Source organism: Candidatus Villigracilis affinis (genome assembly GCF_016705895.1).
GTDB lineage: Bacteria > Chloroflexota > Anaerolineae > Anaerolineales > Villigracilaceae > Villigracilis > Villigracilis affinis.
Window position 1 is genome coordinate 113,130 of record NZ_JADJKT010000040.1, and the last position, 55,909, is coordinate 169,038.

General features: G+C 50.9%; 64 protein-coding genes, 1 tRNA gene and 3 pseudogenes (2 of these 68 only partly in view). 47 read left to right on the forward strand and 21 right to left on the reverse strand.

Annotated features, from left to right (window positions below; translation table 11 throughout):
• Nucleotides 1-80, forward strand: the final stretch of a protein-coding gene (locus tag IPI86_RS23210) for a TRAFs-binding domain-containing protein (RefSeq protein WP_345300412.1). 2,290 nt of this gene lie to the left of the window's left edge; only the last 80 of its 2,370 coding nucleotides appear in the window; its start codon lies off the left edge, out of view; it ends in the stop codon at nt 78-80.
• A 37-nt stretch (nt 81-117) separates the two neighbouring features.
• Here the strand turns inward: IPI86_RS23210 and IPI86_RS23215 are convergent, their stop codons facing one another.
• Nucleotides 118-588 carry a hypothetical protein gene (locus IPI86_RS23215; RefSeq protein WP_345300413.1) on the reverse strand — a complete coding sequence of 157 codons (471 nt, stop codon included), beginning with the start codon at nt 586-588 and terminating at the stop codon, nt 118-120.
• Between the two features lie 136 nt (nt 589-724).
• On the opposite strand from IPI86_RS23215, the gene IPI86_RS23220 reads away from it, so the two are divergent.
• The 5 genes from IPI86_RS23220 (at nt 725) to IPI86_RS23240 (ending at nt 4,754) form a co-directional block, all read left to right on the forward strand.
• Entirely contained in the window at nt 725-2,074 is a 1,350-nt protein-coding gene (locus IPI86_RS23220) for a matrixin family metalloprotease (RefSeq protein ID WP_345300414.1), read from the forward strand.
• Between the two features lie 6 nt (nt 2,075-2,080).
• A complete protein-coding gene (locus IPI86_RS23225; RefSeq protein ID WP_345300415.1) occupies nt 2,081-2,671 on the forward strand; it encodes a deoxynucleoside kinase in 591 nt (196 codons plus the stop codon).
• A 54-nt stretch (nt 2,672-2,725) separates the two neighbouring features.
• Nucleotides 2,726-3,550 (forward strand): pirin family protein, encoded by an 825-nt coding sequence (locus IPI86_RS23230; RefSeq protein ID WP_345300416.1) that lies wholly within the window; start codon nt 2,726-2,728, stop codon nt 3,548-3,550.
• Nucleotides 3,551-3,745: 195 nt separating this feature from the next.
• Nucleotides 3,746-4,210 (forward strand): NUDIX domain-containing protein, encoded by a 465-nt coding sequence (locus IPI86_RS23235; protein WP_345300417.1) that lies wholly within the window; start codon nt 3,746-3,748, stop codon nt 4,208-4,210.
• 79 nt (nt 4,211-4,289) lie between these two features.
• Nucleotides 4,290-4,754 carry a hypothetical protein gene (locus IPI86_RS23240; RefSeq protein WP_345300418.1) on the forward strand — a complete coding sequence of 155 codons (465 nt, stop codon included), beginning with the start codon at nt 4,290-4,292 and terminating at the stop codon, nt 4,752-4,754.
• 201 nt (nt 4,755-4,955) lie between these two features.
• Here the strand turns inward: IPI86_RS23240 and IPI86_RS23245 are convergent, their stop codons facing one another.
• Nucleotides 4,956-5,648, reverse strand: coding sequence for a class I SAM-dependent methyltransferase (locus IPI86_RS23245; protein ID WP_345300419.1), 693 nt, complete (start codon nt 5,646-5,648; stop codon nt 4,956-4,958).
• Between the two features lie 20 nt (nt 5,649-5,668).
• On the opposite strand from IPI86_RS23245, the gene IPI86_RS23250 reads away from it, so the two are divergent.
• The gene (locus tag IPI86_RS23250) at nt 5,669-6,145 is read left to right on the forward strand and encodes a YbaK/EbsC family protein (RefSeq protein ID WP_345300420.1); all 477 of its coding nucleotides are present in this window, start codon (nt 5,669-5,671) and stop codon (nt 6,143-6,145) included.
• The gene (locus tag IPI86_RS23255) at nt 6,145-6,642 is read left to right on the forward strand and encodes a protein tyrosine phosphatase family protein (RefSeq protein ID WP_345300421.1); all 498 of its coding nucleotides are present in this window, start codon (nt 6,145-6,147) and stop codon (nt 6,640-6,642) included. Before IPI86_RS23250 ends, IPI86_RS23255 begins: the two co-directional genes overlap by 1 nt.
• A gap of 47 nt (nt 6,643-6,689) precedes the next feature.
• On the opposite strand, the gene IPI86_RS23260 is transcribed toward IPI86_RS23255, so the two are convergent.
• The gene (locus IPI86_RS23260) at nt 6,690-7,742 is read right to left on the reverse strand and encodes a hypothetical protein (protein WP_345300422.1); all 1,053 of its coding nucleotides are present in this window, start codon (nt 7,740-7,742) and stop codon (nt 6,690-6,692) included.
• A 224-nt stretch (nt 7,743-7,966) separates the two neighbouring features.
• On the opposite strand from IPI86_RS23260, the gene IPI86_RS23265 reads away from it, so the two are divergent.
• The 13 genes and pseudogenes from IPI86_RS23265 (at nt 7,967) to IPI86_RS23325 (ending at nt 16,352) form a co-directional block, all read left to right on the forward strand.
• A complete protein-coding gene (locus tag IPI86_RS23265) occupies nt 7,967-8,704 on the forward strand; it encodes a TIGR02206 family membrane protein (protein WP_345300423.1) in 738 nt (245 codons plus the stop codon).
• 16 nt (nt 8,705-8,720) lie between these two features.
• Nucleotides 8,721-8,975, forward strand: a pseudogene (locus IPI86_RS23270) (TIGR02206 family membrane protein); the annotation flags it as partial.
• Nucleotides 8,976-9,149: 174 nt separating this feature from the next.
• Nucleotides 9,150-10,280: a 4-hydroxyphenylpyruvate dioxygenase gene (gene hppD, locus IPI86_RS23275; protein ID WP_345300424.1), complete on the forward strand. Its 1,131-nt coding sequence runs from the start codon at nt 9,150-9,152 to the stop codon at nt 10,278-10,280.
• 33 nt (nt 10,281-10,313) lie between these two features.
• The gene (locus IPI86_RS23280) at nt 10,314-11,231 is read left to right on the forward strand and encodes a fumarylacetoacetate hydrolase family protein (protein ID WP_345300425.1); all 918 of its coding nucleotides are present in this window, start codon (nt 10,314-10,316) and stop codon (nt 11,229-11,231) included.
• On the forward strand, nt 11,228-11,674 hold the full coding sequence (locus tag IPI86_RS23285; RefSeq protein ID WP_345300426.1) for a hypothetical protein: 447 nt from the start codon (nt 11,228-11,230) through the stop codon (nt 11,672-11,674). Before IPI86_RS23280 ends, IPI86_RS23285 begins: the two co-directional genes overlap by 4 nt.
• A gap of 59 nt (nt 11,675-11,733) precedes the next feature.
• Nucleotides 11,734-12,081 (forward strand): hypothetical protein, encoded by a 348-nt coding sequence (locus tag IPI86_RS23290; RefSeq protein WP_345300427.1) that lies wholly within the window; start codon nt 11,734-11,736, stop codon nt 12,079-12,081.
• Between the two features lie 57 nt (nt 12,082-12,138).
• Nucleotides 12,139-12,534 (forward strand): cupin domain-containing protein, encoded by a 396-nt coding sequence (locus IPI86_RS23295; protein WP_345300428.1) that lies wholly within the window; start codon nt 12,139-12,141, stop codon nt 12,532-12,534.
• Between the two features lie 14 nt (nt 12,535-12,548).
• Nucleotides 12,549-12,842: a hypothetical protein gene (locus IPI86_RS23300; protein WP_345300429.1), complete on the forward strand. Its 294-nt coding sequence runs from the start codon at nt 12,549-12,551 to the stop codon at nt 12,840-12,842.
• Nucleotides 12,839-13,021: a hypothetical protein gene (locus IPI86_RS23305; RefSeq protein WP_345300430.1), complete on the forward strand. Its 183-nt coding sequence runs from the start codon at nt 12,839-12,841 to the stop codon at nt 13,019-13,021. The genes IPI86_RS23300 and IPI86_RS23305 overlap by 4 nt, the downstream gene beginning before the upstream one ends.
• A gap of 33 nt (nt 13,022-13,054) precedes the next feature.
• Complete coding sequence (locus tag IPI86_RS23310) at nt 13,055-14,218, forward strand: homogentisate 1,2-dioxygenase (protein WP_345300431.1); 1,164 nt, start codon at nt 13,055-13,057, stop codon at nt 14,216-14,218.
• Nucleotide 14,219: 1 nt separating this feature from the next.
• Complete coding sequence (locus IPI86_RS23315) at nt 14,220-15,419, forward strand: serine hydrolase domain-containing protein (protein ID WP_345300432.1); 1,200 nt, start codon at nt 14,220-14,222, stop codon at nt 15,417-15,419.
• On the forward strand, nt 15,364-15,588 hold the full coding sequence (locus tag IPI86_RS23320; protein WP_345300433.1) for a hypothetical protein: 225 nt from the start codon (nt 15,364-15,366) through the stop codon (nt 15,586-15,588). The genes IPI86_RS23315 and IPI86_RS23320 overlap by 56 nt, the downstream gene beginning before the upstream one ends.
• Nucleotides 15,589-15,599: 11 nt before the next feature.
• Nucleotides 15,600-16,352 (forward strand): SH3 domain-containing protein, encoded by a 753-nt coding sequence (locus tag IPI86_RS23325; RefSeq protein WP_345300434.1) that lies wholly within the window; start codon nt 15,600-15,602, stop codon nt 16,350-16,352.
• 52 nt (nt 16,353-16,404) lie between these two features.
• Here IPI86_RS23325 and typA read toward each other — a convergent pair.
• A pseudogene (typA, locus tag IPI86_RS23330) lies at nt 16,405-18,262 on the reverse strand (translational GTPase TypA).
• Nucleotides 18,263-18,573: 311 nt separating this feature from the next.
• On the opposite strand from typA, the gene IPI86_RS23335 reads away from it, so the two are divergent.
• Together IPI86_RS23335 and IPI86_RS23340 are read left to right on the forward strand one after the other, a co-directional pair.
• Nucleotides 18,574-19,287 (forward strand): histidine kinase N-terminal 7TM domain-containing protein, encoded by a 714-nt coding sequence (locus IPI86_RS23335; protein ID WP_345300435.1) that lies wholly within the window; start codon nt 18,574-18,576, stop codon nt 19,285-19,287.
• Nucleotides 19,269-20,360, forward strand: a complete 1,092-nt coding sequence (locus IPI86_RS23340) for a HAMP domain-containing sensor histidine kinase (protein WP_345300436.1) — start codon at nt 19,269-19,271, stop codon at nt 20,358-20,360. Before IPI86_RS23335 ends, IPI86_RS23340 begins: the two co-directional genes overlap by 19 nt.
• 31 nt (nt 20,361-20,391) lie before the next feature.
• Here the strand turns inward: IPI86_RS23340 and IPI86_RS23345 are convergent, their stop codons facing one another.
• From IPI86_RS23345 to IPI86_RS23360, 4 genes are read right to left on the reverse strand one after another with little or no spacing between them, the layout of a single operon-like run.
• Nucleotides 20,392-21,132, reverse strand: a complete 741-nt coding sequence (locus IPI86_RS23345; protein ID WP_345300437.1) for a polyprenol monophosphomannose synthase — start codon at nt 21,130-21,132, stop codon at nt 20,392-20,394.
• 8 nt (nt 21,133-21,140) lie between these two features.
• The gene (locus IPI86_RS23350; RefSeq protein WP_345300438.1) at nt 21,141-21,995 is read right to left on the reverse strand and encodes a response regulator; all 855 of its coding nucleotides are present in this window, start codon (nt 21,993-21,995) and stop codon (nt 21,141-21,143) included.
• A 19-nt stretch (nt 21,996-22,014) separates the two neighbouring features.
• Complete coding sequence (locus IPI86_RS23355; RefSeq protein WP_345300439.1) at nt 22,015-22,602, reverse strand: 4-vinyl reductase; 588 nt, start codon at nt 22,600-22,602, stop codon at nt 22,015-22,017.
• A 60-nt stretch (nt 22,603-22,662) separates the two neighbouring features.
• Nucleotides 22,663-23,010: a roadblock/LC7 domain-containing protein gene (locus IPI86_RS23360; protein ID WP_345300590.1), complete on the reverse strand. Its 348-nt coding sequence runs from the start codon at nt 23,008-23,010 to the stop codon at nt 22,663-22,665.
• 177 nt (nt 23,011-23,187) lie between these two features.
• Between IPI86_RS23360 and IPI86_RS23365 the strand changes: the two genes are divergently transcribed.
• A complete protein-coding gene (locus IPI86_RS23365) occupies nt 23,188-24,324 on the forward strand; it encodes a L,D-transpeptidase (RefSeq protein ID WP_345300440.1) in 1,137 nt (378 codons plus the stop codon).
• 44 nt (nt 24,325-24,368) lie between these two features.
• Nucleotides 24,369-24,442: transfer RNA gene (locus IPI86_RS23370), tRNA-Asp, on the forward strand.
• Nucleotides 24,443-24,521: 79 nt separating this feature from the next.
• Here IPI86_RS23370 and IPI86_RS23375 read toward each other — a convergent pair.
• The 5 genes from IPI86_RS23375 to IPI86_RS23395 form a co-directional block, all read right to left on the reverse strand.
• Nucleotides 24,522-25,436 carry a GNAT family N-acetyltransferase gene (locus IPI86_RS23375; RefSeq protein WP_345300441.1) on the reverse strand — a complete coding sequence of 305 codons (915 nt, stop codon included), beginning with the start codon at nt 25,434-25,436 and terminating at the stop codon, nt 24,522-24,524.
• A gap of 62 nt (nt 25,437-25,498) precedes the next feature.
• Nucleotides 25,499-26,176, reverse strand: a complete 678-nt coding sequence (locus tag IPI86_RS23380) for a lysophospholipid acyltransferase family protein (RefSeq protein ID WP_345300442.1) — start codon at nt 26,174-26,176, stop codon at nt 25,499-25,501.
• Nucleotides 26,173-26,847 (reverse strand): lysophospholipid acyltransferase family protein, encoded by a 675-nt coding sequence (locus IPI86_RS23385; RefSeq protein ID WP_345300443.1) that lies wholly within the window; start codon nt 26,845-26,847, stop codon nt 26,173-26,175. The genes IPI86_RS23380 and IPI86_RS23385 overlap by 4 nt, the downstream gene beginning before the upstream one ends.
• A gap of 87 nt (nt 26,848-26,934) precedes the next feature.
• Nucleotides 26,935-27,321 (reverse strand): PilZ domain-containing protein, encoded by a 387-nt coding sequence (locus IPI86_RS23390; protein ID WP_345300444.1) that lies wholly within the window; start codon nt 27,319-27,321, stop codon nt 26,935-26,937.
• Nucleotides 27,322-27,401: 80 nt separating this feature from the next.
• Nucleotides 27,402-28,553, reverse strand: a complete 1,152-nt coding sequence (locus IPI86_RS23395; RefSeq protein ID WP_345300445.1) for a thiolase domain-containing protein — start codon at nt 28,551-28,553, stop codon at nt 27,402-27,404.
• Nucleotides 28,554-28,698: 145 nt separating this feature from the next.
• Between IPI86_RS23395 and IPI86_RS23400 the strand changes: the two genes are divergently transcribed.
• Together IPI86_RS23400 and IPI86_RS23405 are read left to right on the forward strand one after the other, a co-directional pair.
• The gene (locus IPI86_RS23400) at nt 28,699-29,184 is read left to right on the forward strand and encodes a hypothetical protein (RefSeq protein WP_345300446.1); all 486 of its coding nucleotides are present in this window, start codon (nt 28,699-28,701) and stop codon (nt 29,182-29,184) included.
• Nucleotides 29,185-29,258: 74 nt separating this feature from the next.
• On the forward strand, nt 29,259-29,729 hold the full coding sequence (locus tag IPI86_RS23405; protein ID WP_345300447.1) for a hypothetical protein: 471 nt from the start codon (nt 29,259-29,261) through the stop codon (nt 29,727-29,729).
• A 246-nt stretch (nt 29,730-29,975) separates the two neighbouring features.
• On the opposite strand, the gene IPI86_RS23410 is transcribed toward IPI86_RS23405, so the two are convergent.
• Together IPI86_RS23410 and IPI86_RS23415 are read right to left on the reverse strand one after the other, a co-directional pair.
• Entirely contained in the window at nt 29,976-31,139 is a 1,164-nt protein-coding gene (locus tag IPI86_RS23410) for a PatB family C-S lyase (RefSeq protein WP_345300448.1), read from the reverse strand.
• A 69-nt stretch (nt 31,140-31,208) separates the two neighbouring features.
• A complete protein-coding gene (locus IPI86_RS23415; protein WP_345300449.1) occupies nt 31,209-31,847 on the reverse strand; it encodes an O-methyltransferase in 639 nt (212 codons plus the stop codon).
• A gap of 114 nt (nt 31,848-31,961) precedes the next feature.
• Here IPI86_RS23415 and IPI86_RS23420 point away from each other — a divergent pair, with 114 nt between their 5' ends.
• Nucleotides 31,962-32,750 carry a hypothetical protein gene (locus tag IPI86_RS23420; protein WP_345300450.1) on the forward strand — a complete coding sequence of 263 codons (789 nt, stop codon included), beginning with the start codon at nt 31,962-31,964 and terminating at the stop codon, nt 32,748-32,750.
• 247 nt (nt 32,751-32,997) lie between these two features.
• On the forward strand, nt 32,998-34,191 hold the full coding sequence (locus IPI86_RS23425; RefSeq protein WP_345300451.1) for a sulfotransferase: 1,194 nt from the start codon (nt 32,998-33,000) through the stop codon (nt 34,189-34,191).
• A gap of 132 nt (nt 34,192-34,323) precedes the next feature.
• On the opposite strand, the gene IPI86_RS23430 is transcribed toward IPI86_RS23425, so the two are convergent.
• Nucleotides 34,324-35,724 (reverse strand): tetratricopeptide repeat protein, encoded by a 1,401-nt coding sequence (locus tag IPI86_RS23430; RefSeq protein WP_345300452.1) that lies wholly within the window; start codon nt 35,722-35,724, stop codon nt 34,324-34,326.
• 63 nt (nt 35,725-35,787) lie between these two features.
• On the opposite strand from IPI86_RS23430, the gene IPI86_RS23435 reads away from it, so the two are divergent.
• From IPI86_RS23435 to IPI86_RS23450, 4 genes are all read left to right on the forward strand, one after another.
• Nucleotides 35,788-38,133, forward strand: a complete 2,346-nt coding sequence (locus tag IPI86_RS23435) for an ATP-binding protein (protein WP_345300453.1) — start codon at nt 35,788-35,790, stop codon at nt 38,131-38,133.
• Entirely contained in the window at nt 38,133-38,963 is an 831-nt protein-coding gene (locus IPI86_RS23440) for a LysM peptidoglycan-binding domain-containing protein (RefSeq protein ID WP_345300454.1), read from the forward strand. The genes IPI86_RS23435 and IPI86_RS23440 overlap by 1 nt, the downstream gene beginning before the upstream one ends.
• A gap of 157 nt (nt 38,964-39,120) precedes the next feature.
• On the forward strand, nt 39,121-40,557 hold the full coding sequence (locus IPI86_RS23445; RefSeq protein WP_345300455.1) for an LCP family protein: 1,437 nt from the start codon (nt 39,121-39,123) through the stop codon (nt 40,555-40,557).
• A gap of 148 nt (nt 40,558-40,705) precedes the next feature.
• Nucleotides 40,706-41,605 (forward strand): tyrosine-type recombinase/integrase, encoded by a 900-nt coding sequence (locus tag IPI86_RS23450; protein ID WP_345300456.1) that lies wholly within the window; start codon nt 40,706-40,708, stop codon nt 41,603-41,605.
• A 35-nt stretch (nt 41,606-41,640) separates the two neighbouring features.
• On the opposite strand, the gene tilS (IPI86_RS23455) is transcribed toward IPI86_RS23450, so the two are convergent.
• From tilS (IPI86_RS23455) to IPI86_RS23475, 5 genes are all read right to left on the reverse strand, one after another.
• Nucleotides 41,641-41,925: a tRNA lysidine(34) synthetase TilS gene (gene tilS, locus IPI86_RS23455; protein WP_345300457.1), complete on the reverse strand. Its 285-nt coding sequence runs from the start codon at nt 41,923-41,925 to the stop codon at nt 41,641-41,643.
• Between the two features lie 28 nt (nt 41,926-41,953).
• The gene (tilS, locus tag IPI86_RS23460) at nt 41,954-43,087 is read right to left on the reverse strand and encodes a tRNA lysidine(34) synthetase TilS (protein WP_345300458.1); all 1,134 of its coding nucleotides are present in this window, start codon (nt 43,085-43,087) and stop codon (nt 41,954-41,956) included.
• An 89-nt stretch (nt 43,088-43,176) separates the two neighbouring features.
• The gene (gene mce / locus IPI86_RS23465) at nt 43,177-43,581 is read right to left on the reverse strand and encodes a methylmalonyl-CoA epimerase (protein ID WP_345300459.1); all 405 of its coding nucleotides are present in this window, start codon (nt 43,579-43,581) and stop codon (nt 43,177-43,179) included.
• Between the two features lie 29 nt (nt 43,582-43,610).
• Nucleotides 43,611-44,210, reverse strand: coding sequence for an SGNH/GDSL hydrolase family protein (locus tag IPI86_RS23470; protein ID WP_345300460.1), 600 nt, complete (start codon nt 44,208-44,210; stop codon nt 43,611-43,613).
• Nucleotides 44,211-44,365: 155 nt separating this feature from the next.
• Nucleotides 44,366-45,316, reverse strand: coding sequence for a phytoene/squalene synthase family protein (locus IPI86_RS23475; protein WP_345300461.1), 951 nt, complete (start codon nt 45,314-45,316; stop codon nt 44,366-44,368).
• A gap of 172 nt (nt 45,317-45,488) precedes the next feature.
• On the opposite strand from IPI86_RS23475, the gene crtI reads away from it, so the two are divergent.
• From crtI to IPI86_RS23545, 14 genes and pseudogenes are all read left to right on the forward strand, one after another.
• The gene (gene crtI / locus IPI86_RS23480) at nt 45,489-47,024 is read left to right on the forward strand and encodes a phytoene desaturase family protein (RefSeq protein WP_345300462.1); all 1,536 of its coding nucleotides are present in this window, start codon (nt 45,489-45,491) and stop codon (nt 47,022-47,024) included.
• A gap of 66 nt (nt 47,025-47,090) precedes the next feature.
• Nucleotides 47,091-48,413 carry a B12-binding domain-containing protein gene (locus tag IPI86_RS23485; RefSeq protein WP_345300463.1) on the forward strand — a complete coding sequence of 441 codons (1,323 nt, stop codon included), beginning with the start codon at nt 47,091-47,093 and terminating at the stop codon, nt 48,411-48,413.
• On the forward strand, nt 48,410-48,982 hold the full coding sequence (locus tag IPI86_RS23490) for a DICT sensory domain-containing protein (protein WP_345300464.1): 573 nt from the start codon (nt 48,410-48,412) through the stop codon (nt 48,980-48,982). Before IPI86_RS23485 ends, IPI86_RS23490 begins: the two co-directional genes overlap by 4 nt.
• Before the next feature lies 1 nt (nt 48,983).
• Nucleotides 48,984-49,820, forward strand: a complete 837-nt coding sequence (locus tag IPI86_RS23495) for a DegV family protein (RefSeq protein WP_345300465.1) — start codon at nt 48,984-48,986, stop codon at nt 49,818-49,820.
• A gap of 4 nt (nt 49,821-49,824) precedes the next feature.
• Nucleotides 49,825-50,151 (forward strand): DUF1475 family protein, encoded by a 327-nt coding sequence (locus tag IPI86_RS23500; protein ID WP_345300466.1) that lies wholly within the window; start codon nt 49,825-49,827, stop codon nt 50,149-50,151.
• Nucleotides 50,144-50,842, forward strand: coding sequence for a DUF3159 domain-containing protein (locus IPI86_RS23505; protein ID WP_345300467.1), 699 nt, complete (start codon nt 50,144-50,146; stop codon nt 50,840-50,842). Before IPI86_RS23500 ends, IPI86_RS23505 begins: the two co-directional genes overlap by 8 nt.
• Before the next feature lie 175 nt (nt 50,843-51,017).
• A complete protein-coding gene (locus IPI86_RS23510) occupies nt 51,018-51,884 on the forward strand; it encodes a DUF1295 domain-containing protein (protein WP_345300468.1) in 867 nt (288 codons plus the stop codon).
• Nucleotides 51,885-51,953: 69 nt separating this feature from the next.
• Entirely contained in the window at nt 51,954-52,301 is a 348-nt protein-coding gene (locus IPI86_RS23515; protein WP_345300469.1) for a DUF4345 family protein, read from the forward strand.
• Nucleotides 52,298-52,429 carry a hypothetical protein gene (locus IPI86_RS23520; protein ID WP_345300470.1) on the forward strand — a complete coding sequence of 44 codons (132 nt, stop codon included), beginning with the start codon at nt 52,298-52,300 and terminating at the stop codon, nt 52,427-52,429. The genes IPI86_RS23515 and IPI86_RS23520 overlap by 4 nt, the downstream gene beginning before the upstream one ends.
• A gap of 12 nt (nt 52,430-52,441) precedes the next feature.
• Nucleotides 52,442-52,780, forward strand: a pseudogene (locus tag IPI86_RS23525) (alkyl hydroperoxide reductase); the annotation flags it as partial.
• A gap of 10 nt (nt 52,781-52,790) precedes the next feature.
• Nucleotides 52,791-54,011, forward strand: coding sequence for an MFS transporter (locus IPI86_RS23530; protein WP_345300471.1), 1,221 nt, complete (start codon nt 52,791-52,793; stop codon nt 54,009-54,011).
• 89 nt (nt 54,012-54,100) lie between these two features.
• Nucleotides 54,101-54,721: a hypothetical protein gene (locus tag IPI86_RS23535; protein ID WP_345300472.1), complete on the forward strand. Its 621-nt coding sequence runs from the start codon at nt 54,101-54,103 to the stop codon at nt 54,719-54,721.
• Nucleotides 54,718-55,230, forward strand: a complete 513-nt coding sequence (locus IPI86_RS23540) for a deoxyribodipyrimidine photo-lyase (RefSeq protein WP_345300473.1) — start codon at nt 54,718-54,720, stop codon at nt 55,228-55,230. Before IPI86_RS23535 ends, IPI86_RS23540 begins: the two co-directional genes overlap by 4 nt.
• A gap of 14 nt (nt 55,231-55,244) precedes the next feature.
• Nucleotides 55,245-55,909, forward strand: partial view of a deoxyribodipyrimidine photo-lyase gene (locus tag IPI86_RS23545; RefSeq protein ID WP_345300474.1) — the 5' portion only. The gene runs 160 nt beyond the window's last position; only the first 665 of its 825 coding nucleotides appear in the window; its start codon is at nt 55,245-55,247; its stop codon lies beyond the right edge, outside the window.

The following is a 55,909-nucleotide window of genomic DNA, read 5'->3' on the forward strand; positions in this document are numbered from 1 at the left end:
GATTGATGGACGAACATGAAAGCGGAAAGTCCAAGTCAAATGCAACCAAGGTGCACAAACTTTCCGATTCTAAAAAATAGATCCAACACATTCCGTCAAAACAAAAAGACCCGCCGATCAATCGGCGGGTCTCATAATTTCAGCGGCCTTCTCCTTCGGGTAGGGCCAGATCTCACCCCTCACCCCTTTCGCCAGTAAAAAGTCGCCAGCCCGCACTGTGTCCACACCTTCGAGGGTATGAATGGTCACGGGTTGATCTGGGTCTCCATTGGTCAGGTCGGTGAGCGGCACCAGCAAGGTAACGGCCCGTTTCACACATCGTCCCGGCCCAATCATCATATAAGAAGCATCAAATATTTCAGGAGTCACAGGCCACATATCGTCTGGCGCATTCAACTCTCCAACCAGCAAGTCACCCTTTTTTGCCATTAAATGTGCCCCCCAAGGGGTGATGACCTCCATCGTTTGCGGTTGGCCTTCTCCCGGAATAAAAGGAATGACGCGCCGTTGCACCACATTGCGATACGGTTTGAATTCTAAAGTATTCAAGATCGGGTCGTCAGATTTTACGATAATTGGTTCTCTCATTCAAATTCTCCGTCAACATTATAAGCATCATAATTGTAACGCAGAAATAATTTCCTAAAGCGCATACTTGTAATGCCTGTCCCACTGTGCTATAAGAGGACACAATTATCGAAAATAAAAATCGGAGGAGTCAATCATGCGTCATTCCTTTACCAGGCACAACACATTCATAATAATCGTTATCTTTCTGGTATTGCTGGCTTGCTCCTCGCTCACGCCTACTCCCGAAGCCAACCTAATTTACCGTTACGATAACCTCCCCAACGCCGGTGAAGAAGACGAGCCCGCCGCACGTTTCCGCGCCATTTCACAATGGGGAAAGACAAACCTCGCCTTTTACTTTGCCAATGGAACCGCAAAAATAAACGGAACCATCGAACGTGATCTCATTCGCGCCGCATTCCAACTTTGGGCGGATGAAACCCCGCTCACCTTTAACGAGGTATCTGATCCTGCTCAGGCAGACATTGTCATCGGGTGGGCAGAAGCCGAACATGGCGATGGAGATCCCTTCGACGGCCCCGGCGATGTACTCGCACACGCCTCCTATCCGAATCCGTATCAAGAACGGCAGATCTTTCTTCATTTCGACGACGCTGAAAGATGGGTGGACAGCAACACGCAAAACGTGGACCTGCTCACCGTGGCTGCACACGAGATCGGACATAACCTCGGCCTTGACCACAGCAACGATCCCAATGCGCTCATGTATCCGTCCTACTCAGGTCCGCATCGATTTCTCGGGAACGATGATATTGCAGGCGTTCAATCCTTGTATGGGCTGGCCGCACAACCTGCAGAATCTCCCGAAGCACCGCCGCAGGGCGCAACACCTCCGCCCAGCGCAAATCAAGACAGCGACAGTGACGGCATCTCCGACACGGACGAATCCCTGCGCACAGGCACCGACCCCAACAACCCCGATAGCGATGCCGACGGCCTCAGCGATGGCGTGGAAATCATCTACCGCATGAATCCGCTTGATGCCGATATGGATAACGACGGCATCAAAGATGGGCAGGAAGTGGCGCAGGGCAGCGATCCATTTTTCCCAGACCAGACATCTGACATTTCCCCAGAACTATCCGCCGAAGTCAGCGAATTTATTACGAAAGCCATCGAACTGCAAGTCGAAGCCTATCGCCGCGGAGACGCGAACATCGCATCTTCCATCATGGCAGGCGATATCTTCGCCACGCTCGATAAAGACATCGCCTCTTTGAATCAGCAAGGCTTTGCCCAGATCTCTGAAATCGATTATTACAACAGCTACATCAACGACATTCGTGTCATCAATGAAAACAATATCGAAGTAGATACCTGCGAAGTGTGGAGCACCAATATCTACCGCCGTGCCGATGGCGCGCTCATTCAAAGCACCGACCCGCGCCTTCTACCGCAAACCATTACGATCCAGAAATTATCCACGGGTTGGTTTATCACCCAGGTCAACTTCTTCGATGCACCCGCCTTTTGCAATCAATAGGATTCCATGAACAAACTCATTGTCATCGTCGGCGCAAGCGGTGTAGGTAAAACCACACTGGCGCACGCCTTGTGCAGCAAACAAAAATTCGCGCTCGCCTACGAACAGCACAACGAACGGCCCTTTCAAACACTCTTCAAAAAAGATTCAAAGTACGCGCTCGCGAATCAAATGGATTACCTGCTCTATCGCGCCGAACAGGAATATGAATTTCGCCAGGGCGATACACCCGCATTAATGGATGGCGGCTTCGATCTCGACTTCCACGGATTCACGCGCCTCTTCCACACCCGCGGATTACTCAACGATGCCGAATATGACCTGTGCCGCCGCTTCTACACCCACACCCGCAGCCTGCTCCCGCCTCCAGACTTGATCATCGCCTTGAGCGCGGACTCCCAAACCATCAGCGCAAGGCTTGCCTCTCGAAACAGGATCAATATCGCGTCGAGTGAAGATGCGGACCTGCTCGAAGAATATGTCAGTGAATGGCTGGCCTCTATCCCTGAGAAAAAAGTCCTTAAGTTAGACGTCACGCATGAAAATGAGGAATATACAAAGAGTGTTGACATTATTCTTGAAAAAATCGTTTCGTAATACCTGCCGTTCTCAAATCGTCCAACTCACATGACCAACAGAACCATTTCCCAAATGATTGAACCACAGCTTGTCGTGGAGGGCGCGGGCGTATTATTGCGCCGCTCCGTTTCTCCGCGTGCGAGCAATGAATATGACCCATTTTTGCTCTTCGACCATTTCGCCTTTAACAATCCTCTCGAAGGGCCTATTCGCGGATTTCCCATGCACCCGCATCGCGGCATTGAAACCGTTACTTATATTTTAGACGGCTCCGTCAATCACCGTGACAGCCTCGGCAACGCAGGCACCATCGGCCCCGGCGATGTGCAGTGGATGACCAGCGGACGCGGCATTCTGCACGAAGAAATGCCGAAACGCGGCTCCAGTGGAAACATCTACGGCTTTCAGCTTTGGGTGAACCTGCCCGCTGCGCAAAAGATGGGGCAGCCCCGCTATCAAGAAGTTAATTCGTCCACCATTCCCGTCGTTGAAAAAGACGGCGCAACGATTCGACTCGTCGCTGGAGAAGTAGATGGCGTTCGCGGCCCCGTGACGGAGATTGCCGCTTCGCCTCTTTATATGGATGTGAAGCTGGCACCTGGCGCGACATTCACCTACCCCATCCCCAGCGGACATACCGCATTGGCTTATGTATTCGAAGGCGTGGGCGAGTTTTCGGGCGAGGTTGTTGAATCGGTCAGCATGGTCGTCTTCAACGATGATGGCGACCAGATCGAGGTGAAAAGCGACGCCGCAAGCAATGGCGTGCAGTTCATGCTCATTGCGGGCGCGCCGTTCAAGGAACCCATCGTCCCCTACGGACCGTTCGTGATGAATACGGTCGAAGAAATTCAACAGACCATTCAGGAATTGCGCAACGGAACATTCATCAAATAATAAAAAAATCTCTGAGGAAACCTCAGAGATTTTTTTATTGCAAAGACCGCCAAGATCGCAAAAAACAAAATAAAACTTGGTGCTTTTGGCATGATTCGCGGTAATTAATCAGATTGCACCGCACAGATTACTCGGCTAAAATTTACACCCACAACCCATCGAGTTCAAAAATCATTTTACACAAGGTGAATCACCATGACACAGGTTTTATATGGCCCACGGTTGGGCAAGGAAGGTCAACTACGAGTTGGATGCAGTGCGGTTATTTTCGATGAAAACCGCAAAAAGGTATTGCTTACCCAGCGCACCGACAATGGCCGCTGGTGCGTGCCTGGCGGCGCGTTGGAGTCTGGGGAAAGTGCGGCCGAAGCCTGCGAACGCGAGGTTTGGGAAGAGACGGGTTTGAAGGTTCGCGCGACACGCTTGATCGGCGTGTATAGCAACCCAGATCAATTGGTCATTTACTCAGACGGGAACAAAGCCTTCTTTGTCGTCCTCAGTTTCGAAGCGGAGATCATCGAAGGCGAATTGGGATTGAGCAACGAGACCACCGCCTTCGGCTACTATTCGCTGGAGGAAATGGAAGGCCTGCCAATGCACGGCCAACACAAACAGCGCGTAGAAGATGCCCTGCTCGGGGGCGCGGCCCTGATGAAGTAAGGACTTAAGTATGACCCAAAACACGTCACCACAACGCGGGCGGCGTGTTTTTGATTCAAACTTTATTCACGGAGGAACAATGTTAGTAAATTTGTCAGATCGGTTTTACAAATGGGCAAAAGGCTGGCTCATTTTCGTTCTATTCATACTGGATGGATTCTTTGCGGGTTTTCTTCTGCCGCTCATTCAGGGCATGATGCAGGGTGGACAGGGCGGGATTCAACCGCTCGACTTGATGTTGTTCGCAACGCCTGAAAAGATATTCGCCATGATCGAACGCTACGGCGAATACGGCCGTCCGTTCTACCGCAACGTGGAATTGACCGTGGACATCGTCTATCCCATCGTATATCTGTTCTTTTTTGGATTGTTCATTTCGTGGCTGTTCCAGCGCGGATTTTCCTCCAACAGCCCGATACGGAAATACAACATTGCCCCGCTCGGCGCATGGTTTTTTGATTTGCTTGAAAATATTGTCATCGTCATTTTGCTATCGATCTTCCCACCCAACCTGCCATCCTTGCGTGGATTCTGGTTTTACTAACCACAGTCAAATGGTTCTTCGCAGGCGCGAGCATTTTATTGATTCTGACTGGGTTAGTGATGGCGGCAAAGAACAAATTCAAAGTGCAGGGATAAAAAATTACCAGGTCCAAGTGTTGTAGAACACAAAGAAAAAAGAGTGCCGCAACAACGCAAATGTTGCGGCACTCTTTTTTCATCCTTCATCCTTCACAATTCATCCTTATATTTTCTTCCACCACACGCCTGTGCATTCAGGCAGGATCACCCAGTTATTCTGTTTTACCTTGTCGCCCAACTCGTCGCCGAAGAAAAAACGGGAGAGAAATTCGGCTTCTTCGAGTGAATCAAATTTGTAATCGGTGCGGATCCATTTATACTGGAATCCGACCTCCTCCAACCAGGGATAATAATCTTTGAGATGCTCCAACTTAATCGGAGACTCATTCCCCGTGCCCAGCGATTCAAACAGAACAATGAAGCTGTTCGGTCTTAAGACGCGTTTCATTTCGTCCAACCATTTTTCCAACTCAACCCGCCACGAATCGGGATTCCACACAGCGAGATAGGCCACGCTCCAACCAGAGACGACCAGGTCGGCAGAGGCATCTTCCACAGGCAGTTGACGATGGTCGGCCACATCCACCTGCCAGTTGACAAGTCCGCTGGCGAGGAATTTCTCACGGCACACCCTCAACATCTCTTCCGAAATGTCAAACGCACGGACGTGAGAAACATGCGGGGCGAGCATGCAGGCCAGTCGTCCAGTACCCGCTCCAAGGTCAAGGACGAGACGGTCTTCAAGGGGCGTGATCTCGCGCAGGGATCTCAAAATATTTTCCTGATAATCCTCGCGGGCAATCAGCGCCTCGTATTTATCCCCTTCGGTTTTGTAGATTTCTTCTTGTGTAGGCATGAGGCAATTATAATTGGCGGATGATCCAACTTTCCCCCTCTGCACAAAAAATTCAAGCCCTTCTTAACTCGCTTGGTTACAATTACACCGTGATCGAACATGCCGAGTCCACGCGCACGGCGCAGGAAGCCGCCGACCGCGCTGGCTGTGAACTGGGACAGATCGTCAAATCGCTCATCTTTCGCGGCAAGACCAGCGGCAAACCGATCCTGGTCCTCACCAGCGGCGTAAATCGCGTGGACGAAAAACGCATCAGCGAGTACGCAGGCGAATCCATCAGCCGCGCAGATGCCGATTTTGTCAGAACAGTGACGGGCTACGCCATCGGCGGTGTTCCACCCATCGGTCACAACGAAAAGATGGAAACTTATCTTGATGAAGATTTTCTGCAATACAAGATGGTCTGGGCGGCGGCAGGCACACCCAACGCCATTTTCGAATTAACAATGGATGACCTGCAAAAAATGACCGAAGGAAAAATTACACAGGTGAAATGATGTTCGATCAAATTTACAATTTTCTCCGATATTCTGAAAGCCTCTCTTCAAGCGGAATGCCAACCGCCGAGCAATTGAGTGAAGCGCCAAAGCACGGCGTGCAGGTTGTGATCAATCTCGCGCCGCATGATGTGCCCAATGCGATTCCAAACGAAGGTCAGCTTGTGAATTCCATGGGCATCGAGTACATCAACATTCCCATCAACTGGGGCACGCCCACCAAAGACGGGCTGGATAAATTCATGGATGCAATGGAAGAGCATAAAGACAAGGTCATCCATGTGCACTGCGAGGCGAATTTCCGTGCCAGCGCATTTATTGCCATGTATAGAATACTTGGGCTGGGCTGGACAGAAGATAATGCGTTCGAGATCATGCACAAGATCTGGGATGAGGATGCCTTCCCCGTCTGGAAATTATTCATCGATGGCATGGTTAATCAAGGCAGTGAAAAATTCTTGAACATCATGTTGGGTTTATATAACAAGAGAGAGTAACGACCAAAGCCGTCACTCTCTCTTGTTGTGTCGGGGGTATTTTATACTTATCTTGGAAGCGGCACGAATGCCAGGATCGTTCTTGGGAATTTATCGGTCACCATAATGAAGCCAATCGTATCCAGGGAAACCAGGCCTTCCCAGTTACGAATGTCCTCAGTCAATGTAAGGTAGAGGGGTTTTTTGTTCGTAACCAATGTGATTCCCGAATCGGAATATTGATATCTGATCAACCGCTCCACCTGTGGGAATTGGGCATGGGTTTCACCAGTGCCGAATCTCTCCAGAATCGGGTCGCTCGTTGGCATCAGGTCTTCATCACCAGGGAAGAAATAATTGATGCCCCAGATGTTGTTTCCAACTCCTATGGCGGTGTCGGTCAGGCGGTATTCGAGATTCTCCAGGGGAAGTGTGCCTGTGAGATTCAAGTCAAAATCGAATACATGAACAACAGGGTCTGAAACGATCGCTTCGCCATTGACTTCGTAAAAGGTCAGAATCTTATCTTCCATTACCAAAATGGATTCGTCTGAGTGGTTTTCAGATTTTGCCTGCGGGGGGATCTCTGTCAGTTTCGTGGTATCAAGTGTCAGCGTGGAAAGATCGGGGCTGATAGTCCCGGAGATGATGTAGCCCATCATATCCTTGCCTTCGCCAGCTTCGATGGTCATAAAGACACGGTCGCCTGAAAAGCCGATCGACTCGAAGCCCTGATAGTTGCGGATCTGATCGGTAAGGTCTGGGGCGATCAGTTTGATGGGACGCGGCTCAAGGGCGGCTCCGCGTGCGCCGCCGATGTAGAGGCTGAGTTCGGCCTTCGGCAGATAGAATAACTGACCGTCGCCGCTCTCATCGAAGAGGTTCGGATACTGTGGCAACAGGATGAGGTTCTCGCCGTACCAAGCCAGCCCGGATAATTCTGCTTCGGGCGTGGATGCGGGCCCGGAGATGGCGATCTCGGTCACGGGCACTTCGGCGAGTTTGACTTCTTCGGTCAATTGAGCAGGTGCTGCGCTTTTTGAGTTCGAAGCAAAGTAGGCCACCGCGGCAACCGCCAACACAATGACAGCCAATATGATGTACAGGTTTCGTTGTTTCATAAAAAATCCTCCAGCATGGTTAGATTGAGCCTCTTGCACTTGCTGCTCGAGGCGGCGCCTGGGCTGTCGGGGACGGCGGCAGGCGCACTTGTATGTCGTGAAATTATATTCGCATCCCGTCTTTCGTAGAATCACTTTAAAGATGCTTTAATTTACGGGCGTCGAAGTTTATATCTTGTGGTAAAAATACGCAAGGCAGACGAGCCACGAGAAAGGGAGTTGACATGGGACAGTATTTTTCATTGATCTATGCAGGGGAGCCGATTAAGCTTTTCGGACGGGAGCATTTAACCGCTCTGGCCATCATTACCCTGTTCTGCTTTTCGTTTTTATATTTTCGCAAGGTGTGGGGGGAAAAGGAAAAGAAGGTCGTTCGTTGGATTCTGGCGGTCTTGATCGTGGTCAACGAATCGGCTCTGCATGTCTGGTCTGTATATTGGGGAATTTGGAACATTCAGACCATGCTGCCGCTGCACATGTGCAGTGTGATAATCTGGGCCTCGGCCTACATGCTGGTGACAAAGAATTACAGCATCTACGAAATGGTGTACTTTCTGGGGCTTGGCGGAGCCATGCAGGCCGTGTTGACTCCGGCCGACGCTGCTGCGTACAACTTCCCACATTTTCGCATTATGCAGACATTCATCGCGCATGGATTGTTGATCGGCATCGCCATCTATATGACCGTGGTGGAGGGATTCCGCCCCACCCTGCAATCCTTCAAACGGATTTTTGTTTGGACGAATATCTACATGGTCGTCATTTTCTTCCTGAATCTCGCCATTGGCAGTAATTATCTTTTTGTGGCGGGCAAACCCGAATTCCCCACCCTGTTGGATATGCTGGCTCCGTGGCCATGGTACATCATCGAACTGGAAGCCATTGGATTCGCGATCTTCTTCCTGCTGTATGTACCGTTTCTCATCAAGGATTGGAAGACAAAGCAGGTGACCGCCTCATAAACACGCAACTCGTCCCACCCTGCAATCTTTCAAACGCGTCTTTATTTGGACAAACATTTACATGGCCGTCGTCTTCTTCGTCAACCTCGCCATCGGCAGCAATTATCTTTTCATCGCGCATAAACCTGAATTCCCAACTTTATTGGATATGCTCGCGCCTTGGCCCTGGTATGTTTTTCAATTAGAGGCGATCGGCTTCGCAATCTTCTTCCTGATCTATATGCCGTTCCTCATCAAAGATCTGAAGGCGGGGGAAACTGTCACCGCCTGAATTCGAAATGCCGACCCGCAAAAGACCTAAAGTCACCCTTTAGGTCTTTTGTTTTATTGCACACAAAAGGTCTTTATCGTAAAATCATCCATACAGAATCGCATAATTTCCAGCGATGTCAGACATTTGGAAAGTTTTTGCGATAAGTAATAAACCAAACCCAAAGGAGAATCTATGGCAACAAAAACAACTGAAGAGTCCCGCCCCATGACAGAAGAAGCAGATTTCCTGCAAATCAAGTCCATTGACCATGTTCACTTTTATGTCGGCAACGCCAAGCACGCCATGTATTACTGGTGGAAAGCCTTTGGTTTCAAGCCCGTAGCCTACTCCGGCCTTGAGACAGGCAATCGAGAGTATGCCTCATACGTGCTCGAATCCGGACAGGCGCGGCTCGTCGTCTCAGCGGCTTACAGCCCATCCAGCCCGCTCGCTTCACACCACATGGTGCATGGCGACGGTGTCAAAGTCATCGCCATGGAAGTGGACGATGTGGAAAAGGCATGGAAAGCCACAACCTCCCGCGGCGCAAAATCGGCTTGGGCTCCACGCGAGGAAAAAGATGACCACGGCATTTTTCGCACATCCGCCATTTATACGTACGGTGAAACTTTACACACTTTCGTGGATCGCGCCGATTACAAAGGCGTCTTCGCCCCCACGTACCGCCCCATCAAAGACAAGGAAGCTCAATCCACGGGTCTCGCTGCCATTGACCACATTGTTGGCAATGTGCAGCTCGGCAAAATGAATCAGTGGGTCAATTTTTATCATCAGGTGATGGGCTTCCGCCAACTAATGCATTTCGACGACAAAGACATCTCCACCGAATATTCCGCGCTGATGTCGAAGGTCATGCAAAATGGAAATGGCCGCGTCAAATTCCCCATCAACGAACCTGCCGAAGGCAAACGCAAAAGCCAGATCGAGGAATACCTCGATTACTACCTAACCCCCGGCGCGCAGCATCTCGCCATCATTACCGGCGACATCCTCTCCACTGTGGACCAACTCCGCAAAAACGGCGTTGAATTCCTGCGCGTGCCCGACACCTATTACGAAGCGCTCCCCGACCGAGTCGGTTCGATCAAGGAAGATTACAAAACTATTCAGGAACTCGGCATCCTTGTTGACAAGGATGATGAAGGCTATCTCCTGCAAATCTTCACACGCCCCATTCAAGACCGCCCCACCATGTTCATCGAGATCATCCAAAGGCATGGCGCGCAGGGATTTGGAAAAGGCAACTTCAAAGCCTTGTTTGAGTCACTCGAACTGGAACAGGAACGACGCGGAAATTTATAAGTGATCAAGGTTGATCAGTCGTCAGTAATCAGAATGATGACTGATCACTTTTTGACTGATTACTTTCACCTCATGATCTTCGCCACCGTCAGCACGCTTCACTCCGCACCGCAACCTGCCCTTGTCTCGAAAGGCAGAGTCTACCCTTTGTCTTTCGCGGATATGCATGAAGTGATTCGCTTCAGCGCAGACATAATTCAACTCCCTGAAACATCCCTCGCCATGGACGAAGTGAGGTTCCATGCGCCGCTTCGCCCAACCACTCTGCGAGATGCGTACGCCTTCGAACAGCATGTGAGAACCGCCAGTCAAAACCGCGGACGGGATGTGCCGCAAGAGTGGTACAAGTTCCCCGCCTTTTATTACACCAATCCGCACACCATCTTTGGGCCTGACGAAGTGATTCCCTATCCGCGCTATACTTCGGCATTGGATTTCGAATTGGAGATCGCCGTCATCATCGGCAAAGGCGGGCGTGACATCAAACCAGAAGATGCCCCCGCTCACATCTTTGGCTACACCATCTTCAATGATTGGTCGGCCCGCGATGTGCAACGCGAAGAATTGCGGATCGGGCTTGGCCCTGCCAAGGGGAAGGACTTTGCCTCGTCTTTAGGACCAGTGATCGTGACGAGCGAAGCGCTTGCCGATCGGACAGTGAATCGCCCGGGCGTGTACGACCTCACGATGACCGCGAAAGTCAACGGCGTTGAAATGTCCCGCGCAAATTTAAAGGATATATTCTGGGCATTCGGCGAGATCATTGCGAGGGCTTCAGATATGTGCGAATTGCAGGCGGGTGACGTAATCGGCTCGGGAACCGTTGGCACGGGCTGCCTGCTGGAATTGACCAAAGGCCAGGGCCCATGGTTGAATGCAGGTGACGTGGTTGAGTTGGAGATCGAAGAAATCGGAATACTAAAAAACACCATCGGAGAAAAATCAAAATGACAAAGAAGTGGATTGGAATCGTACTTGCTGTTTTCCTATTGGCGGCCTGCGGCGCCCCCGCGCCCGCACAGCCCGGCGTGGAAACGGTTGTGGCTGAAACACTGGTGGCAATGACCTCTGCCGCACCGCCTGTTGAAACTCCCGCCGTACCAGAGGGCGTGCTCGTTTCTGCCAATTCGGTCAATTTCGTCATTTCAGTTGGGCTTGGCACATCAGCCAATGTGGAATCACTGCCAGAGGCCATTATTACAGATGGCCCTGCGATGGCCTCCGCACCAGCACACACAAAATTCACGCTGACAGGCTATCCGCTTCAAGGAAAGTTTTTTGAGCCGAATATCTATGTTTATCCGGTGGCGGAATATGAAGCCATCAACGACTCTGCCGCCCAAAACATTCAAAAACTGCGCGCCATTCTAGCCAGCCCGAAGCCGCGCCGCTGACAAAAGATGCGCTGCCGGGCATCACAGCCTTTAACGCCGCGAAGGTCTTCACCGCAAAGATGCAGTTGATCTCCTTCCAAAGCGGCAGCGGGGTCGGATTTCTGACGCAATACGCGCAATACCCAGCCACTGTAAACAACAAAGAGATGTTCTACAACTTCCAGGGACTCACCAGCGACGGCCGATTTTATATCGTTGCCATTCTGCCCGTGAACGCGCCCTTCCTCGCACCCGATGACAACCCACAATCGGTGGTGCCATCAGACGGCATTCCACTCACCACGGAAATGCCCGATGACGCCTACTATGCCGCGGTCGTGAACAAGCTCGACCAAACCGCGCCCGATGTCTTCATGCCAACGCTCACCCAACTGGATGCATTGATTCAGTCGATCACTATTCAATAGACCTGCCATTTCACAAAATTCGCGGCCAATCACTTTGTTTCAAAGGAGATTTACAAGTTGGAACAGAACAAGATCATCACCATCCGCCCGAAAGAGTCTTTCATTTCAAAACAGCAGTTACCGAACTTTGAGGGCATCTCCGCCCAATCTGCAGGGACAAAACATCTGTGCATGCACCTTGTCATTATTCCGCCTGGCGGAAAGGCGGTGGCGCATTATCACAACGGCTACGAAACCACCATCTACATCATCAAAGGCCGTGCAGAGACAAAATACGGCGACAATCTTGAAAAATCCAGCATCAATGAAGCGGGCGATTTTCTTTTCATTCCGCCCAATGTACCGCACCAGCCCATCAACTTGAGTGAAACCGAAGAAGTCGTTGCCGTCGTTGCGCGCAATGACCCGAATGAACAAGAAAGTGTCATGATCTATCAGCCACAGGATTCATAAGAATGGAGAGACACATGCGAAAAACACTTCCACGCGGCGAGGATATTTACACCAGCGATGTATTCGAGATCCTGTTTGGCTATGAAGTCACCCGCTCGAAGCGGTACCCATCTCCGCTGGCGCTGTTTCAAATAGAAATGGATCCCATCGCCCTCAATGCTGATTTGCTGGCGGCGGCGCCTGCTGTCTTCACGGCCGCGTTAAATTCGCATCTCCGCTCAGTGGATATTCCTTCCACGTACGGCAAGTCGTTCAGGGTGCTGCCCAGTTCAATGAACACGGCGCTCGCGCTGTCTGCGAGAGATTGATATCGGTCTATCGAAATAAATTCGATGTCCCCAACGGCTCAATCGCCTTCTCGCTTCATATTGGGGTAACCGCTCACAACGGCGGCCCTGAAATGTCTGCTGAGGAAATCCTGCAAAAAGCAGAGGAAGCCTTGAAGCAATCCAGGCTCAAGGGGCCCAACACCTACGTCATGCTCTAAAAATATTTATTGATTACCCATTAAGGAGAAACCATGCCCTTCTATCACAAGCTTGGTAAAGTTCCACACAAACGCCATACGCAATTCAAAAAAGCCGATGGAAAACTGTATCGCGAAGAAGTGATGGGGCTGGAGGGATTTTCGTCCATCCAATCCATTCTCTATCATCATTTTCTTCCACCGCGTGTGAAGATGACGGAAGACCTCGGCAGCGCCAAACCCGAATATGTAGACTTCGGCCCAATCCGTCACCGCGCCTTCAGAACGGATCAAACTCCGCTCGGGCCTGATCCTGTTTCGGCGAGGATTCCCCTCCTCGGCAATAACGACGTCATCCTCGGCGTTTCGCGTGCAAAAGACAGCATGGGCTATTTTTATCGCAACTCACAAGCCTATGAGACCTGGTGGGTGCACGATGGCAGCGGCACACTCAAAAGCCAATTCGGAAATCTTCCGTTTCGCAAAGGCGATTACATCGTTATTCCTTTTGGCGTCACCTGGCAAATGGAATTGAGCGAGGAATGCAAATTCTTCACCATCGAAAATCCCAGCCAGATCGAGCCGCCAAAACGCTACCGCAACAATTACGGTCAACTGCTTGAACATGCCCCCTACTGTGAACGCGACATCCGCCTCCCTGAAGAATTGGAAACCCACACCGAGCGCGGAGATTTCGAAGTGCGCGTGAAAGTGCGCGACAGATTATCGCGTCATGTGCTCGATCATCATCCCTTCGATGTCATCGGCTGGGACGGCTATCTCTACCCGTGGATCTTCAACATCGAAGATTTCGAACCCATCACAGGCCGCCTGCACATGCCACCACCCATTCACCAGACCTTCGACGCACACAATTTTGTCGTGTGCTCATTCGTCCCGCGCCTGTTCGATTACCACCCCGAAGGCATCCCCGCGCCGTACAATCACTCCAACATCCAATCTGACGAAGTGCTATATTATGCCGAAGGCAATTTCATGAGCCGCAAAGGCATCGACCGCAGTGACATCAGCCTGCATCCGTTCGGGCTTCCGCACGGCCCGCAGCCAGGCATGACCGAAGCCAGCATTGGCAAAGCAGAAACGCAGGAACTCGCAGTGATGGTGGATACCTTCCATCCGCTGAATCTCACAAAGCAGGCTGCTGAAATGGAAAAGCCCGAATACATGTCCACCTGGCTGGAAGGTGACGGAGAATAAAATGAATTTGAGCACAGCACACATCAAGGATAAAAACTTCCGCAAGCTTTCGCAAAAAGTCGTCGCTGAGATGAAGCGGCTGTCCATACCGGGCGTTGCCATCGGAGTATGGCATAAAGGCAGGGAACACTCTGACGGGTTTGGAATTACCAGTATTGAGAATCCGCTTCCAGTTACGTCAGATACGTTGTTTCAAGTCGGCTCCATCAGCAAAACCTTCACGGGCACCCTCATCATGCAATTGGCGGAGCAGGGCAAAGTCAATCTTGATGCGCCTGTGCGCACTTACATCAAGGATCTAAAACTGAGTAACAAAGCCGTGGAGAAGCAGGTCACCGTGCGCCATTTGCTCACGCACGCGGGCGGCTGGGTCGGTGATTATTTCAACGATTTCGGTAACGGTGATGATGCGCTGGCAAAGATGGTGAAGGACATTGAGCATCTTCCGCAGGTGATGCCGCTCGGAAAAATTTGGTCCTACAACAACACGGGCTTCAATATCGCCTCGCGCCTGATCGAAGTAGTGACGGGCAAGCCTTACGAACAGGCTGCGCAGGAAATGCTGCTTGACCCGCTGGGACTGAAGATGAGTTTCTTTTTCCCAAGCGACCTGCTCATCACATACCGTTTTGCGATGGGACATTACAACGAAAACAAAAAGACCTTCGTCTCGCGTCCGTGGGCCATTGGGCGGGCAGGCAACGGCGTGGGCGGTGTCGTCAGCACTGTGAAGGACTTGCTGTCTTATGCGCGCTTTCACATGGGGAGCGGCAATCGCATTATCAAACGCAAATCGCTGGAAACCATGCGCGTACCGCAGATCAGCGCAGGCGGGCGCGGACAAATGGGTATCACTTGGTTCATCAATAAATCGGGTCCGCTCACCCGTTACAGTCACGGTGGTGCCACCAATGGACAGCAGGCCATGTTTGTATTCATTCCTGAAAAGGATTTTGCGCTGACCCTGCTTACCAACAACGATAACGGCGGTGTGCTGAATAACAATCTCGTGAGCCTTGCGCTCGAAGTTTATTTCGGAATCAAGCCAACACTGCCGAAGCCGATCAAGGTCATTGCAAATGAGTTGAAGGAATACGTCGGCTCGTATCGAATCGGCACCGAAGCGTTTGACCTGAAACTCAAAAATGGTGAACTTATCTTTCAGCATATTCCCCCTCGGCGGCTTTCCCACGCCCGATAGCCCGCCCGGGCCTGCCATGCCGCCCATGCGAATTGCCTTCTACGAAAAAGATCAGACCCTGATGCTGGACGAACCGATGAAAAACGGCATCGGTGATTTCATTCGCGACGAAAATGGACGCGTGCAATTCTTCCGCATTGGCGGACGCGCCCATAAAAAAATAAAATAACGAGGAGAATTATGAAAAAAATCATGGGGCTGTGTCTTGCGGTGGGAATTTTCATTTCGGCCTGTACAATGCCCTCCACAACAACAGGGCCTTCGGATCAGGAAATTGCCACTGCCGCCGCATTGACCGTACAGGCAGTAATCTCTACACCGCTTGCCAGCCCAACCGCAGCAGGCAATCCGCAGGTGCTGGCTTCTCCAACCGTGGCTGACGGAACGATCGTTGCCGCTACACCGACATTTTCCCAACCCATGGCAAGCGTCGGAGATGTGGTCAATTGTCGCAGCGGCCCGGGCACCAATTTCGAACGAGTCACCCAGATCCTGCCAGCGGAATCGGTGAAGATCGTCGGTTTCTTCCCACCGAATTATTGGGTCGTCAACACGAAGGATGGTGATTGCTGGCTATCGGGAGAATTCACAACACCAGTCGGCAGTTTCGCCGCCATCCCCACTGTCACTGCGCCGCCCACCCCTGAAGGCGGCGGTCCCGAAGCCGCCACCTTCCCCAAAAACGGTTGGACGTTCTTCTGTTATGGTCTGGGGAAGGCCGACATCACACTCTCATGGAATGACAATGCCGAAAACGAATCAGGATACCGAATCGTGAGAGACGGAGAAAAGGTGGCTGAACTGGCTCCAAACACAAAATATTACGCAGAAACGATCGACCTCAGCCCCGGTGAAAGCGTCGCTTATCAGATTCAGGCTTACAACGAAGCTGGCAGTTCTGACAGTGTAACGGCAACAATCACCTGTCCGTAGGCAATTGCTACTTAAAATAATACGCCGACATTTTCATGTCGGCGTATTGCATTTATTCTTCTCCAAACTGCTCTTTTGTCTTCTTCGTCTGCTTGCCGCGTTCGTCCGTGGAAAGCAGACGTTTACGAATGCGGTATGACTCCGGGGTTACTTCAAGCAATTCATCATCCGAAAGGTATTCGATCGCTTCGTCCAAACTCATTGAGCGCGGAGGTGTCAAACGGATTTCCATATCGCCGCCTGAAGCGCGCATATTGGTCAAATGCTTCTTCTTACAAACATTCACCGAAAGGTCACCGCCGCGGGCATTTTCGCCAACAACCATGCCTTCATAAACGGCCACGCCGGGGACCGACGAATAATTGTCCGCGCTCTTCGGCAGCCTTCAGCGCATACGCTGTGGTTGTACCTGCTTCCCACGCCACGATCGAGCCTTTTGTTCTGGAAGAGATCGGGCCAGCCATTTCATCATAGCCATTGAAGATCGTGTGCATAACGCCTTCACCACGGGTGGATGTAAGGAACTGATAACGGAAGCCAAGCAAACCACGGGTCGGGACAATGTAAACAATGCGCGTCATACCCTGACCTGCATCATGCATCTCCATCATTTTGCCTCGGCGGCTCCCAAGCATTTCCACGACAACGCCGACGGTTTCATTGCTGGTCTCGACATGGACTTCTTCATAAGGCTCAAGCAATGCCCCATCATCTGCCTTGTGGAAAATGACCTCAGGCCTTGAAACCTGGAATTCGTATCCTTCACGGCGCATGGTTTCAATCAAAATTCCCAAGTGCAATTCACCGCGGCCCGAGACCAAAAAGTTCTCAGCGGAATCGGTGTCGTCCACACGGAGGGAGACGTTAGTACGAAGTTCATCGTATAAACGCTCACGCAGTTTTCGGGAGGTACTCCAAGTCCCTTCTTTGCCAGTAAAGGGAGAGGTATTCACACCAAAGGTCATGCGAACGGTAGGTTCTTCAACTTTAATGGTGGGCAAAGCCACAGGACTGGCGGGGTCAGCTAATGTCTCGCCGATGGCAATACCTTCAAGGCCAGCCAGGGAAATAATATCGCCTGCTTTTACTTCATCGATTTCAACTTTGTTCAAGCCTTTGAAGGAATATAGGTAACGTGCACTTTCAGGCAGGATGGATCCATCCAGCTTCATGCGGGCCAGCTTCTGCCCCGCTTTGATCGTACCCGCAAAGACGCGGCCAATGGCGGTCACGCCGCGATAGTCATCATAACCAAGCATGGTGACAAGCAGCTGCAAAGGCGCATCCACATCCACTTTGGGAGCGGGGATATGCTTGAGGATCACATCAAACAAAGGCTGCAGATCATCCCCCAGTTCAGGGGTAAGACCCGCTTTTCCTGCAGTCGCTTGAGCATACACGACTGGGAAATCCGCCTGTTCTTCAGACGCACCAAGCTCGATGAACAAGTCAAATGTTTCATTGAGCACGCGCGCGGGTTCAGCATCTTTTCGATCTACTTTGTTGATCACGACAACGGCTTTATGTCCGAGCTCGAGAGCTTTCTTCAACACAAAACGTGTCTGAGGCATGGGGCCTTCCGCTGCATCGACAAGCAGGAGGACGCCATCCACCATATTCATCACGCGTTCCACTTCGCCGCCAAAATCAGCATGTCCCGGTGTATCCACAATATTGACTTTAATGGTCTTGCCACTGGGGTCAATGAGGGAAATGGCTGTGTTCTTGGCAAGGATTGTGATGCCACGTTCGCGCTCAAGGTCATTTGAATCCATTACGCGCTCTTCAACGTGTTGGTGCTCACGGAAAGTGTGCGATTGACCAAGCAATCCATCTACAAGGGTGGTCTTGCCATGATCGACGTGAGCGATAATGGCGATGTTACGGATGTCAGTTCGTTCAATAAGCATAGGGTCTCTTTATTGGTTTTATGAGGTAGGCAGGCAAGGAATGAATGAAATGGGCAATTTTGAATTTTCCATTGCGAGTGGTTTGTCAGACCGAGGTAAGACACACAAAAACCCCCGACGGGAGGGCCGAGGGCTTGAAATCAGTGGTTCGGCGTGCGAGATGTATATTATCAGATTGTGATGTTTTTGGGTAGGGCACGCAAAGAAGGGGCGGTCTGTTTGCACGTATCTTGATAGGCCAGCTCGCCAAAATATCCCAATTAACTTGAAATGCACAGATTCTACATTTACCCAGTAAAATTGGCTTTATTATGGGAGTGCATCCATATTACGTCGCACATATCTCTGTCCTGCTGGCAAGCAGTTTCATCGGATTCCTATTACTGCTTCGGGTATGGAACTTTCGTTCCCTACCGGGTGCATATGGATTAATCCTAGCCATCCTTTGCGCTGTGGAATGGTCCCTAGCCTATGTGATGGAAATTGTTCGTTTGGATATGGCTGAAAAAATCTTCTGGGGGAAACTGCAGTATTTTGGAATCTCCTATGTAGCGCTCGGCATGTTCATTTTTACAATCAACTATAGCGGCCACGGGGCATGGCTGACCTCTATTCGAAAAGCCTGGCTGGCAATTTTGGCAAGCGTTGGATTTGTCGCCGCACTTACCAATGATTGGCACCATCAAATCTGGACTGACATTCAATTTACCGACAATCTTGCATTCGGCCCGCTGCAGTTGACGCATGGGATCCTATTTTATTTTGTCGTCGCCGTTCAATATATTCTACTCATATCTGTCACAGTGATATTTTTCCAGGTTGCCTTTCGCGGACAGAGCCTATATCGCATCCAATCAAGCATCATGCTGATAGGGATGTCATTTCCATGGATGGCGAATCTGGTCTATGTAATGGGCTGGTATCCTTTTCCTGGCATTGACATCACCCCATCGCCCTTACCTTCTCAGCCATTGCACTTTCCATCAGTTTCCTGCGTTACCGCTTTATGGACATGCTTCCCGTAGCGCATGATTCCGTTTTCAAAGCAATGAAAGACGGGGTGATCGTTCTGGATCACAAGGATCGGGTTGTTGATATTAATCCAATGGGTGCGCAAATTTTCCAGCAATACGGAAATTTGTTAGGCAGTGAGGTCGCATCCCTCTTCCCTGATTGGAAAAAATGGAAGGGAAATGATCCCCAAGGTGACATCCACCAGGAAATTTTTATCAACCTTGCAGGCGAGACTTTAACTTTCAAACTGCGAGTCACGCCCATCCTGGAGCAGCATGTTGGACGTGACGGGCACATCATCCTCATCAGCAACATCACAGAACAAAAAAAAGCTCAGGAACAACTGATGGAAGCGAGTCGCTTGAAGAGTCAGTTACTGGCCAATCTGGGCCACGATCTGCGCTCACCCCTGGGCGCGATCATCGGCTATGCTGAGATGCTGGAAGATGGCTCATTCGGCCCCATGAGCAATGAGCAGGTAAAAGCCACATCCGAGATTCTTGATGGTGCCAACCAATTATTGTCATTCATTAACAATCTAGTCGGTCAGGCACAGATCGAAACAGGAAGGGTTGTCCTGCGGGAATATCCCTTTAATGTGGAAGAAGTTATCGGCCCGTTACTCTCTACCCTAAATTTCCATGCCCGCAAAAAAGGGCTGACCCTTGTACAATTCATTGATCCCACCCTTCCCAGAAAACTTGTCGGGGATCAGTTTTGGTTAAGACAGATCGTGATGAATCTTGTGCACAATGCTGTCAAGTTTACCGACAAAGGTTCAGTCACGGTTCGATTCATTGTTAAAAATGACGATGAATGGGCCGTACAGGTCATGGATACCGGTATTGGCATTCCCCCGGAAGCACAAAAACGCGTTTTTCAAGCCTTCGAACAGATAAACAGCATGGAAAACTCCAAACAAAGCGGTTTTGGTCTTGGCCTATCCATTGTCGCAAAGTTGACTTCTATCATGAACGGGAAAATCGAGTTGACAAGCGAGGCAGGCAAAGGAAGCACCTTTACAGTTATTCTGCCGCTTAAGGAAGTTGTCGAACAGGAAGGTCCTGTGATGTTCGTAAGATAATAACGGGGATTCAAATTCAGGCTTACAGTAGCTACAATCGCGCCGACCTGCCTGCTTTTCTCAGATCACGATAATGCCACCAAACCTGCCAGATGCGAAACGCTGCCTCCATCTGGATCTTGATCGACATTTTTGATCTTCCCCAACGACGATCAGCAAAATAAATCGGAGCCTCCCCGATCTTAAATTCGAGGCAATGCGCAAGATAAGCCATTTCCACTAGAAACACATATCCATTGGATTGAATACGCTCAAACGGGACCTGCTGCAACGTCTCGCGACGCCACATTCGGTACCCCGTGGTTACATCATGCAAAGGCAATCCCAGAATGGTGCGGGCATAATAATTACCAAAAGCGGAAAGGCTTCTGCGCCATAAAGGCCAACGCTCATCCACTGAGCCTCCTTTTACATAACGGGAGCCCAGAACAACATCATTGACCTGCAACAGACTTGCCATATCCAATAATGCAGAAGGGTCATGCGAAAAGTCCGCATCCATTTGAACAATTGCGTCGACGCTCCCATCCATCACTTTTTGAAAGCCGTTCAAATAGGCCGAGCGCAATCCCATCTTGCCGGGACGATGAAGCACTTCAACACGGCCGGGATATTTCGAGACCAATTCATCCGCTACACGGCCAGTACCATCGGGACTGTTATCATCCACTACCAAAACATTGATATCAAGCGGGAGAGAAAATAAAGCGGAGACCAGTTTGGGCAGGTTCTCCGCTTCGTTATACGTGGGTGTTACGACTGTAATACGCAAACAAACTCCTATTTCTTAAGCCGAACAAGCTCCGCTTTGACTTGATTTGCATCGGCAAATTTGTCTTTTAGCGAAGAGAGCTCAGCCAGTTTCACCCCAAGCCGGTTCTTGCTATTGACCATTTGCTCGCGGTCTTTGATCGGGTAGAAATACTCCACAGACTGCTCAAGGCGTGCGCGAAGCTTTTCGCTCAAGGCTGCCAGGTTAGAGGGCGGAATGACGAGAATAAAATCAGTTGTGGTTACATGACCTAGAAAATCTTCAGGGCGGCTGGTTTCCCGCATCGTGTTCACGATCATCAAACTGATCGCGCGCAACACATCATCCGACGCGACAAACCCATAAGCCTCGCGGAAGGAATCCATGTTCTCGATGGAGACAAACAACGCAGCAATACCGTCTTTACCAACGACTTCCGAGAGTTTTTCATCCACCAAGGCGCCTTCGGGCAGGCCAGTCACCGGGTTGGTCAACGAACCCTGGCTGACACGCTTGAGCGCATTGCGCACGCGCAGGCGTAATTCCTGAACGTCGAAAGGCTTGGTAATGTAATCGTCCGCGCCAATCTCCAGCCCTTGCAGGCGATCTGAACGGTCGCGTTTTTCAGTTAAGAAGATAATGGGGACTTCAGAGGTACGGCGGTCACCACGCAGGCGACGGGCTACCTCGTACCCATCAATATCAGGAAGGCGAATATCAAGAATCACAAGGTCTGGATGAATGGTTTGACAGGAACGGACTCCGTCTTCACCCCAATTAACGGTAAACACGTCATAGCCTTGAACGCGGAAATAGGCGTTCAGCATTTCAGCCACGTCAAGGTCGTCTTCAATGATGAGAATTTTGGACTTAATGTCTGTCACGCCAGACCTTCACTATGAGTTATGAAATCGGTTCTTTTTGTATGATGAATTCGCAAACGGTATCGCCAATGGCAACACATTTGGATTCGTTGACGCGGAATTCATTGCCACCAGAAACCCATTTCAGGCTTTCTTGCAACAAGCCAGCAGAAATGAAACAAACGGGTTTATCCGCGCCTGTGCGCCCCCAACAACATGGGCACTTATGGATCGTCCATATCCATTCTGAATCTTTCTCTTCAACAGTGGTTTGCTGGTCGCTTAATTGGCTGAATATTTTTGCAAAAGCTGGCAGACCAATTCTCAGCTTGGATTGAAGCGGAAGTACTACAAAGGCTAAATCCGCTGCACCGGCCAAAGCACCAAAATTGCGCAATGCGTCTGAAAAAGTGGCACGTCCAGCTCGAAGGGCTAAACCACGTCCACCGCGTGGGCCATACATCTCCTCCAAAGCAGAGCCGATCGCCGAAAGTTCAGCAAAATCGAAACCCTTATCCAGGTTATCCGGAGGGTAATTCTCGATATAGTTATTCATGCCTGCTAAATTCAAAATGGCGTTCAAACCATTCTTGCCCATCACTTCTTCCAAAGACTTGATGGTGATCATGCCAAACTTATTGGGGTAATACAATCCGCTTTTTTGCAAGGGGGCCATATAACAACTCCACTAAATCAACTTCGCCAGATCTTCGGCGGCGCGTCGCATATCAAGGAAGATCAGGCCAAGTTTGGCCTGTTCGCGTGCCAGTGCAGTGAGGACAGCTTCATCACCGACAGACATCAAAACAACATACCCCTTCAAGCCTTTAATGTAAACCTGCTCGAGGGAACCACGTCCTAGCTCACTTGCAATACGCTCACCCAATGAAAGCATGGCCGCAGACATGGCAGAGACACGATCCTCTTCAACACCTTGCGGAAGAGCAGATGCAATACTCAGGCCATCAACACTAACCACTGCCGATGCTTCAATATCAGGTGATGAAGCCTGCAATTCTCGCAGGCGATCCACCATTTGTTGCGAACGATTTTTGGACAAACAGCCCTCCTACAGGGAGCGAACACCCAATTGTGTGGGATGCCGACTTCAATATAATAGTGGCACTATTTTAGAACATGGCATTCATTGTGTCAAGTTCGGCAACTTACATTCTTACAAAACAGCAAACTACACATGCTATAATTTCCCATCATGAAGCAAATTGGCAAACTCCTTTTTATCTCATATATCTTCCTTGCAATGTCACAATCTGCATACGCACAGGAGCAAACGCCACCCATCGAGCCGGAAAGCGGCGGGATCGTGTGCGAACCCGATGTTTATCTCTCAGAACCCGACAATTGCCAGCCTTTTGGACCCTCTGCCTACTTGACCGAGCTCGCACGCCTCGGGATTACAATACCACCTCGACCACTCCCCGCTTCAAAACCTGACCCGAGCCTGACTCAGCTCCCCTATTTTTATTTCCACCTTGACGAAGACTACGTGCCGATCTATGGCGCACCTGGCGAAAAAGGCCCCGGCGGACAGCAATTTCCCCCAGGCTTCGTTTACGTTTCCTATATCGATCGAGTAGAGCAAAACGGCGTGTACTATTTGATGCCAAATGGAGGCTGGATTCCCGGTAAAGGCGCGCGCGTCGGTGAAATCTCAAGTTTTCAAGGGCTTGTCTTCACTTCGACGCCAAAAAACTCCTTCGGCTGGGCGTTTGAACTTCTCCCTATCATGAAATCTCCAGGCTACAATGCAGCACAAACTGGTCGTCAGGTCATGCCTTTTGAAGTTGTAACCATCTATAACACACAGATCATGGACAACGAAGAATGGTACATGATCGGTCCCGATCAGTGGCTGGAAGGCCGCAAAGTGGCACGTGTCATCGTAAACACAACCATCCCACAAGGGGTCACAGCCAATCGCTGGATCGATGTTGACCTCGCTGAGCAGACTCTCGCTGTCTACGAAAATAATCAACTCATCTTCGCCACCGTCATCGCCAGCGGGCTTGAACCATTTTGGACACGCCCTGGGATTTTCCAGATCTTCGAGAAAAAAGAAACCGAAACGATGCGAAACAACGATATGACAGATTTCTATTATCTCGATAACGTTCCATGGACTATGTACTTTGACGGAGCACGCGCACTACATGGCGCCTACTGGCGCACACGTTTTGGGTATCCTCAATCTCACGGGTGTATCAATCTATCTGTCGGCGATTCACATTGGCTCTTTAATTGGGCAACGGTTGGAGATTGGGTCTACGTCCATGATCGGACTGGTCTGACCCCTACAGACCCGGCACTTTATACTGGCGGAGCGTATTGACATCGCCATACCCTCATGGTAAACTATCGCCCGCTTAACTAATTGGTCCCGTGGTGTAGCGGCCTAACATGCGGCCCTGTCAAGGCCGAGATCGCGGGTTCGAATCCCGTCGGGACCGCACTTGAGCAAGTGGCAAAAAGCCGACTGAAAATGAGGAAACTCATTGGAAGTCGGCTTTTTGCTTAATTTTGACCAGCCTACCATTCTTTGACCCACGGTTCGAGCAGATCAAATTCCTTGAAACCCATCGAATCATACAACGCATACGCAGCAGGTGAATAAGAACTGACCGTTGCAAGGGTTGCGCCAAGTTTGTGCGCGCGGCGCAACCCTTCACTCACGACCATTTTTCCAAGTCCGCGTTTTTGGTGATTAGGATGCGTACCTACAGGCTCAAAGACCGCAGTCCTTGTAATGTCGTCGAACCAGACCGTACAGAATGCGGCAAGGTCTCCATCAGGCGCAACAGCCACGATATCAAGGTCGCGTCGATAAATGGGAACACACTGAACATTTCTGTACCATTCCCAGCCTTGGTATTTTTCATCGGGTTCATCGGAATGAAAAACCTTCCACGAGAGCCAACTGCGTGCGGGTAATTCGCTCTCATCACCCAAGGCTCGAACGGCGTATCCGCTTTGAGAAACAGAATCAGGTATCGGCTGGGTGAAGAAGCGGCGGCGCATATGTTCAGCTAAAAACTTCGAGCGGGAATATCCACGCTGTGTAAAAAGTTGTTTCGTCGAGTCGTCAGCCGCATTCACCCATACGATCAATTCCTTCTTTCCATTCTCTTTGAGGTTGGGAAGTTTTTGTTCGGCGACATTCAACATCTCGGAAAGTATTCCATCGTTCTTAAAAGCGGGGTGGATTTGAAAAAACGCTTCGCCACTACCATCGGGGTTGAGTACTGCGACGATCTGCCCATTCTCCTCCCAAAGCGTGATCACGTCCTGTAAGTTGAAGTGAAAAATATTTTCGTTGACATGCCAGCGCCAGTAATCCCAGCGTAAAAGAGACCAGGAAAAATCATGGCGGTCATTGAGCAGGGACACCTGACGCAGAAATTGACGGATGCGCCAGTAGTCTTCTTCAGCTTGAAAAGATCGCATTATTGGTTTCATATTCCCTTTTTCAGATAAAAAAACTCTCCAAAAAGAGGAGAGTCTCATGATTATTGTTTTGCATTTTTATTTTGCAAAAGCTCATTCAACCTTGGATGCCCGGAGTAAAAGCCACGGTAACTTTCTGGCAACTCTACAGCGATGCGACACATGATCTCATCTGTGGCTTCGCGCATGGCTTGTTCACGACCGCTGCCTTTGGGGATCTCAATTTGGAACGCATCTCCGGCCACGACTTTTATCTTCGAACGGCGCAAGCGCTTCAAGTTGGCTACCACACCGCTATCTTCTGTTCCTGTAAGCGCAACGGGCATGACGGGGTATCCGCTCTTGCTTGCCAAAAAGGCAACGCCAAGTTTTCCTTCCTGCATGGATGCGGTCTTTGAACGTGTCCCTTCAGGGGCAATGACCATCAAACCGCCTTTTTGCATACGTGCCAAAATTTCACGCAATGCTGCGAAATCCGCCTCGAAACGATTAAGCCAGATGGCATTTGCTGCACGGCCGATCGCACCAAAGATCGGATGGTCCTTGTACTTCTCAGCCACGGCCATAATGATATCCTCGCGGTCAAGGATATATAACAAAACAGCTGTATCAAGGCGGCCCAAGTGGTTGGCTGCGATCAAAACATTTCCCTGCGGAAGTTTTTCCAGCCCAACCACCTCCACATCGGCAATGATGTTCATAACAAAGCGGACAATGGAGCGAAGAGTTTTAAATTTCATGGGTTTATTGTACCGCTTAGCAATTCCTTTAGTTTTGGATGTTCGGCATAATAGCCGCGGTTCTTTTCTGGCAGCATCGCCGCGATGCGGCACATGACTTCATCGGCATATTCTTGCAAAATTTCGTCACGGTTTTCCCTAGGGAATGGCGGCAGTGTAAATGGCTTGCCCGCAGTCAGGTGGATCTCCGTGCGGCGAAATCGTTTTAGGTTGGACAGCACAATGCGATCCTCTGTCCCTGCGATCGCGACCGGCACGATCTGCCACCCTTTTTTGGAGGCAAGATAGGCCACACCCGGCCTGCCCTGCGCCATCTTTTCATCGCGGGCACGCGTACCTTCAGGGGCAATTACCAGGGTCTGCCCGTCAGCCATCCGATTCCAGATTTCGCGCATGGCTTTCAAGTCCGGGTTGAATCGATCGATAAAGATGAAATTAAGATGTTTCCCCAAAAATCGCCAAAGCGGATTCTCCTCCCATTTCTCGGCAACGGGGATAAATAGATTCCAGTTATCCAGCGCATAATATGCCATAGGGGCATCTAAAAAGCCGAGATGATTGACAGCAATGACAAACCCTCCTTTTTCAGGAAGGTTTTCATACCCGCTGATCTTAATTTTAGTAAATGAATTTAAAACAAAGGGAATCAACCAGCGCAGGAAACTTCTCATGGGTTAATTTTACACGCTTTCCATTGCTCCCGCCAAAGGATTAAAAAAGAAACCCCGCTCTCACAGGGTTTCTTTTTTAATCCAAACTCACTCAGGTGGAAATTTCAATTCACCTGTCTTTGGAGGCGTCTTATCTCCATAAGTATCATACATTTTCAGATATACCTCACGGTCAACAGGAGTAATATCGATTAGCTTAAAGCCAATATTAAACATGTTGGGATCGAATTGATCAGGCCTGCACCACATTGGGCGCGCTTTGAGAAGGATATATGTTTTGTTCGATATCTCGCCAATTTGATCGATGTAAAGACGAAGATCCACATTGAGCGGAATACTCTGGGTGCTGTCAATTCGAAATCCACCCGTGCTGATATCCGCAATGTGTCCGATCACTTTTCCACTAGACTCTTCCTTGACACGCATATAGTAGGAAAAATTCCTTCGCGCCAGATTACGTTGTTCCGTTTCCATTGTAAGCCTCCTTAACAATAATCAAAGAAACAATAAGGCGAAATCAGTATATACCAATACAAGGAAGGAATCAATCGGACTTAAGTATCATTCCTCAAAATATGAGTCAGAATGGTGGCCCCTGAGCCGCCAATATTTTGCGCCATGCCGATCTTTGCATCGGCTACCTGGGTTTGTCCACACTCGCCGCGCAATTGCTGGACAACCTCCACAAGTTGATAAACACCCGTTGCGCCAACTGGATGTCCACGGGCTTTCAATCCGCCGCGAGTGCAGACGGGCACACGACCCTTGGGGCTGATCTCGTTATCGAGGGCAAGTTTCACCCCCTGACCCCTTTCTGCAAATCCGCTGGCTTCCAACGAAAGCGCTGCCATGATTGAGAATGCATCATGAAGTTCAAACACATCAATATCTTTCGGAGTGACACCAGCCATTTCGTAAGCATGTTTTGATGAAGCATACGCGGCCTGCAAAAACATGGGGTCTTTGCGTGAGTGGACCGCGATTGTATCCGTCGCCACAGCCGAAGCTGCGACAACAACGCGCGGTTTTCTCATCACTTTATCCGCAGGGACGATCACCATTGCCGCTGCGCCATCTCCGATCGGGGAGGCATCCAGCAAATTGATGGGCGTTGCCACCATGGAGGATTTCTCGAACTTCTCCACGGATATTTTTTCATGCAAACGCGCATATGGATTATGCATGGCATTGGCATGGGCATTGATCGAAAATTGGGCGAAGTCTTCGTGTTTCCAACCGAATTCGTGCATGTAGCGGCGCATGACCAACGCATTGATTCCCACAAAGGAAATGCCTTGTTCCACTTCATAATCTGCATCGGCGGCGGTGGCCAGGGCGGCGGTGACATCGCGGCCAGCCTTGTCGGTCATCTTTTCGACACCCACTACCAGCGCCGATTCTATGTCACCGGAGGCAACAGCCATCAGCGCGGCACGAAACGCGGCGGCCCCTGATCCGCAGGCCGCTTCGATCTTTACGGCTTCCTGTTTCCACAATCCGATCCAATCCGCAAGGTAGGCGCCGAGTTGATTTTGACCATTAATGAGAGGCGAAAGCATGTTGCCCACAAAAAGCGCATCGACTTTTTCCACACCGGCATCCTGCATGGCGGCAAAGGCGGCATCACCCGCGATCTCGCGCAGGGATTTTTCCCAATGTTCATCTATTTTGGTTTGACCAATTCCAAGGACGGCTATTTTTCTCATGTATCAAATTCTACCGCATTGCACTATCAGGAACTATCGAAAATCGGGGGAACAAAGTATAGTATCGCTCGTCTGATAGACAAACAATTTCTTCAAATCATTACAGATAAAAAGACGTTTTTATTGCGCCGCCAAGGAGAGAAGAATGTTACGAAAATATTTTATCGGTTCCCTTTTTATTGTTTTGCTTCTTATGGGCTGTGCTCAATCTACTGCCGCTTATCCCAACCCAGAGACAGAGACACCCACCTCCACCAGCCTGCCCATCCTAAGCGGCGACTGGAAAATCAAGATGACACATTCGGGTGGCATCATGGGCTTGTTGCGCTCGGTTGAAGTATCCGCTGACGGAAAATACACTGTGACAGACGAGCGCGCAAGCCAGACCTTCTCTGGCGAGTTGGGAGCCAATGAACTCGCGAAGCTGGTGGAAGTGATCTCAACCTCTGAATACATCTCCCCCAGCGGACCCGAAGGAATGGTCTGCGCCGATTGCTTTGTATATGACTTGGAAATACAGGGAAGCGATTCAACTTTGACAATTCAACTGAACGACATCAACCTTCCAGACTCAGGAATGGCGCATGTCGTGGGTTACCTGCGAGGCTTGATCGACAAAGCTTTGAAATGAACATGGACAAGTTTGAATGGCGTGAAAAGTTTCTGGAAACGATATCTAATTGTTGCAGCGAGGGGAAGGACGCTGTGGAATATATTCGCACGAACAAAATTACGATCGGAATTAAACCTGCACGAAAAAGCGTAGGCGCATTTTGGACGATCACAAAGCATGCCTACTTGAATTCGGTTTACTTTTCCCCCGAGTCGTCACTTGCCAATCCCAACGCATGGGTGCTGCTCATTCACGAGATCAGACACCTGCAGCAGGGATGGCGCATCGCGCTCTCCATTTATGGCGAACTGGACGCATGGCAATATCAATTCAACACACTCAAGAAGATCACAGCGGGGAAATTCCCCGAACCTGTTGAAGAGATCCTAACGCTTCCATTAACCATGGACCGTAAAACTCTGAGCCGCGCACGCAGGCTGATGACCCAGCATGCAGGGAAAGGTTACGGAGCAAACCTGCTTCCGCTTTATCCAATACACATGGAAATGAAATATTGGACTCCCAAGACTGATATTAATCTACGCGACTTCTTTCAAAAATAACAGGATTTTTTAATGTATTGGGTCTCGTCTTGTTGTATGCTATCAGCAGAAACAAGAAAGGAGGTCGCGATAGATATACCACCTGAACTATTTGAAAATGGAAAGGTCGAAATGCTTTGACCTGGTTCAAGTTCGCTTGAACACCAGACGTTCCCCTAACGATATAACGGTTGCAAATTCGCGCCTTTCCTATACAACAGAAATAAAGAATGTCGACGGGCAGGTATTCCCTGCCCGTCTTTTTGTTTAAAGTGCGGATAATGCCTTCCGCATTCTTTCCAATCCCTGCTCGAGGGTTTTCCGCGACGTGCCGAAATTCAAGCGTACATGTCCAGCGCCTTCATTTCCAAAGATCTTTCCCTCACTGAGCGCGACCCTGGCTTTGTCTTTGAAAAATTCGTAGGGTGAACCTTCGATATCTGTCTGGGTGAAATCCAGCCAGCCGAGATAAGTTGCCGCGGGAACCGTCGTGCGGACGCCGGGCATGTAGCGGGTGACATATTCCAACATAAAATTGCGGTTTGCGGTCAGGTATTCTTGCAATTCAGCCAGCCAGGGATCGCATTTTCCTGAGAAAGCAGCCCTTGCGGCGTGCAGTCCCATGCTCGCCACATGCAGGCTTAAATGACTCCTTTCGGCTTCGTAGCGTTCGCGCAATTCCTTGTTTGGAATGATCGCAAATCCGCAGAACAGCCCGGGCACATTAAATGTCTTGGACGGGGCCACCAATGTGATCGTGTTCTGTGCAACCTCAGACGATATCTTAGCCATCGGGATGAATGTATTTCCATCCAACAACAATTCAGAATGGATCTCATCCGAAACGATCAAAACCTTGTTGCGGATGCAAATTTCCGCCATGCGGGTGAGTTCCTTGCGCGAGAAAATAATCCCCAGCGGGTTGTGCGGATTGCACAACAGGAAAATTCCCGCTTTTTTCACCCGCTTCTCGAACAGATCCCAATCGATCTCGTAGCTGATGAGATTGCCTTCCACATTTTTCACGAACGGAATATCAAGCTGCGGAATCCCGACATTATTTTTCACCTGATGGAACTCGTTGTACACGGGAGTCTGAATCGCCACGCCTTTTTTAGGCGAGCAAAATGCACGGGCGGCGACCGTGAATCCACTGACAATGCCTGTCACAGTTAAGACCGATTCGGGTTTCACCTTCCATGAATACAAACGATCCATGCGAGCGGCGACGGTTTCCTGTATAACAGTGCCAGGAATTTCATATCCCAGCACGCCGTGATCCACAGCCTTGTGCAGCGCATCCAGGATCGGTTTCGGCGCGGGGAAATCCATATCGGCCACCCACATGGGCAGAATGTCTTTTTTGTACCAGGTCCACTTGGTGCGGTTGAAATTCTTTCTTCGATCGGGAATGATGTTGAAGTTTGTCATGTATCCTTTTGTTGGAGTGCGGTGTTGCTGCACCCTGATATGAAATGCGGACACGCCAACGCCGTGTCCCTATCTTTTATATGCGACGATCATCCCATCACGCATCGGCGTGAGCGAGACGATCCAGTCGCTATCTGACGTAATTTGTTTGGTGAACTCATGCACGCCGAGCGTTGCAGGCGAAACGTCCTTTTTGTCGAAAATACGTCCGTGCCAGAGCATGTTATCGATAATGAGCAATCCACCGCTGCGCAATTTCTCTTTGATCACAGGCAGCGACTCGGGATAGGCGTGCTTGTCAATATCGTTGAAGATGATATCGAACGGGCCATCGGTTTGACGAAGGGTCTCGACCGCCTCCGCCATATGGAACTGGACAAGGTCAGCGAATCCCATCTTAACGAGGTGCCTGCGTGCCCGATTTGACAGTTCCTCATCCCAAACAGTGTGATGCACAACACCGCCGCCAGTTTCCACAAGCGCCTTCGCAAACCAGGCCGTGGAATATCCGTAGCCTGACCCCAATTCAAATATGGACTTCGCGTTGACCATCCGCGCGAGTTGGTAGCAATAATATCCACACGCAGGACCAATAATGGGGAAATCGTTTTTCTCGGCGTAGGCTTCCATCTCCAGCAATTCCGCTTCACGCGGCGGAACAAGGGACACAAGATAATCCTGCACGGTTTGATAATCCAATTCACTCATGGCTACCTCCAAAGTTTATTCTCAAAGATAGGGGAATTGTACTACTCATAAGCAGGATGTTTTGGGATTAAGTTGTCATGACCCACCACAGAGATTGGAGGGATAATGATTCTGATGAAACGTCCCATTTTCGTTTTGTTAACCCTGCTTTTATTCAGCATTGCGTGTGTGGGAATATCCACGCCTGCTACGCAAACCGTGGCAGCGATACCAACTGGCACGAACGACAATCCACTGGTCTACGGGAACATCTCCCTAAAAGGGATGCCCGAATTCATTACACAAACACGTGCCGCGCTGGCATTGCTGGAAGAAAAAGACCCCGAAGCCTTCACCAAAATACAGACCTATATCGGCATCATCGAGCAGGGACAACACAGCGGCATGTGGGCCTGGGAGATTCCGCCGCGCTATGAAGTAGGCAACGCCACCGCGTTTTACAGCGTGACCTGGTACGCCTCTACAATTGCGCACGACGCCACCCACTCAGAACTCTACACCCGCTACCAAAACAAGCACCCCGGCGAGCCTGTCCCAGCCGAGGTGTACAGCGGCGTGGAGATCGAGCGCTTCTGTAACGGCTATCAACTGGAAGTGCTAAAACACATCGATGCCCCGCAGAATGAGATTGATTACATGTCCACACTGGATGGCACTCATTGTGATGTAGATAAAGACGGTGATTGTGATTGGGAGGATTACGAAAAGATTGGTAAAGGAATAAAGTATAATCCCATGAAAAAGGATTCGAAAAGAGATTTTCATTCTTGCGACGTAAAAACGGTGATCAACTTGATCGCTGATTATGCCCAGCATCACAAAATCCACCCTCTAATCGAAAAGGTGGAACGGGCCGCCGATGAACCCAAGGCATCCGACGTTACTTCATCACCGACAATCTGATATGGGGGCCGTTCAAGTTCAAAATCAAATATCGAGCTGAGATTATTTCGATCACAGAAAACACCGTCCACACCAGGCGTATCAATTCCAAACACAACCACCAATCTTACAATCAAGCCAAGCGGATAAACTTTGTAGAATCCTCGCGCCAAATTCAGGGCAACCTGCCCTAATAATTGGTGATAGAATACTCAAAGGCCATCGGCCTTTTTGAATGTACTTATCACATGCAAGGATCTCGCCCTGAATGAAATATAACTTCCGCCTGTTTTGGCGCACCTTCTATCGATCATTCTTCGACTCAAAAAACACCACAGCCCGCCTCACCCGCAAAAGAATCATTTTCCTCGCCCTTTTCTATCTCGTCTGGCCCATTGGCGGACTGATACACTGGTTCTGCTTTGCGCTCGATGACATCCTCTTCCCCGCTTACAAAAACCATCCCATCGAAAAACCGCTTTTCATCCTCGGCAACCTCCGCAGCGGATCGACCTTTTTGCATCGTCTGCTCTCAAGGGATACGGAAACCTTCACCAGCCTGACCACATGGGATATTTATCTCACCCCCTCTGTTACACAAAAGAAATTCACGCAGCTCATCGCAAGGCTCGATAACAAATACCTCAGCGGCACACTACACAAACTGCTCTATAAATTCGATGCCGCCACCCTCGGCAAGATCAAGATTCATCCCATCTCCTTCTTCCAACCCGAAGAGGACGAGAACATCCACCTGCACATTTGGGACGGCTACTTTGTCACCTTCCTCTTCCCTTTCATGGATGAGATGCCCAATTATCAGCATTTCGATGAAGCGCTCAGCCCCGCACACAAAAAACGCATCATGACCTTCTACCGCTCCATGATTCAGCGGCACATGTATGCGAACGGCAAAAAATATTTCGTAGCGAAGAATCCCGCTTTCAGCGCAAAGATCGAAACGCTCGCCGAATTCTTCCCCGAAGCGCGCATCATTTATCTCGCCCGTAATCCGCTCGATATGCTCCCCTCCACCATTTCGTGGATCAATTACGCAAGGAGGCAATTCACCGATCCAGGCGAAGGATTCTTTTACATCGACGAGATCGTGGACATGACCCAACACTGGTACAGTCACCCGCTTCAATATCTGGATGCGCATCCATCGCCCCGACACCTGATCATGAAATACGATGACTTGATCCAGCGCCCGGAGACAGTCATCCGCGCGTTCTATGAACAGTTCGGCTATCCCGATAAACCTGGCCTGCCCGTCATCATTGACCAGGCCGTGAAAGAAACCCTCACCTTCAACAGCGACCACGCCTATTCCTACGAAAGTATGGGCTTTACCCGCGAACAGATCGTAGCCATGTACCCCGAAGTCTTCAAACGCTTCAACTTCGAAACCCGTGAACCTTTCGTTGAATCTGAGCTGGTAAAAGTGGAAAGAAAAAACTAACTCATCCACCCAGAGCAGAGCCGCATGTTCTTCGCGGCGCAGTCGAAGGATGTTTTATAGCAATACTTCGATTACGCTCAATGCAAATACCATTAAACATTCAGTCGAGGCTTGGCCTCGACTGAATGTTTTTTACGGAAAATATTGTTGAAGCAGCCGCCCAGCTTCCTGGCCGTATTGACCTGCAGGGTCGGTGTTTTTTACGAAATTCAATTTTTCAAAAGCGGCTTCTCGATTACCCATCGAAAGATAAGTGAGGGCAAGGTGAATATGGGCCTGCAAATGATCGGGGAAACGAGCGATCAAATCCATGAAGACATTTTCGGCATTGGCAAACCTGCCCGAAGCAAGATAAGACCAACCCAACGCATCCAGGGCAAGCGGGTCGTTCGGTGCAAGTTCGACGGCTTTTTCTGCAGCGGGCAACCCCACATCTTCCAAGTGCACAGTATTTTCGGCGCAAAAGACCGCCAGCAAACGCCAATAGGTCGGGTCATTCGGTGCGAGTTCGGCGGCTTGTTGATATGCCGTAAATGCAGAGACAAGGTCGCCACGTTTGATGTGTGCGTTGCCGATCTCTGCCTGCCAGGTGGGGTTGGTTGGGTCGTATTCGGCGGCCAGCAAATACTCGGCCAGCATCTGCGAATATTTTTCCTGACGCCGCCAATACAATCCACGCAAAGCGCGGACAATGACGGATGTATGATCCAACGCGACTGCCTGATCCAATTCCACGATCCCACCTTGACCGATCTGCTGTTTTGCTTCGCCGAGCCACGCCCACGCCTCGGCATTCTCGGCGTCAATGGAAATGGCTTTCTCGAATGCCGTCATGGCCAATTCCCACTCTTGCACGAGCCCGAGGGCACGGCCCATGGTGACCATTTGCTGGGAGGCGTCGGGTTGTGTGGCAGATAAATTCAAGGCGGTGCGCAATGTCTGCACTGCGGGATCAAACTCAGGGTTAAGGGAGGAAGCGAGCATTAAATTGGAAAGAGCCTGTTCGGGCTCCAGGACACTCAACAAGAGGCCGAGTCTGTATCGGGCGTAGACATCTCCCCCATTTAGATCCAAAAGCAATTGAGATTCCAATGCGCTGCGTTCGGCCTCCCAATTTTTTTGCTGACGATAGGTGAAAGCCAGCAGACCATACAGCATGGGCGAATTATGATTTTTCAAACCCGCCTGAAATGCCGTGACCGCCGAATCAAGCTCGCCCAACGACAAATACGATGACCCCAGCCATACCCAACCTTCTTCAGAGAGTGTGGATGCGTGCGCAAAAAGATCGATGGCTTGGGTTGGATTTTCGTTTTTCGCCGCTGCAATTCCCGCTTTTTCCCACAGGTCTTCACGCCAGAAAAGGAAGCGCGCCGCCCGTTCGTAGGATTTCGCGGATTCGGCATAATTTTGCGCGGCAAATTCGGCATTGGCGCGTTTCAGCGCATTTTGACCTGTGAACAGGATCGGCAAAAAAATGGCGGCGAGAACCGCTGCAATCGCAACGGGAATGACGATCTTTTTATTCAGCATTGTAATGGTAATTATACGTGAGCGAACCATATTTTTTTGAACTGGCAGTATAATAAAGTTGAAATGAGCCCATTTATCAGTCAAATCCTTGAATTACTAACCATATCACCAGGCAACCTGGTCTATTATGTTGTGCTGGTGTTTGCCGTGGCCAGTGCGCTTCAATCGGCGTTCAATCATTGGCGGGCAAGTGAGTATCCACAAGCAAGACGGGCCCTGGTCGGGCTCGGTGTTTTGCTTGCCGCACAAGTGATCATGTTCGTGTTCAGCGGACTTGGCTGGCAGGATTTGATCGACCCAAATGCGATCCTGCCCCCCATGGATCGGGCCTTCATCGTTTTTGGAATTATCTGGATCACATGGGTTTACGCCTTTCCTGAACCCAGCCGCCCCGCAGATGCTGCGGCGGTTTTATTGAGTCTGTTGGTGCTTACGGCGCTTGGACTAAGTTTGCTCACCTGGCAGCCGCAGATCACAACAGTGACCTATAACCAGACTGCCGACGATTTGTTCTGGCAGATCGGCTCCATCCTTGCTGCGCTGATCGGGATTTCCATTTTATTCGTCCGCAAGCCAGACGGCATGTGGTATGGAATTGTCTTGTTGGGAATCGGTGCTCTTGGTCATGTGGGGCATTTGCTTGTGGCAAGCGATGGAAATTACTCGGGCATTGTCCGACTCGCTTATATGGTGGCATATCCGATTCTGCTGACACTGCCACAGCGTTTCTCTTCCACCCAATCTGTCAATGAATCATCGGCAAGACAGGCGGCGCAAAAACAGGATGATCTTGGGGAACGCAGACGCTACAGCACGGACCCAAAGACCTTCCACGCCATGCTTGCGCTGGCGGCTGAGACGAATCCAACAAAGGTAAGTCAGGCCATTACACGCGCCATCGCGCAGACCATGCTTTCTGATCTGTGCTTTATGATCTATCTGAACGACAGCAACAATCAACTCGCCATCGCAGGCGGTTATGACTTGATCCGCGAAGACACACTGGACGGCGGCTCGCTCAACAAAGGTTCGATCCCCATGCTGGCAAATTCACTGCAGCGTGGACGCCCGTTGCGAATGCCTTCGAGCAGCACCTCGGCCGATATTAAAGGCTTGAGCGATATTCTCGGGCTGACCAACCCTGGTCATCTTTTGAGTGTGCCGATCCTGACGCCAGAAAAGGAATCTCTGGGCGGCATTCTTTTACTCTCCCCCTATTCCGACCGCACCTGGACAGCCGAAGACCAAGCTTATCTCTCCAATATCGCCACATCGCTCGTACCGATCATCAAGCGCAGCCAGAAGGTCAACAAAATGGAAGCGCAAAGCAGTGAAGCGCTTTTACAGGTTGCCGATCTGGAACGCCGTGTGCGCGAGTTGACCGATGAACTGGAGAAAGCGCAAGCCGAAGTGCAAAAGGCTGGCTCTGTGGAAATGGCTTCCCTGCTTCAAGCACAGGAAGAATCTCAGCGTATCATTGAGCAGTTACAACTTGAAAACGGCGAACTGCGTTCAGGCAAGAGCCTGCAGCCAGGTTCATATTCCGCAACCCAGATCGAGCAGGAATTGAGGACCACCCTGCAGGAAGTCGCTTATTTGCAGAACCAACTCATGGAAGCTAACATGAAGACTCGCGAGTTGGAAAAAGGTCATGTGGCCGTCAAAAGCACGGAACAGGCGGAAGTCGTCGCTTCCATTGCGCAGGAATTGCGCCAGCCTTTGTCATCCATCGTCGGATATACCGACCTGTTGTTGGGTGAATCGGTGGGCATTCTGGGCGCGTTGCAGCGCAAGTTCGTGGAACGCGTCAAGGCTTCGACGGAACGCATCCGCAGCTTGACCGATGACATGATCCAGATCACAACATTGGAAGCGGAGTTGAACGATCTCAACCCCGAAGCCGTGGATTTGAATGCGATCATCGACAATGCCATGTCTTACACCAGTACGCAGGTGCGTGAAAAGAATATTTCCATGCACCTCGAATTACCGAAGACACTTTCGCCGATCCATGCTGACCGCGAGGCTTTGCAACAGATTCTCATTCACCTGCTGCAAAATGCAGGGGCGGCGACTCCGTTCGAAGGCACGGTCAGGCTCAAGGTCCAGACACGAAGCGAGGAGAATACCGAATTCATCCTCATTCAGGTGACAGACAGCGGCGGTGGAATTCCAGCAAATGAATTGCCGCGTGTGTTCACCCGCCTTTATCGTGCGGACAACGTTTTGATCCAAGGCGTCGGCGATACGGGCGTCGGCCTTTCCATCGCAAAGACCCTCACCGAGGCCCAGCATGGCCGCATCTGGGTGGAAAGCGAACAGGACACAGGTTCGACATTCAGTGTGTTGCTGCCCATTGCCGGCGGTGCAGAAAGTAAATCCAAAACCAAGCCTAAAGGAAAGAAATAATGCAAGGCATGCGCGATCTCAGAAACGCGCTGGTGGTAGCCCTGATCTCGATCGGTTTGACGGTCGGGGCATTATCCATTTCGCTTGTGGAATTTGTGCCGCAGGCCGCTCCCACCCCCACAAACTTTTTATTTCCTTCGCCCGCTCCGCTGACCGCCACGTTTACATTGGTCCCTACGATCACCCAGACCGCAGGCCCCGAATCTCCCACTCCCAGCCCAGCCCCTACATCGACATCCACCCCGCCGCCGCCGGTCTCGTGCCTGCCCCCCGCTGGCTGGAGTCAGGTGATCGTTCAGGCTGGTCAGACCCTGGATGGCATTGCCCAGCAATATCGCACTACCAAGGAATCGCTTCGCGTTGGAAATTGTTTGATCAGCGATAATCTCGTAGCAGGTTCCATTTTGTATGCGCCTGCCGTGATGACAAGCACTGTTCCTGCCTGTGTTAAGGGTGCTTCTGGCTGGATAAATTCTTATATCGTCAAGGCGGGCGATACCATTTATGCGATCGCGTTAAACCACTATTCAACGGCTGGCTTATTGAAGAGTGTCAACTGCCTGAGCACCGACTTGATCCGTACGGGCGAGGTATTGTGGGTTCCAAATGTCGCCACACGTACGCCTTTCCCAACCCCATTGCCTGGCAGCACCGTGACCACGGCCCCGACTCAGTTACTGACAGAAACTGCCCTGCCTTACACAGCTACAACTGTGCTCACAATCACGCCCATACCGCCCACAGCGACACCCACACCTACAGTTCCTGCCACAGCAACGTCGACAAATTTACCTACGTTGACAGCCAGCCCCACACCATTCCCGCCATGATCGGCAAAATGAATTAAGGTTCGCGCCCGCCCGGCGGGTGGTATATTTGTTGCATCCTGTCGGAAAAGCGCCCTCATAGATGAAACCCTATTCCTTTTTTTTGTCGCTCATACTTCTTTCGATTTTGTCTTCTGCATGTGGGGCGCCTGCTCAGGCGGTGGAACCAGCACCTCTGCCATTTATATTAATTACATCCGCGCCAAATCCATCCCCCACCCCCACACCGTTTCAACCATCACTCAATACACCCACGCAGGCATCAGTATTATCGATCCCTGCGGATACAGTCACGCCTGTACCTCCCACCATGATTCTGCCCACCGAAACGCCGTCCCCCACATCTTCGCCGCTTTCAGACTCCACCGCAACCGTGGATTTTAATCAGCTTTTTCCAACCGTAGCTGCCCCGCCAATTGTTGAAATTGTTGATGTCACCCCAACTGCTTTACCTCCGCTCACCGATAACGAGACGATCAACTTCCTGCTCATCGGCTCGGATAAACGTCCCGGTTCCTCCTATCGCACCGACACGCTGGTCATTGCCATCGTCTGGCCCAAGGAGGGACAGGTCTCGCTCATTTCGATCCCGCGCGATCTGTGGATCTACATTCCAACCGTCGGGATGCAGCGCATCAATACCGCTTATCAAAGCGGAGAGATCGGCGGCTACGTAGGCGGTGGCCCGGGCTTGCTAAAAGACACGGTCACATACAATCTTGGCATCCGTATCGACCACACGGCCATGGTGGAATTCGACGGCTTCCGCCGCATTGTGGATACCCTTGGCGGCATCGAAGTCCCTGTTGCCTGCGCCTATACCGACTGGCGCTTGATCGAACCGACTCTCGACATTTACGATGAAAACAACTGGTGGCTTTACACCGTCGGCCCCGGTCAGGTTCATATGGATGGCGACCTCGCGCTTTGGTATGCACGCTCCCGTTCCAAATCATCCGATTTTGACCGAGGCCGCCGTCAGCAGGAAGTATTGCGCTATATTTTCCAAAAAGCGCTGCAAACGGATACCTTCAGCAAGATCCCGCAGCTCTACAACGATTTTTCAAGTACGGTTATCACCGATATGAGCCTTGCCGACATGCTGCTTATGTCGCCTTACGCCGTCAACTTTACCAACGCCAATATTCGCGGCTACTTCATTCGTCCGCCCTACGTCAGCTCGTGGACCACACCCGCTGGCGCAGCAGTTTTGCTGCCAAATGAAGCCGAGCTCAGTCAAATGCTCATCGAAGCCACCACCCTTTCCACCTTTGCCGCCCAGCGTGAATCGGTCACGGTCGAGGTGCAGAACGGTTCCCCCACCGACACACTGGATGCCCTCGCCGCGTCGCGCCTGAATTACGCGGGCTACCAAACCATTATTTCGAATGCCGACCGCCGCGACTATGCCAACTCGGTGATCGTGGATTTCACTCCCGGGCAGGATCCTGCTCAAAGAGAGACGATCATCACAGCCCTCAACCTGTATTCTGCAAATGTAATTTCCCTACCCGACGCAAACAGCACAGTGCAATATCGCGTCGTGCTCGGCTATGACTACGAAGCCTGCTTTCAACCCCAGGATCTATCGCACTAAACATGGTTTGCGCGCCACAACTCAACCTAAACAACGCCAAATCCCTTGCTTAAAGCTACATTACAGATTCAACTTCCCCGGTTGACAACCTCTCCCATATTCGCTAAACTATACGAAAAGACTATGCGCTAGAGCGCAAGGAAGACTTATGGTAAAAACACCCGATTCAGCACATATTTCAGCCAAGACCCTGCTCCCTGCCGCCATCAATGGCTGGGAAATGTTCATGTACGACCAGGGACGCTCCACCAACACGGTCAAGGCATTTCTTTCAGACGTTCGTCTGCTCACCCAATTCCTCGCCCCAGACCAAACCATCGGCTCCATTACCACTGAAGACCTCAACCGTTTCTTCACATGGATGGAAAAAGAGCGCGGAATCCCATGCAGCCCAAAGACTTTGTCACGGCGCATCACTTCGATCAAGTCATTCTTCCGCTGGCTGCATCAACATGGTTCGCTGGTCTTGGACCCCGCCGAAAAAGTACTGCAACGCTCGGCCATCAGCCCGCTTCCACAGGTGCTGACCGATCAGGAATACGAAGCCGTCCTGCTTGCCGCAGACCGCCACCGACGATCTGCCAAACCAGATGCCCGCTCTTATACGCTTGTATATCTGCTGCTTACAACAGGCATTAAGAAAAGTGAATGCCTTGGCATCCATATCAATCACATTGACCTCGAAGCCAAGAACGGACCGCATGTCTTTGTCCGATATGCCAGCCCGGCCAACCGCTACAAGGAACGCAAAATACAGCTTACCGAAGATTGGATCGACGCGTACAAGGAATATCTCGCACAATATCAACCCGTTGACCAGGTCTTCGCATGGTCTCCGCGCAGGTTGGAATATCTGCTAGAGGATATCGGCGCAGAAGCAGGCCTCACCAAGCATCTCTCCTTCGATATGTGCCGCTGGACATGCGCCCTGCGTGATTATCAAGCAGGCATCGAGGCGGATAGCATCCGCCAAAAACTCGGGGTCTCCAAGATCCAGTGGCGCGAGTTATTCATCAAGATCAAGCAGTTGAATGGTGAAATAAAGTAAAAAAATAAAATTCCCGCTTTCAAGGCGGGAATTTTTTATTCTATATTTTTCTCGGGCGGGCCCGAGATCGAAAAATACACAGCGGTCTTTGTCGATTGGGTCAGGCGGTAAGAATGCGCAGGGCGATAGCCAGGCACCCAGATGATCTGGTCACCTGCACACAGCAGAGGCCAGTGGTCTCTTGCCCGCTGCGGCATCTTCTCATTCACAAAGAAATCGGTAATCTTTTGGGAGTGTCCCTCCAAACCAAGCGGTTCAAAATGATCGCCCTGATGACGCACCCGCAATTCAAGTGACTCTGGAACCCTTTCCGCATCCAACCAGATCTGGAATGGGTCTTCGTTTCGTTCAGCCTGCTTCTTTAACCAGTGTGGGGATATGCCAGCGTTCGCAGTTCATCTTCCAGCCGCCTGCGAGATCAACCTGCCCGGGAACCGTAACGGAGATGGGTGTCGTGCTCGGCATTTGCGGCCAGAGATTGAAGGACAATTTCGAATTCAAGGTACAGACGTACACAACGCCCGCCTCACGGAACATGCGCAGGCCGCCTTTCAAGTCCACGCTGGATGAGTGGGCGTGGTCTTTGATCAGGTTTGTTGCGCGCTCCAGCGCGGAAAAGTTCACATCCAGTTTCGGGCGAAGAATCTGCATGGCATGTTTGATCAAGTTCCGTTGGAGTCCGAGCGAGCGATTGGAGAGCAGCTCTGCGTCGAATGCAATCGCATCCTCTTCCACGCTGGTCACCACATCCTGCCAGGCATCCTCGAGGGTCTCCATCAAAAGGGAATAATCGCTCTTGAGCGATTGCGACATGCGCAACACAGCGTCACGGAATTTCGGGTTGTAACTTTCAAGGCTGGGAATCAGGAGATGACGAATCCGATTGCGTTGAAAGTTGATCGAATCGTTGCTTGAATCGTAATGCGGACGCAAGCCATTGGCCGCGCAATAAACTGTCGTTTCTTCTCGCCAGGTGTTCAATAAAGGCCGCACAATGGGAATCGAAGGATCAAAAGTCTTGATGATCGAACGATGCGACATGCCCTTCAACCCCGAAATGCCACTGCCTCTCAGAAAATGCATGAGGATGGTTTCCACCTGGTCATCGGCTGTGTGACCTACTGCCACGGCCTGAGCGTTTCGCTCACGCGCCAGCCTGAACATGAAATGGTAACGCATGTTGCGGGCCGCTTCTTCAAGCGAAAGTTTTTGCTGGTCGGCATAAGCACGCACATCGGCGCCGTCGATGATGCAGCCCAGCATCAAACGGGAGGCGATCTTCTCCACCATATGCGCATCCTGCCCGGCTTCGGGGCGAAGCTGATGATTGAAGTGCGCGATGATAATGGAATAGCCCGCCTGCCTCAATGTTTCCATCAAGCATAAACTATCGGGTCCACCCGAGACTCCGACAATGATCGGGCGATCCTTCACCAGGCCGCATTCATCCTGCAATATGGGTTCGATATTATCCAGTATCATTTCGTTTGAACCATTCCAGATTACACACTTAATGAAAATGCAGGAACGTAGCGCGGTGTTCCTGCATTTCAGACTCGAGTATTCGAAAATTAGATTTGATACAACTCAACCAACACCCCGCCTGTGGACTCGGGGTGAATGAAGGCATATTTCTTTCCATCCACGGCTGTGCGCGGTTCCTCATTGATGAGGCGGATGTTCTTCGCTTTCAACTGTGACATCATCCCTTCGATGTCATCCACTTCGAGGCATAGGTGATGCATGCCAGGCCCACGCTTGGCCAGGTATTTGGCAATACCCGAGTCCTCAGAGGTAGGCATGACCAGTTCCACTTCTGCGCCAGCGACGGGCAAAAAGGCCACCTGTGATTTTTCGGCAGGGACATCGCGCAGTTCGTGCAATTCGATTCCGAGCGCATCGCGCCAGAACAAGAGTGATTTATCCATGTCGTCCACGACGACCGCAACATGATTGACAGCTTTTATTTTTGGCATAGTGTTCCTCAACGATTGGATTTTACTTCTTATTTGATTATTTCAATGACCGTCGGAAAAACTTTCTCCGCCCACAGGGAATACATTTTGCCCGATGGGTGCAAACGATCTGAGGCTATTAATTCAAAGTCATCCATCGCCATACGGGAAATGATGGTGACGTCTACATAGTGCGCCCCAGCCGATTTGGTTTCTTCGAGATTGACCGCGTTAAATTCGTCAATTTGCAGGCTGATCGGTTCGGTTTCACGGCTGGCAGCAAAGGGAGTGAAACCCCAATCGGGAATGGACAATACAACCACACGCTGCGGGTCTCCCCCTGCATATTCAATGGCCTTGCCAAGCATAAAGCGGAAATCTTCCCGATAACCATCCAGCGGATATCCACGATACTGGTCGTTGACCCCGATCAACAATGTGACAAGGTCATAGGTCCCATCAGGTGGATTGGCCTGGACTCCTTCCCAAAGTTCGTCAACCGTCCAGCCTGTGCGGGCGATGATGGTGACATCGGTTTGAATTCCCTGCTCAGACAGCATGGCAGCCAGCTGGTTCGGCCAGCGTTTGTTTTCTGCAACGCTCTCGCCAATTGTGTACGAATCACCCAGTGCCAGATAACGAATTCCCATTGTATTCTCCGCAGTCGATTCTAAAGTTCCCGAGCAGGCAGCCAGAAAAAGGAAAAGAATAAATGCTATTTTTCTCACGAGGCAAGTATATCAAAAATCGCCCCTGGCAAATTACCAGAGACGATTCGGGAAGTGTAACAAACAAGCAAAATGAATTAAAGCGAGCGAACCTTCAACCATAAACTTGGGATGCGGCTGATTTTGCCCAATGCAGAAAGGCTGGCACGACGATTAAATACGTTGTAATCGTGTTTTTCTATATCTTCCAAAATGCCACAGTAAAAAGTGGATGCCGCACCGATGGCGAGTTGTCCTTCACGCTCGAGCATTTTGACACCCTCCCAGGATTCCTTGTACAACTGACGAGTGCGTTCGATCTGGAATTTCATGAATTGGCGCCACCTGTCTGTGACCCTGCCTGCGGCAATATCAGATTCCTGGATGCCATAAAAGACAAGTTCTTCACGGGGAAGGTAGATTCGGCCGTTGCGGTAATCCTCCCCCACATCGCGCAGGATATTGGTCATTTGCAATGCCACACCGAGTTTGATGGCATAAGGCACGGCATCATGACTCTTGAAGCCGACAATATACATACTCATCAATCCCACCGTGGAGGCGACGCCATAACAATAGGTGGCGAGGTCATCAAAGGTTTGATAGCGGGTTTGGGAAAGATCACGCGCCACGCCGTCGATCAACTGCAGGGCGTAGTGATGCGGAATATGGTATCGGGTAAGGGTATCTGCCCAGGCGGAGGCGACCAGGTCATCGGTTGAGGTGGAAGCGGCATTTTGAACGATATTCCGCCAGTAGTCGAGTTCAAAGTCGCGATCCTTTTTCAATTCGACTTCATCCACAATATCATCCACGGTGCGGCAAAAAGCGTACAGTGCGCGGGCAGCGGAGCGTTTTTCTTCTGGAAGAAGCCCGGAAGCCAGATAGAAGGATTTGGAGTGTTCGCTGGTGATCTTTGCGGCCTTTTTATAGGCGGCCTGTAATTGGGCATCTCCAGCCCAGTATGAAAAGAAAGGGTGGGCAGAAGTATGCGGGAAATGCCCGGCGAGGGCGATCAATTGGTTTTCCCAGTTTGCTTGTGCTTGCATGTTTTCTCCTGTTCAGTTTCTCTTTAGGCCTAAAAAACGTTCCAATGCAGTTATTTTACAGGATTTGTCTATATTGTCAAGGTTTTGCAAAGTATTTTTACTAAAAACCTTGACAAATACTAGACAAAGAATATAATAACCTAAGAAGTTTTCTGAAACCAAGGAGATAATTATGCGAAAACAGACCGCAGTAGTGATCGGCGCAGGAATTGGCGGAATTGCCACTGCCGCCCGCCTCGCGAAAAATGGCTACGATGTTACCGTCGTGGAAAAAAATGACACCCCCGGCGGACGTTGTAACCAGATCGTCAAAGACGGCCACCGCTTCGATATCGGCCCCACCTTGTTCCTCATGCCTGAGGTCTGGGAGGAAACTTTTGCCTCGCTCGGCGAAAAGATGAGTGATCATCTCGACTTGCGCCGCATCGACCCCACCTACAAAGTCCGCTTTGATGATGGGCTGCAGTTGGAATTGACCTCGAACATCGGCGATATGCAAACCCAGCTCGAAAAAGTGGAAAAGACCGCCTTTACTGGTTTCCTGAATTACATTGCTGAAGGCAGCAAGCACTACAAGATCTCTCTCGAGAAATTCGTCGGGCGTAACTTTTACAACATCTTCGAATATTTCAGCCTGTCCAACCTGCCTTTGATCTTCCAGCTTAAGGCACTGGGCAAGCATTACACCAATACAGGCCGATTCTTCAAGGATGAAAGACTCAAGGCCGCATTCACCTTCCAAAACATGTATCTGGGTCTCAGCCCCTACGATGCGCCCGCCACATACTCCTTGCTCCAGTACACCGAACTTGCAGAAGGTGTCTGGTATCCGATGGGCGGCATGTATGCCGGCATTCAGGCATTGACCAAGGTCGCTGAAAAACTGGGCGTGAAATTCATTTACGATGCGCCAGTGAAGAAGTTGAAGGTTGAAGGTTCGAAAGTGGCAGGTTTGACACTGGAAGATGGCCGTGAATTGACCGCCGATATCTTCGTCGGCAATGCTGACCTGCCTTACATGTACGACCAGCTTCTGCCTGACCGCGCCGAAGCGAAGAAACTCATCAACGAAAAACTGTATACCTGCTCCACCATCATGTTCTATTGGGGTGTGGACAAGGAATATTCACAGATCGCGCATCACAACGTCTTCCTCGGCGGTGAATACAAAGCCTCGTTCGAGAAGATCTTCAATGAACACACCCTTCCCGAAGTGCCGTCATTCTACGTGCATGCACCCAAACGCACCGACCCAGCCGCCGCGCCTGAAGGTCAAGACACACTGTATGTGCTCGTCCCCGTCGGCCATCTCGACGCCCGCTCCGCACAGGATTGGGATGCAATGGTTGCGCGTGCCCGCCGTTATGTTCTCGACCGCCTCGCAACGGAAATGGATGCCGCAGATCTCGAAGCGCATCTCAAGTTCGAGATCGTGTACCAGCCCAAGACATGGAAGGAACGTTTCAACCTCGTCAACGGCTCGGCGTTTGGCCTCAGTCACAATTTCTGGCAGGTCGGGTATCTGCGTCCGCATAATCGCCACAAAAAATACAAGAACCTGTACTTCGCAGGCGCATCTACACACCCTGGCACAGGCCTGCCCATCGTTCTGCTTTCAGCCCGCCTGACAACTGAGAGAATTCTCAAAGAGTACAAAGGCTTGCAGGTGGAAGGGTACAAATTGGAACAAGCTGCTGCAGAAGGTTAATAAGCGGTACAATAACCGTGCAAAACCTTTGCAACCAGCCCACTAATTTGTCACCGGAGTCCAACCATGTCTATTAGCAAGAACCCCGCCTTCAACTTGAAAGTCGTCCTGCAGGAAACAGGCATCGCCGCAGATACCCTGCGCGCCTGGGAACGCAGGTACGGTATCCCCATGCCTCAACGCACGGCGGGCGGGCATCGCTTGTATTCGCAATACGATATCGAAACGATCAAATGGCTGATGGGAAGGCAATCGGAAGGACTTTCGATCTCCCGCGCAGTGGATTTGTGGAATGAACACAACGCATCTGGTGCAGACCCGCTGGCTGGTTTTGCGCCTTCGACAGTCATCGCCCCGTTGGGGACTCCTGCCATTTACCTTTCATCCGATACCAGCCTCGATTCCCTGCGTTCGCAATGGGTCGAGGCCTGCCTGAACTTTAGTGAATCGACCGCCGAACAGGTTTTGAACCAGGGATTTTCCATGTTCCCGGTGGAAGTCATTTGCACAGAAGTACTGCAAAAGGGCATGGCCGAGATCGGCGGGCTTTGGTATTCAAACAATGCTTCGGTTCAGCAGGAACATTTCGCATCAGGTCTGGCAATGCGCCGACTCGACGCATTGCTCAGCGCATCCCCCGCCCCGACCCTCAAACAGACCGTGCTGGTAGGATGCCCGCCCAACGAGTGGCACACATTCACCCCCCTGCTGCTCTGCCTGCTCCTTCGTCGGCGTGGATTCCGTGTCATTTATCTGGGAGCAAATGTCCCAGCGGAAAGATTCGCAGAAACCGTTTCAGCAGTTCACGCCAACATAGTCGTCCTCGTCGCGCAGACACTTATCACGGCAGCGGCATTGCACGCCACAGCCCACTCTCTCACAGAAATGAAGATTCCCGTTGGCTACGGCGGACGCATTTTCAACTTGCATCCGGGCATCAAAGACCATATCCCAGGTCATTACCTCGGCAACAGCGTGGACTCTGCCATCGAAAAAGTGGAAACGCTTCTAAAAGGCAATTCGCCCAAAGTGCAGGCAAAAAGCATGACGAATGAATATCAGGTTGCGCTTGAATTCTTCAACGCCAAACGTCTGCACATCGAAAGCACCATCAAGGAAATGATTCCACCCATCGTATCCGAAGGGATCGATACTGGCATCCACTTCCTCGGCGATAACATCGCCGCCGCCCTGCAGCTTGGAAATATCGAACACGTCAACGCCGAATTGGAATGGCTGAAGGTCTTGATGCAATCACACCAGCGCCCGCAAAAGGAATTGGCTGACTTTATGGAAAACTATTCCCGCGCCGTGGATAAGCACATCAACGGTCAGGGCTCGCCGATCAAGGTTTGGTTAAATGACCAGGCAAGGCAAAACCAACCATGACAAAACAAGATACGCTTTCAGCTTTCTACCACAAACTCCTGCCTTTATTTCCCCCGCGAACCGAGGGTTATATCAACCGTCTTAAGCAGCAGGATCTGCAACACGCCAATTTTCGTTATATCTTTTCCGTGAAAAGCATGATCGAGATCAGCCACATGATCGAAGACTCGGTCATCAATACCCTCGGCGGTGCAGACACACATGTTTCGTTTCAATATTTCTCCCGTATCAACGCACAATTGGGACAATACACAAAAGTAGCGGAAGCGTCCAAAGGCCTGTGGCTCTACGGCGTTTCAGATGCGCCGCTTCCTCAACTTGCACGCACCACAGGCATCGACACCAGCGGAACGCCGCTCGAAAAATACTGGTTCGTAGTGGCTTATGGACCTGGCATTTATGCCACCCTGCTCGCTGAAGAAATTGACCCGGAAGAAGGTCAGCGCTTCTATGAGGGCTTCTACACCTTCGAACCCAATGCCGCCTTCCAGATCATCTCGCTTTTGCATCACATGTTCCCCACACAAGTACCGCCGCCAATTGCACCACAAGACCAGGAGAAGGAATAACATGAGCGTCCGCATCGTTACTGACAGCACTTGTGACCTACCTGAAGAAATTACAGATCAACAATCCATTACCGTAATTCCGTTGAATATCAATTTGGGCGACCAAACCTTTTTGGATGGTGTTGACCTCACCCGCAGCGAGTTCTACACCCAATTACCTAGCTACTCCCCGTCACCGAAAACCGCCGCGCCCGGGCCTGATGTATTTACCAGGGTTTTCAACCGCCTCGCTGACGAAGGCGCACAAGCCATCCTGTCCATTCACATCTCGGAGACGTTAAGCGCAACGATCAATTCGGCACGCATTGCCGCCCTGCAATTCACCCGCATCCCCGTCACCGTGCTCGATTCAAGCCAGCTCAGCCTCGGGACAGGTTTTCTCGTTGAAAAAGCGGCGATCATGGCCAAAGCCGGGAAAAAGATCGAAGAGATCACTTCAACCCTGCAGGAAGTGATGAAACGCACCTACGTCTTCGCCTCTCTAAAAACACTCGAATATCTGCGCCGCAGCGGACGAATGAATTTTGCCATTGCGAAATTCGGTGAGCTATTGCAAGTCAAACCCCTGCTTCATATGCACATGGGAAAAGCCACCGCCCATCGCACCCGCACCCAAAAGCGCGCAACCGAACGCCTGCTTTCCTGGCTGGAAGAATACGCGCCCTACGAAAAACTGGCAATCCTGCATGCCGGTGTTCAAGAGGAAGCCGAAGCGTTACGCGAAAATATACGCGCCTTCCTGCCAAACGGCGAAGTTTCAATTGTGCAGATCACACCGGTGCTTGGCGCACATCTCGGCATCGGCGCACTGGGGTTTGCCTGCATTTCAAAGGAATAAGTTCATGAAAATTGCAAAACTCATTTCCATTCTTGGCATGCTTGCCATGACCGCAGTACTCATCTACGGATTCACCATTGGAGATTTTTTCGGCGAAGGCAGCCAACTGGCCTCCATGCCGTGGGGCATTGTCTCCCTTGTAGACTTGTACACTGGCTTCACCCTCTTCTCGGCATGGATCATCTATCGTGAAAAGTCCCTGCCTGTCGCCATCCTGTGGACAGTAGCCATGATGACCCTCGGCTTCTTCGCTGGCAGTCTCTATGCCTTCATCGCATTGCAAAACAGCGGCAATGATTGGCGCAAGTTCTGGCTCGGGAAGCATGCCTGAAAAGATCATTCCCCAGCCCGGCAAAGGGCGTGAGCTCCTCGAAGAGTTGCAAACGGTCTTAACAGGGCGCAACTCCTTCCTGGATGCGATCCTTCCGCCGATCATCTTTTTGATGGTCAACGGTCTGGTCAATTTTCAAGCCGCAATGTGGAGCGCGCTGATCGTTTCCATCATCTTTGCAGTTATTCGAGTCATTCGCAGACAATCATTGGTTTACGCTCTGGCCGGTGTGGGTAGTGTGGTGGCCGCCATCGGCATCGCCTGGTTCCTTGGAAGGTCAGAGGGATTCTTTCTGCCCGGGCTCGTCAGTGGAAGCATGACTCTGCTGTTGACGGTCTTAAGTCTGGTCATTCGCCGCCCCATGATGGCATGGAGCAGTTACCTAGCTCGCCGCTGGCCGCTCGACTGGTACTGGCATGCACTGGTGATGCCTGCATACAGCGAAGTGACTTTCGCATGGGCAGTTTTCTTTGCCGCCCGCCTGCTATTACAGTTTTTATTTTTTCAAAATGCAGATGTCAATTCATTGACCATGGTCAACTTCATCACTGGCTGGCCCGCCACGATCCTGTTATTGGCGTTGAGTTATTTATACGGCACATGGCGTCTCGCCCAGTTGCGCGGCCCCAGTGTGGAAGAATTCCTTAACGACACCCCAGCCCCGTGGCAGGGTCAGAAACGCGGGTTTTAATCCTGCACCGCCAAAATTAAAAAAAGATGCTCTCCCGTTTTTACCGGGACAGCGGAAGACCTTAGCCGCGAATTTCAAAATCAAATTCGCGAAAATCCATGTAATTCGCGGCAAAAAGATTCTCTTTGTAGTTCAATCCCGTCAGAAACGGGAGAGCCAAAAAAGGAAACCATTCATGAAGACAACAGATCGCAACGCGCTTATCGCATTTCCCATTTTGATATTGATCGGCATTCTGGTCGCCTTGGCGGGCAGTCAGGGCGGAGCTTTGATTGCTGGAGTTCCATTATTTGCCTTGTCAGTTGGGCTGGCCTTTCTCATCCAGTGGCTGGTCTTTATCCCTGCTTATTTGATGCAGACTGAAAAATTCTTCGACCTGACCGGCAGCCTCACATACATTTCGGTCATTATCATCGCGATCCTTTTCAGTGCAGGCGTTGATGGCAGGTCGATCCTTCTCGCGGCGCTTGTGATCATCTGGGCGGTTCGTCTGGGCAGCTTCCTGTTCGGCCGAATTAAAAAAGCAGGCAAGGATGACCGTTTTGATGAAATCAAACCATCCTTTATCCGCTTCCTAAACGTTTGGACCATTCAAGGCTTATGGGTGACGTTCACCATGGCCGCCGCGCTGGTCGCCATTACGACAAGCAACAGAAAAGAATTGGATGCATTTGCCATCATCGGCCTTCTGATCTGGGTTTTCGGATTTGTATTCGAGGTTGTGGCTGATTCTCAAAAAAGCCGCTTCAACGCGGATCCTGCAAATAAAGGCAAATTCATTCAGACAGGCTTGTGGGCTCGATCGCGTCACCCAAATTATTTTGGTGAGATCGTTCTCTGGATCGGTATTGCAGTGATCGCCGTCCCTGTTTTGCAAGGCTGGCAATGGTTTGCGCTGATCTCTCCTCTGTTCGTCACTCTGCTCTTGACACGCGTCAGTGGCATTCCCCTACTCGAGAAAAAAGCCGACCAAAAATGGGGCGGGCAGGAAGATTACGAAACCTACAAAAAGAACACGCCCGTATTAATTCCCCGTCTGTAATTTTCACATACAGCGATCCCAGGCCAACATGGCTTCATAAATATCAAGTCTATTAAATTCAGGAAAACAATGATCGTTCAAATTTTGCAAATCATCGCAGCAATCGCCACCATCCTCACAGGGTTGGTTTCACTCTTCAAGCCAGAGTCAGTGACGGGATTTACGGGCCTCCGTCCCGAAGGTGGACGCGGCATTACCGAGATCCGCGCTGTGCTGGGCGGATTCTTCATCGCCCTTGGCGCCGCGCCCCTATTTCTTAATTCACCTGTGGCATATGCCATGCTCGGCATTGCCTATCTAGGCATTGCGCTGGTGCGCGGCATCTCCATGTTCGTGGATAAATCCGTTACTCAATCCAATGTCATCAGTCTTGTGGTTGAAATCATTTTCGGAGTCATCCTGGTGATCCCTGTATGAGCCGCGCCGAACTCAATAAGCCCGCACCAAATTTCACGCTGACCGATTTCAACGGAAACGAAATTAATCTCACAGATTTCCAAACAAAGAAGAATGTCCTTCTGGTTTTCAATCGCGGCTTTTTCTGACCCTACTGCCGACGGCACATGGCGCAGTTGCGCCAGGATTATGACAAATTCACAGCACAAGACACCGTGATCGTGGTGGTCGGCCCCGAAAACAGCCTCGCATTTTCGTTGTATTGGAACAGCAATTCCCTGCCTTTCATCGGACTGCCTGACCCCGGCCATACGGTCTTGAAACGCTACGGGCAGGAGGTCAATCTCTTCAAGTTTGGACGCATGCCCGCCCAGGTAACTATTGATAAAAATGGGATCGCGCGCTTCGTCCATTATGGGCATGACGCGCGCGATATTCCAGCAAACGCGGAAATTCTCGAATTGCTGGAGACCATGAATAAAGAATTGCTCGCCGCTTAAAAAGGAAATTATGAATAACAAACGTCTCTTCTCGATCATCCTTGTCGTATTTATCGACCTGCTCGGATTCAGCCTGATCTTGCCGCTTCTGCCTTATTACGCAGAGACTTTCAAAGCCAATGAAACCACCACGGGAATTTTGATCGCTTCCTACGCGGTAATGCAATTGATCGGTGCACCGATTCTCGGCCGCCTCTCTGACCGTTTCGGTCGCCGCCCCGTTTTGCTGCTCAGTGTCTTCGGGACCTTCCTTGGTTTTTTGCTGCTCGGCTTCGCCAATGCCTTGTGGATGCTCTTCGCCAGCCGTATTTTGGATGGCCTAACAGGCGGCAATTTGAGCGTGGCTCAGGCCTACATATCCGATGTGACCGACGAGAAGAGCCGCTCAAAAGGTTTGGGTATGATCGGCGCAGCCTTCGGCCTCGGCTTCATCATCGGCCCCGTCACCGGCGGATTGCTCAGCCAATGGGGTTACGCTGTGCCCGCCTTTGCCGCAGCGGCAATCTCATTCATCAATCTCATTCTCATTTATGCCTGGCTGCCTGAATCACTCACCGAAGAAAAGCGCAGCCAAATGAACGAAAAACGGCCCGCCGTTACTTTGAACGCTTTGCTGGTTGCGTTCCAGCGCCCGTTCACTGGTTCCCTGCTCATCACCCGCTTCTTCTTTGGCCTCGCCTTTGCGATCTTCCAAACGATATTCTCTTTGTATGCGTTGGCTAAATTCAACCTCACTGCGCGCGACACGGGCTTTGTCCTAACCTATGTCGGCGTGCTCTCAGTCATCGTGCAGGGATTCCTCGTTGGCCGTCTCACCAGCCGCTTCCGTGAAGATGTACTCATCACAGCCTCCGTCGTCTTGATGGGAATTTCCCTGCTGGGTTGGGCGCTGGCTCCATCGGTGCTGTGGCTGTATATCATCATGACTCCCACCGCCTTATCAGGCGGCCTGCTCAACACCTTGCTTTCCAGCACACTCACCAAAGCCGTTGCTCCGCAGGAAGTCGGCGGCATCCTTGGGTTGTCTGCCGCAGTGGAAAGCTCCACACGCATCATTGCTCCGCTTTTGGGCGGCGTTCTACTGCAACAGATCGGCACATGGGCGCCTGGTGCATTTGGTGCGGTTGTCATGGTCGGCGTCAGCATTTATGTCTTCATCATGATCTATAACCACCCCATCGTCGCCACGTTGAAGCAAAGCAAAGCCGCGCCCGTTCCCGCATCGGATTAATAAATCAACCACAAAGTGTCTCAGGCAAAAGATACAAAATAATTCAAAGCTTGAAGCCTTTGTGGTTAATAATGGTTCAGGAGTTGACCATGCCCGAAAACATCACCCGCTACGAGTTACCCCCTGCAGGCATCACCCTGCTCGGCTACGTGGTACGCCGCATGCACAAGACCCGTTGGTTGATGTCCATCCCCGAGCTTATTGCGGCGGGGAAAACCGAACAGGCGCTGGCTAACATTGCCATGTATGCCGTCACCTCATCAACCTCTTTTGGACGCGCCTATTACCAGCCGCAATTCAACTCCACAGGCGCGGAGATATCCGAGCCAGACCCGCTCACAGGCGCGAATGTCACCGCAAAACTGATATCCACTTCGCCGCATTACCTTATCACTTATACAGCCACCATGCCCAATGGCGATATTTTCTCAGGCAGCGAAGAGATCACTGGCACCACGGTCGGCCTGCGCGGACTCGGCATGCCCGCCCCATCCAAATTCAATTTCACATCGGGTGCGTACACCGCCGAACTCACAGGGGTTCTCACCAGCGAACTTGCGCTCTCGCTCATTGGCCGCACCCGCATCCGCGCGTACGGCTTCCTCAATTTCAGTGACAACACGGGCAACACAGGCAAACTTGATATCGACCGTAACAACAGCATCAGACTCAAGATCAACGGAAAAAATATGGAGCGTCAATTCGCATGACTTCGATCTGGTGGATTCGCCGCGACTTAAGGCTGACGGATAATATTGCGCTTCACTCCGCGCTGAGGGCTGGTGACGTCATCCCAGTCTTTATCCTCGACCCGGCATTTTCCTCTCAATCTCCGCGCCGACGAAGTTTCCTCTACGAAGGCCTGCACGCCCTCGACCAGGATTTGAAACAGCGCGGCTCTTATCTTGTCCTCCGCACAGGTAAACCCGTTGAAATACTGCGGCAACTGCTCCAGCAAACAAAAGCAGAAGCGATCTTCGCCGAAGAGGATTTCACACCCTACGCCCGCAAACGCGACTCACGCATCGGAAACGAACTGCCTCTGAAATTGCTTCATGGACAAACTGTCCATCATCCAAAAGATGTGCTCAAGCAGGATGGCAAACCGTACACGATTTACACGCCTTATTCCAAAACATGGAAGGCGCAATTAAATAAAATTGAGGTTGTTCCCGCGCCAAAATCGATCTCCACACCTGTTGGGATTCATCAGAATTAATTCCCGCTTTCAGTGTGAATCCGCTTTTCCCTGCAGGCGAGCAGGAAGCGCTCGTGCGGCTTGAAGACTTTGCCTACAAACGAATCCATTCTTACGACGAGACCCGCAACCGCATGGATCTGGATGGCACGTCATCGCTTTCGCCGTACCTGCGGTTTGGAATGCTCGGGCTGAGACAAGCTGTCAGCACGGCGAGGCAGGCTTCGGCGGAGTCCCGAGGCGCTGAAATCTGGTTGAACGAATTGATCTGGCGCGAGTTCTACATCCAGATCTTGTATCATTTCCCGTACGTCAGTCATCGGGCATTTAATGCAGCGTTGGCAAATATCCCATGGCGAAATGACTCTGATGAATTCGAAAAATGGAAAGAAGGCAAAACGGGTGTGCCCATTGTGGATGCGGCGATGCGTCAGTTGAAGGAAACAGGTTGGATGCACAATCGCGCACGCATGATCGTGGCTTCGTTTTTAGTGAAAGACCTGTTGATCGACTGGCGCTGGGGCGAAGCATGGTTCATGGAAAATCTGCTCGATGGCGACCCCGCCGCGAACAACGGCGGCTGGCAATGGACGGCAGGCACTGGCACCGACGCCGCGCCTTATTTCAGAATCTTCAACCCCGTTCTGCAAAGCGCGAAATTCGACCCAAACGGCGATTACATTCGCAAATGGGTCCATGA

Coding starts and splice junctions, on each gene's coding strand:
- IPI86_RS23215 (WP_345300413.1), bottom strand. CDS start 588: ATGAGAGAACCAATTATCGTAAAATCTGACGACCCGATCTTGAATACT.
- IPI86_RS23220 (WP_345300414.1), top strand. CDS start 725: ATGCGTCATTCCTTTACCAGGCACAACACATTCATAATAATCGTTATC.
- IPI86_RS23225 (WP_345300415.1), top strand. CDS start 2,081: ATGAACAAACTCATTGTCATCGTCGGCGCAAGCGGTGTAGGTAAAACC.
- IPI86_RS23230 (WP_345300416.1), top strand. CDS start 2,726: ATGATTGAACCACAGCTTGTCGTGGAGGGCGCGGGCGTATTATTGCGC.
- IPI86_RS23235 (WP_345300417.1), top strand. CDS start 3,746: ATGACACAGGTTTTATATGGCCCACGGTTGGGCAAGGAAGGTCAACTA.
- IPI86_RS23240 (WP_345300418.1), top strand. CDS start 4,290: ATGTTAGTAAATTTGTCAGATCGGTTTTACAAATGGGCAAAAGGCTGG.
- IPI86_RS23245 (WP_345300419.1), bottom strand. CDS start 5,648: ATGCCTACACAAGAAGAAATCTACAAAACCGAAGGGGATAAATACGAG.
- IPI86_RS23250 (WP_345300420.1), top strand. CDS start 5,669: ATGATCCAACTTTCCCCCTCTGCACAAAAAATTCAAGCCCTTCTTAAC.
- IPI86_RS23255 (WP_345300421.1), top strand. CDS start 6,145: ATGTTCGATCAAATTTACAATTTTCTCCGATATTCTGAAAGCCTCTCT.
- IPI86_RS23260 (WP_345300422.1), bottom strand. CDS start 7,742: ATGAAACAACGAAACCTGTACATCATATTGGCTGTCATTGTGTTGGCG.
- IPI86_RS23265 (WP_345300423.1), top strand. CDS start 7,967: ATGGGACAGTATTTTTCATTGATCTATGCAGGGGAGCCGATTAAGCTT.
- hppD (WP_345300424.1), top strand. CDS start 9,150: ATGGCAACAAAAACAACTGAAGAGTCCCGCCCCATGACAGAAGAAGCA.
- IPI86_RS23280 (WP_345300425.1), top strand. CDS start 10,314: ATGATGACTGATCACTTTTTGACTGATTACTTTCACCTCATGATCTTC.
- IPI86_RS23285 (WP_345300426.1), top strand. CDS start 11,228: ATGACAAAGAAGTGGATTGGAATCGTACTTGCTGTTTTCCTATTGGCG.
- IPI86_RS23290 (WP_345300427.1), top strand. CDS start 11,734: ATGCAGTTGATCTCCTTCCAAAGCGGCAGCGGGGTCGGATTTCTGACG.
- IPI86_RS23300 (WP_345300429.1), top strand. CDS start 12,549: ATGCGAAAAACACTTCCACGCGGCGAGGATATTTACACCAGCGATGTA.
- IPI86_RS23310 (WP_345300431.1), top strand. CDS start 13,055: ATGCCCTTCTATCACAAGCTTGGTAAAGTTCCACACAAACGCCATACG.
- IPI86_RS23315 (WP_345300432.1), top strand. CDS start 14,220: ATGAATTTGAGCACAGCACACATCAAGGATAAAAACTTCCGCAAGCTT.
- IPI86_RS23320 (WP_345300433.1), top strand. CDS start 15,364: ATGGTGAACTTATCTTTCAGCATATTCCCCCTCGGCGGCTTTCCCACG.
- IPI86_RS23325 (WP_345300434.1), top strand. CDS start 15,600: ATGAAAAAAATCATGGGGCTGTGTCTTGCGGTGGGAATTTTCATTTCG.
- IPI86_RS23335 (WP_345300435.1), top strand. CDS start 18,574: ATGGGAGTGCATCCATATTACGTCGCACATATCTCTGTCCTGCTGGCA.
- IPI86_RS23340 (WP_345300436.1), top strand. CDS start 19,269: ATGGACATGCTTCCCGTAGCGCATGATTCCGTTTTCAAAGCAATGAAA.
- IPI86_RS23355 (WP_345300439.1), bottom strand. CDS start 22,602: ATGATCACCATCAAGTCTTTGGAAGAAGTGATGGGCAAGAATGGTTTG.
- IPI86_RS23360 (WP_345300590.1), bottom strand. CDS start 23,010: ATGGTGGATCGCCTGCGAGAATTGCAGGCTTCATCACCTGATATTGAA.
- IPI86_RS23365 (WP_345300440.1), top strand. CDS start 23,188: ATGAAGCAAATTGGCAAACTCCTTTTTATCTCATATATCTTCCTTGCA.
- IPI86_RS23375 (WP_345300441.1), bottom strand. CDS start 25,436: ATGCGATCTTTTCAAGCTGAAGAAGACTACTGGCGCATCCGTCAATTT.
- IPI86_RS23380 (WP_345300442.1), bottom strand. CDS start 26,176: ATGAAATTTAAAACTCTTCGCTCCATTGTCCGCTTTGTTATGAACATC.
- IPI86_RS23385 (WP_345300443.1), bottom strand. CDS start 26,847: ATGAGAAGTTTCCTGCGCTGGTTGATTCCCTTTGTTTTAAATTCATTT.
- IPI86_RS23390 (WP_345300444.1), bottom strand. CDS start 27,321: ATGGAAACGGAACAACGTAATCTGGCGCGAAGGAATTTTTCCTACTAT.
- IPI86_RS23395 (WP_345300445.1), bottom strand. CDS start 28,553: ATGAGAAAAATAGCCGTCCTTGGAATTGGTCAAACCAAAATAGATGAA.
- IPI86_RS23400 (WP_345300446.1), top strand. CDS start 28,699: ATGTTACGAAAATATTTTATCGGTTCCCTTTTTATTGTTTTGCTTCTT.
- IPI86_RS23410 (WP_345300448.1), bottom strand. CDS start 31,139: ATGACAAACTTCAACATCATTCCCGATCGAAGAAAGAATTTCAACCGC.
- IPI86_RS23415 (WP_345300449.1), bottom strand. CDS start 31,847: ATGAGTGAATTGGATTATCAAACCGTGCAGGATTATCTTGTGTCCCTT.
- IPI86_RS23420 (WP_345300450.1), top strand. CDS start 31,962: ATGAAACGTCCCATTTTCGTTTTGTTAACCCTGCTTTTATTCAGCATT.
- IPI86_RS23425 (WP_345300451.1), top strand. CDS start 32,998: ATGAAATATAACTTCCGCCTGTTTTGGCGCACCTTCTATCGATCATTC.
- IPI86_RS23430 (WP_345300452.1), bottom strand. CDS start 35,724: ATGCTGAATAAAAAGATCGTCATTCCCGTTGCGATTGCAGCGGTTCTC.
- IPI86_RS23435 (WP_345300453.1), top strand. CDS start 35,788: ATGAGCCCATTTATCAGTCAAATCCTTGAATTACTAACCATATCACCA.
- IPI86_RS23440 (WP_345300454.1), top strand. CDS start 38,133: ATGCAAGGCATGCGCGATCTCAGAAACGCGCTGGTGGTAGCCCTGATC.
- IPI86_RS23450 (WP_345300456.1), top strand. CDS start 40,706: ATGGTAAAAACACCCGATTCAGCACATATTTCAGCCAAGACCCTGCTC.
- tilS (WP_345300458.1), bottom strand. CDS start 43,087: ATGATACTGGATAATATCGAACCCATATTGCAGGATGAATGCGGCCTG.
- mce (WP_345300459.1), bottom strand. CDS start 43,581: ATGCCAAAAATAAAAGCTGTCAATCATGTTGCGGTCGTCGTGGACGAC.
- IPI86_RS23470 (WP_345300460.1), bottom strand. CDS start 44,210: ATGGGAATTCGTTATCTGGCACTGGGTGATTCGTACACAATTGGCGAG.
- IPI86_RS23475 (WP_345300461.1), bottom strand. CDS start 45,316: ATGCAAGCACAAGCAAACTGGGAAAACCAATTGATCGCCCTCGCCGGG.
- crtI (WP_345300462.1), top strand. CDS start 45,489: ATGCGAAAACAGACCGCAGTAGTGATCGGCGCAGGAATTGGCGGAATT.
- IPI86_RS23485 (WP_345300463.1), top strand. CDS start 47,091: ATGTCTATTAGCAAGAACCCCGCCTTCAACTTGAAAGTCGTCCTGCAG.
- IPI86_RS23490 (WP_345300464.1), top strand. CDS start 48,410: ATGACAAAACAAGATACGCTTTCAGCTTTCTACCACAAACTCCTGCCT.
- IPI86_RS23495 (WP_345300465.1), top strand. CDS start 48,984: ATGAGCGTCCGCATCGTTACTGACAGCACTTGTGACCTACCTGAAGAA.
- IPI86_RS23500 (WP_345300466.1), top strand. CDS start 49,825: ATGAAAATTGCAAAACTCATTTCCATTCTTGGCATGCTTGCCATGACC.
- IPI86_RS23505 (WP_345300467.1), top strand. CDS start 50,144: ATGCCTGAAAAGATCATTCCCCAGCCCGGCAAAGGGCGTGAGCTCCTC.
- IPI86_RS23510 (WP_345300468.1), top strand. CDS start 51,018: ATGAAGACAACAGATCGCAACGCGCTTATCGCATTTCCCATTTTGATA.
- IPI86_RS23515 (WP_345300469.1), top strand. CDS start 51,954: ATGATCGTTCAAATTTTGCAAATCATCGCAGCAATCGCCACCATCCTC.
- IPI86_RS23520 (WP_345300470.1), top strand. CDS start 52,298: ATGAGCCGCGCCGAACTCAATAAGCCCGCACCAAATTTCACGCTGACC.
- IPI86_RS23530 (WP_345300471.1), top strand. CDS start 52,791: ATGAATAACAAACGTCTCTTCTCGATCATCCTTGTCGTATTTATCGAC.
- IPI86_RS23535 (WP_345300472.1), top strand. CDS start 54,101: ATGCCCGAAAACATCACCCGCTACGAGTTACCCCCTGCAGGCATCACC.
- IPI86_RS23540 (WP_345300473.1), top strand. CDS start 54,718: ATGACTTCGATCTGGTGGATTCGCCGCGACTTAAGGCTGACGGATAAT.